Source organism: Methylobacterium sp. WL7 (assembly GCF_008040085.1).
GTDB classification, from domain to species: Bacteria; Pseudomonadota; Alphaproteobacteria; order Rhizobiales; family Beijerinckiaceae; genus Methylobacterium; species Methylobacterium mesophilicum.
In genome coordinates this window covers 1-48273 of record NZ_VRVG01000029.1, presented here as the reverse complement: position 1 = coordinate 48273, position 48273 = coordinate 1, and the positions used below count along the sequence as shown (strand labels likewise).

Annotated in this window: 48 protein-coding genes; 23 read left to right on the top strand and 25 right to left on the bottom strand. The window is 71.1% G+C overall.

Features of this window, described 5'->3' with window-relative positions; translation table 11 throughout:
- From FV233_RS10550 to FV233_RS10525, 7 genes are all read left to right on the top strand, one after another.
- Positions 1 to 768: M23 family metallopeptidase (locus FV233_RS10550; protein ID WP_147897442.1), on the top strand; the 768-nt coding region annotated here is incomplete at its 5' end.
- Positions 769 to 824: 56 nt separating this feature from the next.
- Positions 825 to 1385 (top strand): Uma2 family endonuclease, encoded by a 561-nt coding sequence (locus FV233_RS10545; protein ID WP_147897441.1) that lies wholly within the window; start codon positions 825 to 827, stop codon positions 1383 to 1385.
- Between the two features lie 61 nt (positions 1386 to 1446).
- Positions 1447 to 2010, top strand: a complete 564-nt coding sequence (locus tag FV233_RS10540) for a Uma2 family endonuclease (protein WP_147857173.1) — start codon at positions 1447 to 1449, stop codon at positions 2008 to 2010.
- Positions 2011 to 2072: 62 nt separating this feature from the next.
- Positions 2073 to 2414, top strand: a complete 342-nt coding sequence (locus FV233_RS10535; RefSeq protein WP_147857174.1) for a hypothetical protein — start codon at positions 2073 to 2075, stop codon at positions 2412 to 2414.
- A 120-nt stretch (positions 2415 to 2534) separates the two neighbouring features.
- Positions 2535 to 3386, top strand: coding sequence for a DUF1206 domain-containing protein (locus FV233_RS10530; protein ID WP_147897440.1), 852 nt, complete (start codon positions 2535 to 2537; stop codon positions 3384 to 3386).
- 91 nt (positions 3387 to 3477) lie between these two features.
- The gene (locus tag FV233_RS30235; RefSeq protein ID WP_167367636.1) at positions 3478 to 3636 is read left to right on the top strand and encodes a hypothetical protein; all 159 of its coding nucleotides are present in this window, start codon (positions 3478 to 3480) and stop codon (positions 3634 to 3636) included.
- Positions 3637 to 3734: 98 nt separating this feature from the next.
- Entirely contained in the window at positions 3735 to 5735 is a 2001-nt protein-coding gene (locus tag FV233_RS10525; protein WP_147897439.1) for an SDR family NAD(P)-dependent oxidoreductase, read from the top strand.
- Between the two features lie 195 nt (positions 5736 to 5930).
- On the opposite strand, the gene FV233_RS10520 is transcribed toward FV233_RS10525, so the two are convergent.
- From FV233_RS10520 to FV233_RS10505, 4 genes are all read right to left on the bottom strand, one after another.
- Entirely contained in the window at positions 5931 to 6866 is a 936-nt protein-coding gene (locus FV233_RS10520; protein WP_147897438.1) for an NAD-dependent epimerase/dehydratase family protein, read from the bottom strand.
- A complete protein-coding gene (locus FV233_RS10515) occupies positions 6863 to 7900 on the bottom strand; it encodes a glycosyl transferase (protein ID WP_147897437.1) in 1038 nt (345 codons plus the stop codon). Before FV233_RS10515 ends, FV233_RS10520 begins: the two co-directional genes overlap by 4 nt.
- Positions 7901 to 7971: 71 nt before the next feature.
- A complete protein-coding gene (locus tag FV233_RS10510) occupies positions 7972 to 10014 on the bottom strand; it encodes a protein meaA (RefSeq protein ID WP_147897436.1) in 2043 nt (680 codons plus the stop codon).
- A 177-nt stretch (positions 10015 to 10191) separates the two neighbouring features.
- Positions 10192 to 11301, bottom strand: a complete 1110-nt coding sequence (locus tag FV233_RS10505) for a DUF3616 domain-containing protein (RefSeq protein ID WP_187278088.1) — start codon at positions 11299 to 11301, stop codon at positions 10192 to 10194.
- Positions 11302 to 11690: 389 nt separating this feature from the next.
- On the opposite strand from FV233_RS10505, the gene ccrA reads away from it, so the two are divergent.
- Together ccrA and FV233_RS10495 are read left to right on the top strand one after the other, a co-directional pair.
- The gene (gene ccrA / locus FV233_RS10500; RefSeq protein WP_147857214.1) at positions 11691 to 12977 is read left to right on the top strand and encodes a crotonyl-CoA carboxylase/reductase; all 1287 of its coding nucleotides are present in this window, start codon (positions 11691 to 11693) and stop codon (positions 12975 to 12977) included.
- Positions 12978 to 13198: 221 nt separating this feature from the next.
- The gene (locus FV233_RS10495; protein ID WP_147897434.1) at positions 13199 to 13498 is read left to right on the top strand and encodes an alkylphosphonate utilization protein; all 300 of its coding nucleotides are present in this window, start codon (positions 13199 to 13201) and stop codon (positions 13496 to 13498) included.
- Between the two features lie 145 nt (positions 13499 to 13643).
- On the opposite strand, the gene FV233_RS30230 is transcribed toward FV233_RS10495, so the two are convergent.
- Positions 13644 to 13820, bottom strand: a complete 177-nt coding sequence (locus FV233_RS30230) for a hypothetical protein (protein WP_187278002.1) — start codon at positions 13818 to 13820, stop codon at positions 13644 to 13646.
- Positions 13821 to 14174: 354 nt separating this feature from the next.
- Between FV233_RS30230 and FV233_RS10490 the strand changes: the two genes are divergently transcribed.
- Positions 14175 to 15437: a serine protease gene (locus tag FV233_RS10490; RefSeq protein WP_246689954.1), complete on the top strand. Its 1263-nt coding sequence runs from the start codon at positions 14175 to 14177 to the stop codon at positions 15435 to 15437.
- Between the two features lie 111 nt (positions 15438 to 15548).
- Here the strand turns inward: FV233_RS10490 and FV233_RS10485 are convergent, their stop codons facing one another.
- The 7 genes from FV233_RS10485 to FV233_RS10455 form a co-directional block, all read right to left on the bottom strand.
- Positions 15549 to 15704, bottom strand: a complete 156-nt coding sequence (locus tag FV233_RS10485) for a hypothetical protein (RefSeq protein ID WP_007563230.1) — start codon at positions 15702 to 15704, stop codon at positions 15549 to 15551.
- 124 nt (positions 15705 to 15828) lie between these two features.
- Positions 15829 to 16878 carry a cysteine synthase A gene (locus tag FV233_RS10480; RefSeq protein ID WP_147897432.1) on the bottom strand — a complete coding sequence of 350 codons (1050 nt, stop codon included), beginning with the start codon at positions 16876 to 16878 and terminating at the stop codon, positions 15829 to 15831.
- 39 nt (positions 16879 to 16917) lie between these two features.
- Entirely contained in the window at positions 16918 to 17943 is a 1026-nt protein-coding gene (gene cysA / locus FV233_RS10475) for a sulfate ABC transporter ATP-binding protein (RefSeq protein WP_147897445.1), read from the bottom strand.
- Between the two features lie 28 nt (positions 17944 to 17971).
- Positions 17972 to 18853, bottom strand: a complete 882-nt coding sequence (cysW, locus tag FV233_RS10470) for a sulfate ABC transporter permease subunit CysW (RefSeq protein WP_147856431.1) — start codon at positions 18851 to 18853, stop codon at positions 17972 to 17974.
- A complete protein-coding gene (gene cysT / locus FV233_RS10465) occupies positions 18846 to 19700 on the bottom strand; it encodes a sulfate ABC transporter permease subunit CysT (RefSeq protein WP_147856432.1) in 855 nt (284 codons plus the stop codon). The genes cysW and cysT overlap by 8 nt, the downstream gene beginning before the upstream one ends.
- A 10-nt stretch (positions 19701 to 19710) precedes the next feature.
- Positions 19711 to 20697 (bottom strand): sulfate ABC transporter substrate-binding protein, encoded by a 987-nt coding sequence (locus FV233_RS10460; protein ID WP_238259777.1) that lies wholly within the window; start codon positions 20695 to 20697, stop codon positions 19711 to 19713.
- Positions 20698 to 21082: 385 nt separating this feature from the next.
- Positions 21083 to 21268, bottom strand: coding sequence for a hypothetical protein (locus FV233_RS10455; protein ID WP_147856433.1), 186 nt, complete (start codon positions 21266 to 21268; stop codon positions 21083 to 21085).
- A gap of 145 nt (positions 21269 to 21413) precedes the next feature.
- Here FV233_RS10455 and FV233_RS10450 point away from each other — a divergent pair, with 145 nt between their 5' ends.
- The 5 genes from FV233_RS10450 to fdhE all read left to right on the top strand — a co-directional run bounded on the left by FV233_RS10450 (position 21414) and on the right by fdhE (position 27955).
- Complete coding sequence (locus tag FV233_RS10450) at positions 21414 to 21755, top strand: hypothetical protein (protein ID WP_147897431.1); 342 nt, start codon at positions 21414 to 21416, stop codon at positions 21753 to 21755.
- A gap of 152 nt (positions 21756 to 21907) precedes the next feature.
- A complete protein-coding gene (fdnG, locus tag FV233_RS10445; protein WP_147897430.1) occupies positions 21908 to 24988 on the top strand; it encodes a formate dehydrogenase-N subunit alpha in 3081 nt (1026 codons plus the stop codon).
- 14 nt (positions 24989 to 25002) lie between these two features.
- Positions 25003 to 25941, top strand: a complete 939-nt coding sequence (gene fdxH, locus FV233_RS10440; RefSeq protein WP_147897429.1) for a formate dehydrogenase subunit beta — start codon at positions 25003 to 25005, stop codon at positions 25939 to 25941.
- Between the two features lie 298 nt (positions 25942 to 26239).
- Complete coding sequence (locus FV233_RS10430; protein WP_147897428.1) at positions 26240 to 26962, top strand: formate dehydrogenase subunit gamma; 723 nt, start codon at positions 26240 to 26242, stop codon at positions 26960 to 26962.
- Positions 26963 to 26965: 3 nt separating this feature from the next.
- Positions 26966 to 27955: a formate dehydrogenase accessory protein FdhE gene (fdhE, locus tag FV233_RS10425; RefSeq protein WP_147897427.1), complete on the top strand. Its 990-nt coding sequence runs from the start codon at positions 26966 to 26968 to the stop codon at positions 27953 to 27955.
- A gap of 59 nt (positions 27956 to 28014) precedes the next feature.
- Here fdhE and FV233_RS10420 read toward each other — a convergent pair whose 3' ends face one another.
- From FV233_RS10420 to FV233_RS31115, 3 genes are all read right to left on the bottom strand, one after another.
- Positions 28015 to 28362: a hypothetical protein gene (locus tag FV233_RS10420; protein ID WP_147857468.1), complete on the bottom strand. Its 348-nt coding sequence runs from the start codon at positions 28360 to 28362 to the stop codon at positions 28015 to 28017.
- A gap of 318 nt (positions 28363 to 28680) precedes the next feature.
- A complete protein-coding gene (locus FV233_RS10415; RefSeq protein WP_147857467.1) occupies positions 28681 to 29166 on the bottom strand; it encodes an SRPBCC family protein in 486 nt (161 codons plus the stop codon).
- Positions 29082 to 29717, bottom strand: a complete 636-nt coding sequence (locus tag FV233_RS31115; RefSeq protein WP_246689953.1) for a L,D-transpeptidase — start codon at positions 29715 to 29717, stop codon at positions 29082 to 29084. The genes FV233_RS10415 and FV233_RS31115 overlap by 85 nt, the downstream gene beginning before the upstream one ends.
- Positions 29718 to 30123: 406 nt before the next feature.
- On the opposite strand from FV233_RS31115, the gene FV233_RS10405 reads away from it, so the two are divergent.
- Positions 30124 to 31413, top strand: coding sequence for an ArgE/DapE family deacylase (locus FV233_RS10405; RefSeq protein WP_147897426.1), 1290 nt, complete (start codon positions 30124 to 30126; stop codon positions 31411 to 31413).
- Between the two features lie 229 nt (positions 31414 to 31642).
- Here the strand turns inward: FV233_RS10405 and FV233_RS10400 are convergent, their stop codons facing one another.
- On the bottom strand, positions 31643 to 32704 hold the full coding sequence (locus tag FV233_RS10400) for an SDR family oxidoreductase (RefSeq protein ID WP_147897425.1): 1062 nt from the start codon (positions 32702 to 32704) through the stop codon (positions 31643 to 31645).
- A 435-nt stretch (positions 32705 to 33139) separates the two neighbouring features.
- On the bottom strand, positions 33140 to 34474 hold the full coding sequence (locus FV233_RS10395; protein WP_147897424.1) for an aspartate aminotransferase family protein: 1335 nt from the start codon (positions 34472 to 34474) through the stop codon (positions 33140 to 33142).
- A 152-nt stretch (positions 34475 to 34626) separates the two neighbouring features.
- Between FV233_RS10395 and FV233_RS10390 the strand changes: the two genes are divergently transcribed.
- Together FV233_RS10390 and FV233_RS10385 are read left to right on the top strand one after the other, a co-directional pair.
- Positions 34627 to 35187, top strand: coding sequence for a cupin domain-containing protein (locus tag FV233_RS10390; protein WP_147855045.1), 561 nt, complete (start codon positions 34627 to 34629; stop codon positions 35185 to 35187).
- Between the two features lie 139 nt (positions 35188 to 35326).
- Positions 35327 to 35524: a hypothetical protein gene (locus FV233_RS10385; RefSeq protein WP_147897423.1), complete on the top strand. Its 198-nt coding sequence runs from the start codon at positions 35327 to 35329 to the stop codon at positions 35522 to 35524.
- A gap of 6 nt (positions 35525 to 35530) precedes the next feature.
- Here the strand turns inward: FV233_RS10385 and FV233_RS10380 are convergent, their stop codons facing one another.
- The 3 genes from FV233_RS10380 to FV233_RS10370 all read right to left on the bottom strand — a co-directional run bounded on the left by FV233_RS10380 (position 35531) and on the right by FV233_RS10370 (position 38358).
- Positions 35531 to 36400 (bottom strand): amidohydrolase family protein, encoded by an 870-nt coding sequence (locus tag FV233_RS10380; RefSeq protein WP_147897422.1) that lies wholly within the window; start codon positions 36398 to 36400, stop codon positions 35531 to 35533.
- A 2-nt stretch (positions 36401 to 36402) separates the two neighbouring features.
- The gene (locus FV233_RS10375; RefSeq protein ID WP_147897421.1) at positions 36403 to 37707 is read right to left on the bottom strand and encodes an MFS transporter; all 1305 of its coding nucleotides are present in this window, start codon (positions 37705 to 37707) and stop codon (positions 36403 to 36405) included.
- Between the two features lie 129 nt (positions 37708 to 37836).
- Complete coding sequence (locus FV233_RS10370; protein ID WP_147897420.1) at positions 37837 to 38358, bottom strand: hypothetical protein; 522 nt, start codon at positions 38356 to 38358, stop codon at positions 37837 to 37839.
- A 264-nt stretch (positions 38359 to 38622) separates the two neighbouring features.
- Between FV233_RS10370 and FV233_RS10365 the strand changes: the two genes are divergently transcribed.
- Entirely contained in the window at positions 38623 to 39336 is a 714-nt protein-coding gene (locus tag FV233_RS10365) for a phosphodiester glycosidase family protein (protein ID WP_246689955.1), read from the top strand.
- Positions 39337 to 39522: 186 nt separating this feature from the next.
- Here the strand turns inward: FV233_RS10365 and FV233_RS10360 are convergent, their stop codons facing one another.
- Positions 39523 to 40641: an NADH:flavin oxidoreductase/NADH oxidase gene (locus tag FV233_RS10360; RefSeq protein ID WP_147897418.1), complete on the bottom strand. Its 1119-nt coding sequence runs from the start codon at positions 40639 to 40641 to the stop codon at positions 39523 to 39525.
- Positions 40642 to 40845: 204 nt separating this feature from the next.
- Between FV233_RS10360 and FV233_RS10355 the strand changes: the two genes are divergently transcribed.
- Positions 40846 to 41337: a hypothetical protein gene (locus tag FV233_RS10355; RefSeq protein WP_147897417.1), complete on the top strand. Its 492-nt coding sequence runs from the start codon at positions 40846 to 40848 to the stop codon at positions 41335 to 41337.
- A 20-nt stretch (positions 41338 to 41357) separates the two neighbouring features.
- Here FV233_RS10355 and FV233_RS10350 read toward each other — a convergent pair whose 3' ends face one another.
- The 4 genes from FV233_RS10350 to FV233_RS10335 form a co-directional block, all read right to left on the bottom strand.
- Positions 41358 to 42674: a PHB depolymerase family esterase gene (locus FV233_RS10350; RefSeq protein ID WP_238259628.1), complete on the bottom strand. Its 1317-nt coding sequence runs from the start codon at positions 42672 to 42674 to the stop codon at positions 41358 to 41360.
- 70 nt (positions 42675 to 42744) lie between these two features.
- On the bottom strand, positions 42745 to 43164 hold the full coding sequence (locus FV233_RS10345; protein WP_147857444.1) for a CopG family transcriptional regulator: 420 nt from the start codon (positions 43162 to 43164) through the stop codon (positions 42745 to 42747).
- Between the two features lie 232 nt (positions 43165 to 43396).
- Positions 43397 to 45322: a propionyl-CoA synthetase gene (locus FV233_RS10340; RefSeq protein ID WP_147897416.1), complete on the bottom strand. Its 1926-nt coding sequence runs from the start codon at positions 45320 to 45322 to the stop codon at positions 43397 to 43399.
- A gap of 388 nt (positions 45323 to 45710) precedes the next feature.
- Positions 45711 to 45893: a DUF465 domain-containing protein gene (locus tag FV233_RS10335; RefSeq protein WP_058190671.1), complete on the bottom strand. Its 183-nt coding sequence runs from the start codon at positions 45891 to 45893 to the stop codon at positions 45711 to 45713.
- 131 nt (positions 45894 to 46024) lie between these two features.
- Here FV233_RS10335 and FV233_RS10330 point away from each other — a divergent pair, with 131 nt between their 5' ends.
- The 3 genes from FV233_RS10330 to FV233_RS10320 all read left to right on the top strand — a co-directional run bounded on the left by FV233_RS10330 (position 46025) and on the right by FV233_RS10320 (position 48072).
- Complete coding sequence (locus FV233_RS10330; protein WP_147857634.1) at positions 46025 to 46288, top strand: DUF465 domain-containing protein; 264 nt, start codon at positions 46025 to 46027, stop codon at positions 46286 to 46288.
- A 180-nt stretch (positions 46289 to 46468) separates the two neighbouring features.
- On the top strand, positions 46469 to 46966 hold the full coding sequence (gene purE, locus FV233_RS10325; RefSeq protein WP_147897415.1) for a 5-(carboxyamino)imidazole ribonucleotide mutase: 498 nt from the start codon (positions 46469 to 46471) through the stop codon (positions 46964 to 46966).
- Positions 46963 to 48072 (top strand): 5-(carboxyamino)imidazole ribonucleotide synthase, encoded by a 1110-nt coding sequence (locus tag FV233_RS10320; protein WP_147897414.1) that lies wholly within the window; start codon positions 46963 to 46965, stop codon positions 48070 to 48072. Before purE ends, FV233_RS10320 begins: the two co-directional genes overlap by 4 nt.
- Positions 48073 to 48273 lie beyond the last annotated feature (201 nt).

Here is a 48273-nt window from a genome sequence, read left to right as displayed (position 1 = left end):
CTCCCCCGCCGGAGCGCCCGCGACGCCGAGACCGGGCTGATCCGCCTGGAGGCGCGCCTCGACGGCTTGGGGGCCGCCCAGGGCGCGCGCCTCGCCCAGGTGGTCGAGCGGGCCGGCGACACGGTCCGGCGCCTGCGCGGGCTGATCGGCCGCACCGGCTTCGACCCCGACCGCTTCGACCGCGCCGCGGCAGGCACCGGCGGCCCGCTCGTCCCCCTCGATGCCGCCGCCCTGGACGGCCCAGGCTACGAGACCCGCTTCGAGACCCGCTTCGACACTCGCCTGGCCCTCGCCCGCCGGGCGCTCGACGACGGGGCGCGCCTGCACCAGCTCGCCGCGACGCTGCCGCTCGGCCGGCCGATACGCGGCCAGCCCGTGGTGTCGAGTCCGTTCGGCACCCGCCTCGATCCGTTCACCCGGGGCCTCGCGCTCCATACCGGGCTCGACCTCAAGGCCGAGTACGGCGAGCCCGCCCGGGCCACAGCCCCCGGGCGGGTCAGCGCCGCGGAATTCGCGGGCGGCTACGGCAACATGGTCGAGATCGATCACGGCCATGGCGTGGTCACCCGGTTCGGGCACCTCGCCCGCATCGCCGTCCGGCCGGGCCAGCGCGTCGCAGCCGGGGACGTGCTCGGCATGGTCGGCTCGACCGGGCGCTCCACCGGGGCGCACCTGCATTACGAGACGCGCATCGACGGCGATCCGGTCGATCCGCAGCGCTTCCTCGAAGCCGGCGCGGACCTGCCGGCCGCGCTCCAGACGGATTGAGCCGTCGCCGGCTTCTTCGGTCCGTGATAGCGTGGCGCGTCTGATCGGAGGCCGTCATGGCATTGGCTGTGAGGCGCGACACGCGCATGCGCGTCGCCGAATACCGGCGCTGGGTGGAGCCGCGCCCGGACGAGGAGCGCTGGGAGCTGCTCGACGGCGAGCCCGTGCTGATGGCGCCGCCGAGCGCCCGGCACCAGCGCATCGTAACCAACCTGCTCACGCGTCTCGACAGGCTGGCCGAGCCGCGCGGCTGCGGTGCCTATCCGGGCCTGGCGATCCTCAGCGACGCGATGGACGATTATGCGCCCTATCCGGACGTGGTGGTCCATTGCGGGTCGATGCCGCCTAGCGGCTACATCGACGACCCTCTTCTGATCGCCGAGGTGCTCTCGCCCGGCACCATGACCAACGACCGGGGCCGCAAGCTCGCCTTCTACGCCACCCTCCCGAGCCTCCAGACACTGCTGATCGTCTATCAGGACGAGGCTCGGATCGAGGTCTGGCGCCGGGATGCCGGCTGGACGATGCGGGTCGCCGGGCCGGACGGGTCCATCGCCCTGCCGGAACTCGGCGGCGCCTTGCCGGTGGGCGAGGCCTACGCCCGCGTCGCGTTCTGAACCACCGCTGTTGCGGCCGCGCTCGCGGGTGCTACCATCGCGTCCGGATCGGAGGGCGGCGATGGCTTTGGCCGCGAAGCGCGACGCGCGCATGGATGGTGCCGAATTCAGGCACTGGGCGGAGAGCCGTCCAGACGAGGAGCGCTGGGAGCTGCTCGATGGCGACCCCGTGCTCATGGCGCCCCCGCGCGAGGCCCATCAACGCATCGTCATGAATCTCGCTGGGCGCCTGGACGCGCTCGCCGAGCCGAGGGGCTGCCGTGCCATGCCGGGTCTCGGCATTCTGAGCGCGGCGCAGGACGACTTCGTGCCGATCCCCGACGTGGTCGTGCGCTGCGGGCCGCCGCTGCCGGACGGATACGCCGAAGACCCGCTGCTGGTGGCCGAGGTGCTGTCGCCCTCGACCATGAGCCTGGACCGGGGCCGCAAGATCGATTTCTACCGGACGGTGCCGAGCCTGCAGGTCCTGCTGATCGTCTATTCCGACGAGGTCCGGGTCGAGGTCTGGCGGCGCCGGGGCGACGATTGGAGCGTGCAGGCGCTGGGTCCCGACGGCAGCGTCGCGTTGCCGGAACTCGACGGCGCCGTGCCCGTGCACGACATCTACCGCGGCCTCGCATCCTGAGCGGCCGCACCCGATCTCAACCGGCCGGCTTCCCCGGCCCAGCAGAGCGTCAAGGCACCGACTTGCCCCACTTCGAAGATTTCTATGCGGCCAAGCTGCGCGGCGCCCTCGGCGTGACGGACGCGGAATCGGTGCTCGACCTGCGCGGCGCCAACCGGGCGACCGCGGAGGCGTCGCTGAAGGACATGCTGGAGCGCAGCCGCTTCGCCAAGGGCAAGACCGTGGCGATCCGGCTGGATCCGCCCCCGGAGGGCGGCGGCGAGACCCTGTTCCAGCCCGCGGGACGCCTGCTCCTCGACGCCAAGCGCCGCGGGCTGATCGAGCGCCTGCACACCCTGCCGGCCCAGGACGGGCTCGGCTTCTACGTCGCCCTGGCCGGCCGGGCGGACCGGACGCCGATGTGATCCGGCGCCTGGTGTAGAGCTGGCAACGGATCGGGACCGGGCATCCGGACGTTGACCGGTCGCCCGCCGCCGGATCCCGCCCATGCCGCACCCAGAACCCCGTCCTGCCCGGTGCCGCGCATGATGCCCATCCCCGGCGGCCGCAACACGATCGAGCGCATCGCCCGCTTCGGCTACGGCGCCCGCGGAATCGTCTACGTCGTGGTCGGCGCCCTGGCGCTGCTGGCGGCGATCGGCCAGGGCGGCCGGGCCGGCGACAGCAAGGATGCCCTGCGCGCGGTGCTGGCCGGGCCGTTCGGTGCGGTGGTGGTCGGGCTGATCGCCCTGGGGCTCGCCGGCTTCGCGCTCTGGCGCTTCGTCGAGGGCGTGACCGATGCCGACCGGCGGGGCACGTCCGCCAAGGGGCTGGCGGTGCGCGGCGCCCACCTGATCAGCGCAGCGATCTATATCGGCCTCGCCGTCAGCGCGGCCTCGCTCAGCCTCGGCCTCGGCATGAGCGGCGGCGACGGCATGCACGACGGCACCGCGTGGCTCCTGTCCAAGCCGTTCGGCCGCTGGCTCGTGGCCCTGGGCGGGCTCTGCGTGATCGGCGGCGGCTTCGGGTTCCTCGGCAAGGCCTGGCGGGGCGACGTCACCGACCGGCTCGCCCTCGACGCCGAGGCCCGCGAGCGCTGGGCCGGCCCGGTCGGCCGCTTCGGCTACGCGGCCCGGGGCATCGCCTTCCTGATCATTGGCGGCTTCCTGGTGGCGGCGGCCTGGCACCAGCGCTCGTCGGACGCGAAGGGACTGACGGAGGCCTTCGCGCTGCTGCGCGCGCAGCCCTACGGCTGGATCCTGCTCGGCCTCGTCGCGGCCGGCCACGCCGCCTTCGGGGCCTTCGGGCTGATCCAGGCCCGCTACCGGCACATCGACGCCCCCGACATCGACCGCGTCGACGACGCGGCCGGAGCGGCCGTCCGGGCGCTCACCTGAAAGATAAGTCTTTGTAAATCGTCGCGCATGCCCCATGTAGAGTTCACCCTCCGCGCAATACCGTGCCCTGGGCGACGACGCGGAGACGAACATGGCCAGGACGCTGATCACGGGTAAGGCCCAGACCGTAACGACCGAAGACTTCAACGAGCGTGTCAAGACCTTGCTCGTCGATAAGGTCTACCCGCTCAAGGGCCGGACCTACCAGAAAAACTTCAAGACCGGCTTCTCCGGCGCGATCGTCAAGTAGGACGATCTCCGGGCGGGGCGCGCTCCTGAGGCGCCCGGCCCCGCGTTGACAGGGCGGATGCCGCGGCGGATACCGCGCGGCACCCCATCCGGCCTCCGATGCAGCAGCGCTTCTACAAGATCGCGGTGATGGTGGCCCACGACCTTGCGGCGACCGCCGCCGCCGTGGTGCTCACCTTCCTGTTCCGCTTCCAGGGCGGCATGCTGGCCGAGCGCCTGCACGCCCTGCCGTTGCTGCTGCCGCCGTTCCTCCTGTTCGCCGGCCTGGTCTACGGCCGGTTCCGGCTGTACCGGACCAAGTGGCGCTTCGCCTCGCTGCAGGACCTCGCCGGGATCGTCCGGGCGGCCAGCGTCCTGGCCCTGGCCCTGCTGGTGACCGACTGGGTCCTGGTCTCGTCCGACCTGTACGGCTTCTACTTCTTCGGCAAGATCGCGATTTTCCTGTACTGGGTGCTGCAGATCTTTCTGCTCGGGGGCGCGCGCCTGGCGTTCCGGTACCTGAAGGACAGCCGCTCCCGGCAATCGAGCGCCCGGGCCGCCACCGTGCCGACGCTGCTGCTCGGGCGGGGCGCCGACATCGACGTGCTGATCCGCGCCATCGAGGCGGGCTCGGTGAAGAAGCTCGCGCCCCGGGGGATCCTGTCGCCCCGGGCGGACGAGACCGGGCAGTTCATGCGCGGCGTGCCGGTGCTCGGCGGCTTCGCGGACCTCGAGCGCGTGGTTGCCGACCTCGCGGCGGGCGGCGAGCCGGTGCGGCGGCTGGTGGCGGCCCCGAGCGCCCTCGTGCCGGAGGCCGCCCCCGACGACCTCATCGCCCGCGCCCGGCGGCTCGGCCTGCCGCTCGCCCGGGTGGTCGGGCTCGGCGAGGGCGCGCAGGGTCCCGAACTGGCGCCCCTCGAGATCGAGGACCTGCTGCTGCGTCCCACCGTGGCGATCGACCGGCCGCGCCTGGAGGCGTTCCTGGCAGGCCGCCGGGTGGTGGTGACGGGCGGCGGCGGCTCGATCGGCTCCGAGATCTGCCTGCGGGCCGTGGCCTTCGGGGCCGCCGCGGTGCTGGTGCTCGAATCCTCGGAGCCGGCGCTCCACGGCATCCTCAGCCACCCCGCGATCCTGTCCGCCCAGGCCGCGGTGACCGGCGTGCTCGCCGACATCCGCGACCGGGAGCGGGTCCATCAGGTCATCGCGGCGTTCCGGCCCGATTGCGTGGTCCACGCCGCCGCGCTCAAGCAGGTGCCCTACCTGGAGCGCGACTGGCAGGAGGGCATCAAGACCAACGTGTTCGGCTCGATCAACGTCGCCGAGGCCGCGGTGGCGGCGGGCGCCCGGGCCCTCGTGATGGTCTCCACCGACAAGGCGATCGAGCCGGTGTCGCAGCTCGGCGTCACCAAGCGCTTCGCCGAGATGGTCGCCCAGGCGCTCGATGCCGAGCAGTCGGCCCGCCCGGGCCATCCCACGCGGCTGATCGCCGTGCGCTTCGGCAACGTGCTCGGCTCGGTCGGCTCGGTGGTGCCGGTGTTCAAGGGGCAGATCGCCCGGGGTGGCCCGGTCACGGTCACCGATCCCGACATGGTCCGCTACTTCATGACCGTGCGTGAGGCCTGCGACCTCGTCCTGACCGCGGCCTCCCACGCCGACGGCGAGGGCCGGGCCGCCCCGGAGGCGGATCGCGCCGCGGTCTACGTGCTCAAGATGGGCCAGCCGGTGCGGATCGCCGAACTCGCCGAGCGGATGATCCGGCTCGCCGGGTTCGAGCCGGGGGCGGAGATCGAGATCGCCTATACCGGCGCCCGGCCCGGCGAGCGCCTCAACGAGATCCTGTTCGCCCGGGAGGAGCCCCGGGTCACCCTGCCGGGCATCGACGGGGTGATGGCGGCCCGTCCGGTCTTCGCCGACCGCGCCCGGCTCGACGCCTGGGTGGCGCAGCTGCAGGCAGCCGTCGCGGCGGGCGACCGGGCGGCCGCGGAAGCCGTGTTCGAGGCGGCGGTGCCGCATTTCCGCGAGCGCCACGCGCAACGGCCGGCCGGGCGGGAGTTTGTTTCCACGGGGGCGACGGCCGAGGCCGAGCCGCCGGTCGGTGCGGCGAGCGCTGCGATCGGCTGACGCGTTCGGCTCCCCGGGTCGGCGTCGTGTTTCGTCCCGCCCTATCCCCTCATCCTGAGGCGGCGGAGCGCAGCAGAGGCCTCGAAGGGACCCTCCAGCCGGCCCCGCGATCCCTGGAGGGCTTCTTCGAGGCCCGCTGACGCGGGCGCCTCAGGATGAGGGGTGTGGATGGGAAAGCTCGTCACCGCCCTGAACTCAGCCCCCCGCCCGCGCCAGCCGCGCCAGCCCGTCCCGCGTCGGCGCGGCCGGGCGCCATCCGAGCGCCGCGAGGCCGTCGGCGCGGGCCTCCAGGCCCTCGGCCACCCGGGCGAACAGAGCCTCCCGGCCGGTCAGCCGGCAGGCCAGCCCGAGGAGCCCGGCCGGTACCGGGACCAGCCCGGGTTTGCGGCCGAGGCCGGCGCGCAGCGCCGTGAGCATCTCGGCCAAGCTCAAGGCGTCCGGGTCGGCGGCGACCAGGGCGGATCGGATCGGGGAAGGCGCCCGCAGGACCGCGTCCACGGCCCCCGACAGGCTCTCCAGGGAGATCAGCGAGCGCCGCGCCGCCAGCCCGCCGAACGGCAGGGGGTAGGGGCTGCGGGCGAGCCGCAGCAGCGCGGCCATGTTGCCCTTCACGCCCGCGCCGTAGACCAGGACCGGGCGGAGCGCGACCCAGTCGAGCCCGGTCTCGGCCAGCGCCCGCTCGGCCTCCAGCTTGGAGCGGCCGTAGGCGTCGGTGGGCCGGGGGGCGTCGCCCTCCCTGACCACGCCCGGCGCGCTGGCGCCGACCTGCGCGCGGATCGAGGACAGGAACACGAACCGGCGCACCCGCGCGCGGGACGCCGCCTCCGCGAGCTTGCGCGTCGCCTCGGTGTTGAGGGTCCGGTAATCGTCCTCCGGCGCCCCCGACATGGAAGTGGTGAGATTGGCATGGGCGAGGCCCGCCGAGTGCACCACCGCGTCGACGCCTGCGAGCGCCGCCGCCATGTTGATCGGGCGGGTCAGGTCGCCGACCACCGCGCTCGCGGCGCCCTCCGGCAGCGCCGTCGGCCGGCGCAGCAGCACCCGGACCCGGTAGCCGCGGGCGGTGAGGTCGGCGAGCAGGTGGCGGCCGATGAAGCCGGTGGCCCCGGTGAGCGCGATCAATCCGGTCACGGGCGTGCGGCACCTTCGGCTGGGGCCGGCGCGGGGGCGCGGGCGAAGCGGCGGAGCAGGGCCGCGACCAGGGCGAGCCCGGCCGCAAGCGCTCCGAGCGTGACCGGCCAGGACGGCCAAAGCAAGGTCGCGGCGGCGAGCCCGGCCAGCACGAGGTTGACCCCGAATAGCCGCGCCACGACGCCGGGGACGGTCAGGCCGTGATCGGTGGCGCGCTGGTAGTAATGCCCGCGATGCGCCTCCCAGACCCGCTCGCCCCGTGCGGCGCGGGCGGCGAGCGTCAGGCTGGCATCGGCGAGGTAGGCGAGCGGCAGCAGCAGCGCCGCGGCGAGCCCCCCCGCCAGGGCGAGCTGGCACAGCAGCCAGGCGGTGACGAGGCCGACCGGCAGCGAGCCGACATCGCCGAGGAAGAGGCTTGCCACCGGCCGGTTGAACGGTGCGAAGCCCAGCATCGCCCCGAGCAGGCAGCCCGCCACCAGGGCCGGCAGCGCCGGCAGGTATCCGGCGAGCCCGAGCAGCAGCAGCGCGCCGGAGACCGGGACGATCTCGGCCACCGTCATCCAGTCGAGCCCGTCCATGAAGTTCGTCAGGTTGACGAACCAGATCCCGGCCAGCAGCGCGAGGCCGCGCTCGAGCCACAGGGGCGCCCCGGGCACCAGACGGCCGTCGAGGTGCCAGACCAACACGCCGACCACGCCCGCCTGAACGGCGAGCCGCAGGCCGGCCGGCAGTGGCCGCAGGTCGTCCACGGCGCCGAGCAGCGCCAGGACCAGGGTGCCGCTCGCGAGCCGGACCCAGTCCGGCCGGCCGCCGATCTCGGGTGCCGCGATCAGCAGCCCCGAGATCGTCACGAGCGCGGTCACCACGGCGATCCCGCCCCCCTGCGGCGTCGGCACGGTGTGGCTCGACCGGGCGTTCGGCCGCGCCAGGGCGTAGCGCTGCAGCACCGGCCGCAGCCGCAGGATCAGCCCGGCCGACAGGGCGGCGGCGAGCGGGACGGCGAGGAGGAGGATCGTGTCGAGCGCGGACGGCATCGCGCGGTCCTACGCGATCCGGGCCGCGCGCGGGAAGGCGCGCCAGCCCGCATCCCGGTCGGGATGCCGCCTCAATAAACCTGTGCGCCCTCCCGCGGCGGTTCCGACGGGTCGGAGGCGCGGTCCAGGCTCTTGTTCACCACCTTGGCCAGGCCGATCATGATCGCGTCGATGGCGTAGTCCTTGGGCGTGTAGACCGCGCGCACGCCCATGTTCTTCAGGACCAGCTCGTCCTCGGGCGAGATGATGCCGCCGACCACCACCGGGATGTGGTCCAGCCCCGCCTCGCGCATTTGGGCGCGGACCTCGCGCACCAGCGGCACGTGGCTGCCCGACAGGATCGACAGCCCGACCACGTGGGCGCCGGTCTCCTTGGCCTTGGCGACGATTTCGGCCGGGGTCTGCCGGATGCCGTCGTAGGTGACGTCGAAGCCGACGTCCCGGGCGCGGAGCGCGATCTGCTCGGCGCCGTTGGAGTGGCCGTCGAGGCCGGGCTTGCCGACCACCAGCCGCGGCGTCTCGCCCAGGCGCTCGCCGAGATCGGCGATCAGGAGCTTGGCCTCGTCGGCCGCCCCGGAGGAGACGGTCTCGGGGCTGACCCCGGTGGGCGCCCGGTACTCGCCGAACACCTGGCGCAGGCGCTCGCCCCACTCGCCCGTGGTGACCCCCGCCTTCGCGGCCTCGATCGAGACCGGCATGATGTTGGCGCCGGAGCGCGCGGCCTGCTCCAGGGCGTCGAGCGCCCGGCCGACCGCCTGGGCGTCGCGCTTGCCGCGCCATTCGCGGATGCGCCCCTGCGCCTCCATCTCCACGGTCTCGGAGACGGAGAAGATCGCGCCCTCCCCGGCGGTGAGCGGCGAGGGCTCGCCCTGCTGCCATTTGTTGACGCCGACGACGATCTGCTCGCCGGCCTCGATCGCCGAGATCCGCTTGGCGTTCGACTCCACCAGGGCGCGCTTCAGGGCGCCGGTCTCCACCGCGGCGACCGCGCCGCCGATGCCGCCGATCCGCTCCAGCTCGGCCCGGGTCTCGGCCTTCAGAGCCTCGACCTTAGCCTCGATGACTTTCGAGCCGTCGAAGATATCGTCATATTCCAGAAGATCGGTCTCGAAGGCCAGGATCTGCTGCATGCGCATGGACCATTGCTGGTCCCAGGGCCGCGGCAGGCCGAGCGCCTCGTTCCAGGCCGGCAGCTGCACGGCCCGGGCGCGGGCGCGCTTCGAGAGCGTCACGGCCAGCATCTCGATCAGGATGCGGTGGACGTTGTTTTCCGGCTGCTGTTCCGTCAGCCCGAGGCTGTTGACTTGGACCCCGTAGCGAAAAATGCGCTTCTTCGGGTCGTCGATGCCGTAGCGCTCCTGGGCGATCTCGTCCCAGAGCTCGGCGAACGCCCGCATCTTGCAGATTTCGGTGACGAACCGCAGCCCGGCATTCACGAAGAACGAGATCCGGCCGAACACGTCGGAGAAGCTCTTTTCGTCGAATTCCGGGTCGTCCCGCACCGTGTCGAGCACCGCGATCGCGATGGCCAGCGCGTAGGACAGCTCCTGGACCGGCGTCGCCCCCGCCTCCTGCAGGTGGTAGGAGCAGACGTTCATCGGGTTCCACTTCGGCACGTTCTTGGTCGTGAACAGGATCACGTCCTTGGTGAGCCGGAGCGAGGGCGCGGGCGGGAACACGTAGGTCCCCCGCGACAGGTACTCCTTGATGATGTCGTTCTGGGTCGTGCCCTGGAGCGCGTCCAGCGGGGCGCCCTGCTCCTCGGCCACCGCCAGGTAGAGCGCCAGCAGCCACGGGGCCGTGGCGTTGATGGTCATCGAGGTGTTCATCTGCGCGAGCGGGATGTCCTGGAACAGGGCCCGCATGTCGCCGAGATGCGCGATCGAGACGCCGACCTTGCCGACCTCCCCGCGCGACAGCTCGTGGTCCGGGTCGTAGCCGGTCTGGGTCGGCAGGTCGAAGGCCACCGACAGGCCGGTCTGGCCCTTGGCGAGGTTGCCCCGGTAGAGCTTGTTCGACTCAGCCGCGGTCGAGTGCCCGGCATAGGTCCGGATGATCCAGGGCTTGTCGCGGCTCGACGTGTCGCCCTTGGTCTCCGCGACGCTCGCGCCCATCGTGGCCTCCCTGTGGTCTTGTTCACTATCCGCGCACGGGGCGCAGTCTTGGCCGCACCGTAGCGAAGGCAGCCGAGCGCGTCATCCGCGACAGACGTGCAAGAGGGCCCGGGAGGGCCCGGAGAGACTTTAAAAAACTTGTGCGGGCCGACAGCCGGATTTGAACGGGTCGGCCGATCAGCGCGGCAGCACGAGCGCGCGCGGGGCGCCCTCCTTCGGGCCGTCGAAGAACACCAGCACTCGCTGCCCGTCCGCGGTGGCGTCGAGGGGTAGCAGCGCCTCCGGCTTCTCCTTCTTCGCGTAGCCGGGCAGATCGAGGCGCTTGCGCGGCGCGCCCGTGCCGTCCCACGCGAACACCGTGTAGTCGCCGGCCGCGACCGCCCCGCCCTCCGGGTCGTGCATCGGCCCCGCCAGGATCAGGAAGCCGTCCGGCACGGCCACGAGGTCGCGCACGCCCCGCTTCTGCCCGTGGCTGTCCGGGCCCAACGCCACCGTGGCGAGGGTCCCGGCGCCCGGCTTGCCGTCGAACAGGCCGGCGAGGGGCACCGACACGATCGCGGCGCTGCCATCCGCCAGCACGGGGCCGCGCAGGCCGGCATGGAGCCGGCCGCCCCGCACCGCCACGCCCTCGATGGTGACGCCGCCCTCCTCCAGGGCCCGGTCGTGGAAGGGGGCCAGCGCCGGGATGTCGGCGATGATCCGCGCCAGCGCTGCCGTGCCGGCGATCTCGGGCTCGGCGCGAAGCTGGCCGGTCTCCGGGTCCACGGCGTTGGGATCGAGGCGGATGCGGAACAGGTGCCGGGTCGCCTCGGCGCGCGCGTCGCCCTCGGCGTCCTGGCTGTGCTCGCGCCGGGGGCGGCCATGCGAGCCGATGACGTAGAAGGCCCCGTCCGCATAGGCCACGCCCTCGGCGTCGAGTTCCAGCGGCTTGCCGTTTCGGGTGGCGTCGATCAGCCGGATGAAGCGTCCGGCCACGAGGCTGCCGTCCCGCAGGATCGCCACCTGGGCGCCCTGCGACTCGTCGTCGGCCACGAGGCAGATCCGCGGGAAGCCGGTATCGGTGGCGCAGGCGATGCCGCTCACATCCCGGGCCTTCTCGCTCCGCTCCGCCTCGGCGGGATGTTTTGGGTCGGGCTCGCCGAGGAGCTTGCCGCTGACGTTCCACGGCTTGGACTGATCCTTCGCCGAGACCGTCGCGGGCAGGGCCGCCGCGAGGCCGCAAGCGAGCGCGACCCGGAGCAGATCCCGCTTGGCCGGGCGCCGGACGATGGCCTTCACGTTGAGCATGGCGCGGCACATCCCGATGCGGAGTCTCGATCCACCCGCGATAGTCCAAAGCCGCTCCCGACGCACCCGACGCGGCGTCGGTCGAGCGGATGCCCTGTGGCCGCAGCGCCGTGTCCGGGCTCATCGGTGGTATAAAGTCTACCGGACGGTCCGGCGTCCCGTCCCGGAAGGTCTCGGGTCCGGTCGGCGGTCGGCCCCCGCCGAATAATACTTGGTCGGTTCGCAAGCCGAATTTGAATACGTCGGCGCCGGCCTTGGGCAGGGCGCTTTTTCACGTTCGAAACCCTCCGATTTCGACTTTCGGCCCACTTGGACGCCTCCGACATCGCCGCTATAGCGCGGGAGAGAACCGCGGCCGTGAGAACAGCGCGGGATGAGAGGAGAGCGAGATGGCTGCGAGCGGTGCGGTCCGTCCGGCGGACGGTGAGGTCAAGGATCTCTACGAGATGGGCGAGATCCCGCCGCTGGGTCACGTGCCGGCCAAGATGTACGCCTGGGCGATCCGGCGCGAGCGTCATGGGCCCCCGGAGCAATCCCACCAGCTCGAAGTGCTGCCGGTGTGGGACATCGGCGACGACGAGGTGCTGGTCTACGTCATGGCCGCGGGCGTGAACTACAACGGCGTCTGGGCGGGCCTGGGCGAGCCGATCTCGCCCTTCGACGTGCACAAGGGCGAATACCACATCGCCGGCTCGGACGCCTCCGGCATCGTCTGGAAGGTCGGCGCCAAGGTGAAGCGCTGGAAGGTCGGCGACGAGGTCATCGTTCACTGCAACCAGGATGACGGCGACGACGAGGAGTGCAACGGCGGCGACCCGATGTTCTCGCCGAGCCAGCGCATCTGGGGCTACGAGACGGGCGACGGCTCGTTCGCGCAGTATTGCCGGGTGCAGTCGCGCCAGCTCATGCATCGGCCCAAGCACCTCACCTGGGAGGAGGCGGCCTGCTATACGCTGACCCTGGCCACCGCCTACCGCATGCTGTTCGGCCACGCGCCGCACACTGTCCGGCCCGGCCAGAACGTGCTGATCTGGGGCGCCTCCGGCGGTCTCGGCGTGTTCGGCGTGCAGCTCTGCGCGGCCTCCGGCGCCAACGCCATCGCGGTGATCTCGGACGATTCGAAGCGCGACTACGTGATGAGCCTCGGCGCCAAGGGCGTCATCAACCGCAAGGACTTCAACTGCTGGGGGCAGTTGCCCACGGTGAACTCGCCCGAGTTCCACGCCTGGACGAAGGAAGCCCGGAAGTTCGGCAAGGCGATCTGGGACATCACCGGCAAGCAGGATGTCGACATCGTCTTCGAGCATCCCGGCGAGGCGACCTTCCCGGTCTCGGCCCTGGTGGTGAAGCGCGGCGGCATGGTGGTGTTCTGCGCCGGCACCACCGGCTTCAACATCACCTTCGACGCCCGCTACGTCTGGATGCGCCAGAAGCGGATCCAGGGCTCGCACTTCGCCCACCTCAAGCAGGCCTCGGCGGCGAACCAGTTCGTGATGGACCGCCGGGTCGACCCGTGCATGAGCGAGGTGTTCCCCTGGGACAAGATCCCCCAGGCCCACACCAAGATGTGGAAGAACCAGCACCCGCCCGGCAACATGGCCTGCCTGGTCAACTCTCCGCGCGCCGGCCTACGCACGGTCGAGGACGTGATCGAGGCCGGTCCGCTCAAGCGCTGACGCCGCCTCCCCCGGCCTCCGCCCGCATGCGGAGGCCGGATCGCCGGCCCCGGCCACTGCTCGCCTCTTCCTCCCCCCTCTTGCCCCGGGCTCGGCCCGGCGCGAGAACGGCCGCGCTCGTTCCAGCACCCCCGCCGGGGCGATGACCGATTCGGCGTGAGGGGCGCGGACGCGCAGGGTGACGGGCGCAGCGCCCGGACCCGGCATCGGGGGTTATGGCATTGGCCGGCGACGACGAATCCTACGTGTACGACGAGGCCACGGGCGAGTGGCTCCCGCCCGGCCAGGCCGCCGCGGCGCCGGCCAGGGCCGAGGCCCGCGACGCGGCTGGCAACGTCCTGGCCGACGGCGACGCGGTCACGCTGATCAAGGACCTCAAGGTCAAGGGCGCGAACCAGACCCTGAAGCAGGGCACGGTCATCCGGTCGATCCGGCTCACGGACGATCCCGAAGAGATCGATTGCCGCCACGACACGATCAAGGGGCTCGTCCTGCGCACCGAGTTCGTGCGCAAGCGCTAGGGCGGTTCGAAACCATCAGGGTTTCAAAAGGTCCGGGACCTCTTGCGGGTCCAGGGCAGAGCCTGGGTCGAGCGAAGCTCGATGCCATCGGGGCTCTGCCCCGACACCCCGCCAAAGGGCTGAGCCCTTTGGAAACCCGGTTCTCTTACCGGCGCTTGGTCTCTTCCTGCGGCAGGTGCCGCCCGTAGGTTTCCTGCTTCTCGGCCCGTTCCTGGATCAGGTTGGCATAGGCCTGCCGCATCTCCGGGGAGACGCTGACGCTCTTGCCCTTGGTGGGCTTGCGCTTGGGCGCCTTCTTGAAGGTGTTGCTCGTCTCGCTCATGCCGGGCTCCGCGTCGGACCATGGCGGCGGCGCGCGGCCGGCAGGAGGTCCGAGGCGAGTCGGAATCCAGGCCGGCCCGCGAGGCCGGACCCCTGCCCTCTAGCGCATCGCGCGGCCGCGTGCACGGGCGTGCGCGGCGGTTCGAACAGATTCCGCGCGCACGCCCGGTCTGGCGCCCGCCCGGAGGCTCTGCCAAGGTTGCCGGGTTGAGCGTCGGGGACGGCGATGGATTCGCATGGGGCGGGATACGAATTGGGTCCGGAGACGCTCCTGCGGCGCCGGCGGACGAGGCCTCTCCTGGCGGCGCTCCTGCTCGCGGGCCTGACGGCGCCGGGATTTGCCCAGGATCGTCCCGTGCCCGATCCCGCCTTCGAGGCGACCAGGGTCGCGTTCGAGGCGCTGCCCGAGGCGGAGCGCAAGGCGGTCCAGGACGCGCTGGTCTGGACCGGTGACTTCAACGCCGTGGTCTCGGGGGCGTTCGGCCGCCGGACCTTCGACGCGCTGACGGCCTACCGCACCCGGGCCGGCGGGGCCGATCCCCTGGAGCCGCGCGGCCGGGCGGCGCTGCTGGCGGCGGGCGCGGCGGCCAAGGCGGCGGCCCGCTTCCGGGTCGCCGTCGATCCGGCGAGCGGTGCGGCGATCGGCGTGCCCGAGCGCCTGCTCTCGAAGCGCACGGCCCTGCCGGCCGGCACCCGCTGGCAGAGCGCGGACGGGCGCGTGACCCTGGAATCCCGCGCCATCCCGCCGGGGGGCGAGACCGTGGACGGCCTGTTCGACCAGCTGACCGTGCCGCTGCCCACCCGCAAGGTCACCTACAAGCTGCGCCGGCCGGACTCCCTGGTGGTCACCGCCGAGACCGGGACCGGCCTGTCCTACGTTCGGTACGATGCCGGGCCGCAGGGCGTGCGCGGCTTCCTGATCGGCTACGACCGCGCGCTCGCCGCGGAGGTCGGCCGCCTGGTGATCGCGGTGGCCAACGCCTTCGAGCCGTTCCCGACGGCCGCCGCACTCGGACCCGCGAAGGTCGCCGCGGACCCGCCGCCCGGAGCAGCCGCGGCGGTGCCGCCGACGGGCGCCGCCGGCGCGGAGGCCGGGACCGGCCTGGCGATCGCGCCGGGGCGCGCCCTCACCGCCGCTTCGGTGCTGGAGGGCTGCCCCGCGCCGCGCGTCGGGACGGCACCCGCCCGGTTGATCGCGACCGACCCGGCCGGGCTCGCCCTGCTCGAGGCGGCGGGCATCCCGGCCCCGATCCGGGTGCCGGTCCGAACCGATGCGGTGGCCGCCGAAGAGGTTCTGATCGCGTTGGCCCCGGGCTCGGACGGGGTTCTGGCCGCCCCGGCCACGGCCGTGGCGGGCGGCGTGATCGCGCCGCTTCAGCCGGGCTCCGCCGGAGCGCCCGTGCTCGACCGGTCGGGGCGGCTCGTCGGGCTCGTCGCCCGTTATCCGGCGGCCGTGCGGCGTGTCGCCGGCATCGTGCCGCCTGCGCGCCTGGCCCTGGTGCCGGCCCAGGCGGTCGCGGCCTTCCTGGCCGGCCAGGGTGTCGCCGAGGCGAAGCCGATCCCGAATTCCGGGCCCGGCGCGGTGGCCCAGGCCATCGTCGGGATCAGCTGTCGATAGGGCCCGCCTCGCGGACCGGGGAACCTGCCCCGAACCGTGAGGCGGGCGCGCCGTTTCGGACGCGCCCTGCCGAACCGGAGACGCTTCGGCAGGGCCGCGTCCGAGGGGCGCTTACAGGCGGCCGGTCACCAGCAGCACGATCAGCACGATGAGCAGGATGCCGCCGAGGCCGAAGCCGGGGCCGCGATAGGCGCCGCCGCCCAGGAAGCCGCCGCCGCCGAAGGCCAGGATGATCAGGATGATGAGGAGAATGGTAACGAGGGACATAGAACAGGCTCTCCGGACGGTCGCTGTTGTTGCGAGCGTGACCGTTGAAACGCTGCGACAATCCGTTCCGTTCAACGCCGGGCCGCACTTTTGCGGGGATATTCGCTGGATCGGGCCGTAGTTCTCAGGCGTGCCAATCCGGCAACACATCCTGCGGTGCTTCGAGCCAGCCCGGGACCGGCAGGCCGCGCTCGGTCAGGAAGGCCGGATTGAACAGTTTCGAGGCGTAGCGCGCCGCCCCGTCGCACAGGATCGTCACCACGGTGTGGCCGGGGCCGAGCTCCAGGGCCAGCCGGATCGCCCCGGCGACGTTGATGCCGGACGAGCCGCCGAGCGACAGCCCCTCCTCCCGCATCAGGCCGAACACGATGTCCAGCGCCTCGCGGTCGGGGATGCGGAAGGCGTGATCCGGGGTGAAGCCGTCGAGGTTCTTGGTGATCCGGCCCTGGCCGATCCCCTCGGTGATCGACGAGCCCTCCGCCTTCAGGGTGCCGGTGGTGTAGTGCGCGTAGAGCGCCGAGCCCTCCGGGTCGGAGAGCGCGATGCGCACGCCCGGGTTCCGGGCCCGCAGGGCCGCCGCGGTGCCGGCCAGCGTGCCCCCGGTCCCGGCCGCGCAGACGAAGCCGTCGACCCGGCTGCCGGTCTGCTCCCAGATCTCGGGCCCGGTCCCGTCCACGTGGGCCTGCCGGTTGGCCACGTTGTCGAACTGGTCGGCGAAGAACGCCCCGTTCGGCTCCGTGGCGGCAAGCTTCTCCGCCAGCCGCCGGGCGACGTGGACGTAGTTGTTCGGGTTGGAAAACGGCACCGCCGGGACTTCCACGAGGCGGGCGCCGGCGAGCCGCAGGGTCTGCTTCTTCTCCTCGGACTGGGTGACCGGGATGACGATCAGCGTCCGGTAGCCGCGCACGGAGGCCACCAGGGCGAGGCCGATGCCGGTATTGCCTGCTGTGCCCTCCACGATGGTGCCGCCCGGCCGGATCAGCCCCTTCGCCTCGGCATCCTGCACGATGGACAGCGCCGCCCGGTCCTTCACCGACAGGCCGGGATTCAGGAACTCGGCCTTGCCCAGGATCTCGCAGCCGGTCTCCTCGGAAGCCCGGCGCAGGCGGATCAGCGGCGTGCCGCCGACAGCGGAGAGGACATCGGACTGGACGGTGCGATTCGGGGTCGTCATGGGCGGGAGCCTAGGCGGATGTGCAGCGTCTGACGAGGTTCACCCGAACACATGCCCCCCGTTGATCCGCAGGCCCACCGGGTGGCCGGCCGGATGGCGGATCCCGTCGAAATCCTCCACCGCGAGCACCCGCCCCTCAGTATCGACCACCTCGATGCGCTGGCGGCCCTGGCTGCGGTAGGAGCTGCGCACCGTGCCGGACAGGTGCGCCGCCTCGGGCTCGGCGAGCTGCAATTGCCAGGGCCGGACATAGAGCTTGACCGGGCCGATGATCCCGGCCGGCGCCGCCACCGGCGTCTCCCGGCCGCGCACCAGCACGCGGCCGCCCTCGGCCAGCGCTTCCACTTCGACGTGGTCGCCCAAGAACTTCATCACGGTCGCGGAGGCCGGGTGCTCCTGGACCTCGTCCGGGGTGCCGACCTGCTCAAGGCGGCCGCGGTCGAGCACGGCGACCCGGTCCGACAGCTCCAGGGCCTCGTCCTGGTCGTGGGTGACGAAGATCGTGGTCTGGCCGGTGCGGTCGTGGATCTCGCGCAGCCAGCGGCGCAGGTCCTTTCGGACTTGGGCGTCCAGCGCGCCGAAGGGCTCGTCCAGCAGCAGGACCCGCGGTTCGACGGCCAGCGCGCGCGCGAGCGCCACCCGCTGGCGCTGGCCGCCGGAGAGCTGCGACGGGAAGCGGTCGCCGAAGCCCGAGAGCCGGATCAGGTCGAGCAGGTCGCCGACCCGGCGCTTGATCTCGGGCTTGGCCGGCCGCTCGGCGCGACGCCGCGCATTCAGCCCATACGCGATGTTGTCGGCCACGCTCATATGCTTGAACAGGGCGTAGTGCTGGAACACGAAGCCCACCGCCCGCTCCTGCACGGCGAGGCCGGTGGCGTCGTCGTCGCCGAACAGGATCCGGCCCCGGTCCGGCGCGTCGAGCCCGGCGATGATCCGCAGCAGGGTCGTCTTGCCCGAGCCCGAGGGGCCGAGCAGGCCGAGCAGCTCCCCCGCCCGCACGTCGATCGACAGGTCGTGCAGCACCGCTGCCGTGTCGAAGGTCTTCGAGACGTTCTCGACCCGGATCGCCGTCGAGGGACGGTCCAAGGGGCTGTCAGTGAGCCCGGCCGTGCGCAAGCTCGCCCGCGAACCGCCATTCGAGGACGGATTTGAGGATGAGGGTGATGAGGGCAAGGACGGCGAGGAGCGAAGCGACGGCGAAGGCGGCGACGAAGTTGTACTCATTGTAGAGGATCTCCACGTGGAGTGGGATGGTGTTGGTCAGGCCGCGGATGTGGCCGGACACCACCGACACCGCGCCGAATTCGCCCATCGCCCGGGCGTTGCAGAGGAGCACGCTGTAGAGCAGGCCCCAGCGGATGTTGGGCAGCGTCACCGTGCGGAACGCGTGCAGGCCCGAGGCGCCGAGCGTCAGCGCGGCCTCCTCCTCCGCGGAACCCTGTTCCTGCATCAGCGGGATCAGCTCGCGGGCCACGAACGGGAAGGTGACGAACACCGTGGCGAGCACGATCCCCGGCAGGGCGAACAGCACCTGGATCCCGTGGTCCATCAGCCAGGTGCCGAACAGGCCCTGCGAGCCGAACAGCAGCACGTAGATCAGCCCCGAGACCACCGGCGAGACCGAGAACGGCAGATCGATCAGGGTGATCAGCAGCGACTTGCCGGGGAACTCGAACTTGGCGATCGCCCAGGAGGCCGCTAGGCCGAACACCACGTTGAACGGCACCGCGATCGCCGCCACCGTCAGCGTCAGGCGGATCGCGCTCCAGGCATCCGGCTCCCGGAACGCCGCCAGGAAGGCATCGAGCCCCTTCGAGAACGCCTGGGTGAACACCGCGAGCAGCGGCAGCACCAGGAACAGCGCCAGGAACGTGATCGCGATCCCGATCAGGACGAAACGGGTTCCGGCGCCCTCCGAGGCGACGGGCTCCGGCCGGGTGGCCGGCGTGATGGTCGGGGAGAAGATCTCAGACATAGCCGAAGCGCCTCCGGCTCCAGGCCTGGATCAGGTTGATGGCGAGCAGGGTCAGGAACGAGATGCCCAGCATGATCGTGGCGATGGCCGCCGCACCGCCGTAGTCGAACTCGGACAGCTTGATCACGATCAGCAGCGGCGCGATCTCCGAGACGTAGGGCAGGTTGCCGGCGATGAAGATGATCGAGCCGTATTCGCCGACCCCCCGGGCGAAGGCCAGGGCGAACCCGGTGAGCACCGCCGGGATCAGCGGCGGCAGCACCACCCGGGTCAGGGTCCCGAGCCGGGTGGCGCCCAGGGTGGCGGAGGCCTCCTCGATCTCCTTGTCGATCTCGGCGATCAGCGGCTGCACGGTCCGCACCGCGAAGGGCAGCCCGATGAACACCATGGCGATGAAGATCCCCACCGGCGTGTAGGCCGCCTGGATGCCGAGACGGGCGAGCGGCGCGCCGAGCAGCCCGTCCGGCGCGTAGAGCGAGGCGAGCGCGATGCCGGCCACGGCGGTCGGCAGGGCGAAGGGCAGGTCGACCGCCGCGTCGACGATCTTCCGGCCCGGGAAGCGGTAGCGGGTCAGGACCCAGGCGACCAGGAAGCCGAACACCGAGGCGGTGAGCGCCGCGACCGCGGAGACGCCGAAGCTGAGCTTCAGGGCGCTGGCCACCCGCGGATCGGTGGCCACGTACCAGATCCCCGAGAGCCCGAGGCCGGACGCCTTGGCCACGAGCCCGGCGAGCGGCAGCAGCACGACGAGCCCGAGGCAGGTCAGCGTGTAGCCGAAGCTGAGCCCGAAGCCCGGGATCACGCTGGGACGGCGGAAGGTCCGTTTGCGACGCGGTGTCTCGACCATGGTTCCCGCCTCAGCGGCCGGCCCGGCTCAACCGGTCGAACAGGCCGCCGGCGTCGAAGTTCCGCTTCTGGATGTCGTCCCAGGACCCTTGCATGTCCTCAATCTTGAACAGCTTGATCTCGGGGAGCTGGGCGAGGTCGGCCGGCGCCGCCGCCTCGCGGCGGATCGGGCGGTAATGGTGCTTGGCGAAGATCGCCTGCGCGCGGTCGCTGTAGAGGAAGTCGAGATAGGCCTGGGCGGCCTTGGTGGTGCCCTTGCGCTCGGCGTTCACTGCCACGAGGGCCACCGGCGGCTCGGCGTAGATCGAGGTCGGCGGCGAGACGATGTCGAACTTGTCGGCGCCGAATTCCTGCAGCACCAGGTAGGCCTCGTTCTCCCAGGTCGGCAGCACGTCGCCGAGCCCGCGCTGTGCGAAGGTCACGGTCGAGCCGCGCGCCCCGGTGTCGAGCACGGGCACGTTCTTGTAGATCTGGCCCACGAAGGCGTCCGCCTTGGCGGTGTCCTTGTCCTGGCCGTAGGCGTAGCCCCAGGCGGCCAGGAAGTTCCAGCGTCCCCCGGCCGAGGTCTTGGGGTTGGGGGTGATCACCTTCACGTCGGGCTTGGTCAGGTCGGCCCAGTCCTTCACGCCCTTCGGGTTGCCCTTGCGGACCAGGAACACCACCGTCGAGGTGTAGGGCACGGCCTCGTTCGGGAGCTTGCTGCGCCAGTCGTCGGGGATCTTGCGGGTGAGCTTGGCGATGGCGTCGATGTCCGACGGGATGCCCAGCGTGACCACGTCGGCGTCGACGCCGTCGATCACCGTCCGGGCCTGTGCACCCGAGCCGCCATGCGAGGCGCGCACGGTGATCGCCTCGCCGGTCTTGGCCTTCCACGCTTCGGCGAAGACCGTGTTGATCTCGCGATAGAGTTCCCGGGTCGGGTCGTAGGAGACGTTCAGCAGCGCGGTCTCGGCCCCGGCCGGAAGGAGGCCGCTCAGCAGGCCGGCGCCGACCAGCATCGAGAGTCCGACCGCCCGGACAGCCCGGTTCCGTGCCGCACCGTTCTTCATCACGTCGCCTCTCCCCGCCGGCCACGGTTGCGCTGCAGAGAAGCGCACGCCCGGGGCCCTGGATCGTTCGTTTTACCGAACGAAGTCAAGCCAGGCGGCGGCTCTCGCACCGTTGTGTGCTCGAAGCAGGATCGGCGGAATTCCCGGAAACACAAGCGTCTGGGGGTGCGCCCGCCGGCGGAACGCATGGATCTTCTCCCGCGGAATGCACGAGGAGAAGAATGTCGCCGCCGCGGCGAGTTTCATAGAAAGAACGACTTGGTGTGCGCTGACGCACCTGCCGCGTGATGCGGGCCGGACCCGGGCGCCTCCGCGATCCGGCGCGCAGCGCGGCTTACGGCTTCGATTTGCCGAGCTGCTTCACCAGGGCTTCGAGGCGCTGGTTGATCGGCGCGGCGAACGTGTCGGCGTAGACCGAGCGCAGGTTCTGGCCGAGATGCCGGCGCACGCTCGGGCTGAGCGGGGCAACGGTGGAGGAGGCGGTCTCTTCGGAGGGGCGCTCCGGATACGACTTCGTCATGATCCCGAGGCTCCCGTGTGTCTCGCCTTGAGAATGGCAAAGCTTGGTTAAGAGACCGTCACGGTGGTCGATGTCCGAAATCGGAACTGGCCATGCCGGGGGCACGTTGCCGGCCATGACCCCTCGCACAGATCGGATTCGCCCTTTGTCCCGCTCGTTGTCCCTGACCCTGTCGGCGTTCCTGATGGTGGCCGCGACGGGTGCGCCCGCCCTCGCCCAGACGAAGCCCGGCGAGATCAAAGGCATCGACGCGATGGGCGACAAGTCGCGCAGCGCGCAGGACGGCTGGAGCCAGGCCCCCGTCCCCCGCGAGCAGTCGGCCGCCAAGGATGCGCCGAATCCGGGTGGTCACTCCATCGACGAGAACGCCAAGCGGCCCGTCCCCGGCGCCGACACCGGTGGGTCTTCCGCGACGGAGCCGCAGGCGCCGCTGGACCACCGCACCGGCGGCCCGTCGGGCACGAATCCGGCCGCGCCGTCCAAGTGAAAAAAGCCAGCCCGTGCAGGACGATGGCGCCTCGTCCAACGGGCTGGTCAACTTAAAACAGCAGCGGTCTCTGTGTCACGCAACCACACTTGCCTCGTGCACGCTTTTTTGGGACACCCTGGAATTATACCAGATCGCTTTAAGGAGCGGAGATGAACGTCCAGGTCTCTAGGCGTGGCCTGCTCAAGGGGGCCGGCGCCGGCCTCGCGGGCGGCTCGCTCGGCGCACTCGGCTTCGGCGGCCTCCAGCCGGCCATGGCCGCCGCAGTGCGGCCGTTCAAGCTCGCGCAGATGCGCGAGACCCGCAACACGTGCCCGTACTGCTCGGTGGCGTGCGGCGTCATCCTGTACAGCCTCGGCGACCGCTCGAAGAACGCGCGCTCCTCGGTGATGCATGTCGAGGGCGACCCCGATCACCCGGTCAACCGCGGCACGCTCTGCCCCAAGGGCTCGGCGCTGCTCGACTTCGTGCATTCCGAGACCCGCACGAAGTACCCGCTCTACCGCGCCCCCGGCACGTCCGCGTTCAAGCGCGTCTCCTGGGACTTCGCGCTGGACCGGATCGCGACCCTCCTCAAGGAGGATCGGGACAAGAACTTCCTGGCCAAGAACGAAGAGCTGACGGTCAACCGTTGGACCACGACGGGCTTCCTCGGCGCCTCGGCCACCACCAACGAGACGGCCTGGCTGACCTACAAGACAGTGCGCAGCATGGGGGCCCTGGTCTTCGATAATCAGGCCAGGGTTTGACACGGTCCGTCGGTCGCCAGTTTGGCGCCCTCCTTCGGACGCGGTGCGATGACCAACCTCTGGATGGACATCAAGCACGCGGACGTGATTACCGTGATGGGCGGCAATGCCGCCGAAGCACATCCGTGCGGATTCAAGTGGGTCGTCGAGGCGAAGGCCCATAACAACGCCAAGCTCATCGTCGTCGACCCGCGCTTCACCCGCACGGCGTCGGTGGCCGACCTGTACTGCCCGATCCGGCAGGGGACCGACATCGCGTTCCTGTCGGGTGTCGCGAAGTACCTGATCGACAACGACAAGCTGCAGCACCGCTACGTCGCGGCCTATTCCAACGCGGGCTACGTCGTCCGCGAGGGCTACGATTTCAGCGAGGGCCTGTTCGCCGGCTACGACGCCGACAAGCGCGACTACGACAAGACCACCTGGGACTACGAGATCGGTCCCGATGGCTACGCCGTGGTCGACGAGACGATGCAGCATCCGCGCTGCGTCATGCAGCTCCTCAAGAAGCACATCGCCATCTACACGCCCGAGATGGTGGAGCGGATCTGCGGCTCGCCGAAGGAGACCTTCCTGAAGGTCTGCGAGCTGATGGCGACCACGTCGTCGCCTGAGCGGACGATGGCCTCGCTCTACGCGCTCGGCTGGACGCACCACTCCAAGGGCTCGCAGAACATCCGCTCGATGTGCATCGTCCAGACGTTGCTCGGCAATATCGGCATGCTCGGCGGCGGCATGCAGGCGTTGCGCGGCCACTCCAACATCCAGGGGCTGACCGATCTCGGGCTGATGTCGAACCTCATCCCGGGCTATCTCAACCTGCCCGTGGAGAAGGAGCCGGACTACGCGAGCTACATCGCCAAGCGGCAGTTCAAGCCGCTGCGCCCAGGCCAGACCAGCTACTGGCAGAACTACAACAAGTTCTTCGTCTCGTTCCAGAAGATGATGTGGGGCGATAAGGCGACGAAGGAGAACGACTGGGCCTACGATTACCTGCCCAAGCTCGACGTGCCGACCTACGACGTGATCCGTGGGTTCGAGCTCGCCAAGCAGGGCAAGATGACGGGCTACATCATCCAGGGCTTCAACCCCCTGCTGTCGTTCCCGAACCGCGCCAAGATGACGGAAGCCTTCTCCAAGATGAAGTTCATCGTGGTGATGGATCCGCTCAAGACGGAGACCGCCCGGTTCTGGGAGAACCACGGCGAGTACAACGACGTCGACCCGGCCAAGATCCAGACCGAGGTGTTCGAGCTGCCGACCACCCTGTTCGCGGAGGAGGAGGGCTCGCTGTCGAACTCCAGCCGCTGGCTCCAGTGGCACTGGCAGGCCCAGGAGGCTCCGGGCGAGTGCCGCTCGGACATCGAGATCATGTCGGAGATCTTCCTCCGCGTGAAGGCGGCCTACAAGAAGGACGGCGGCGCGTTCCCGGACCCGATCGTCAACCTGAAATGGGACTATGCCATCGCCGAGTCGCCGACGCCGACCGAGCTCGCCCGCGAGCTGAACGGCTACACGGTGGCGCCGACGCCCGACCTCAACGGGACCGTCATGCCGGCGGGCCGGCAGCTCGACGGCTTCGCCCAGCTCAAGGACGACGGCACGACCGCCTGCGGGTGCTGGATCTACTCGGGCTGCTACACCGAGAAGGGCAACACCATGGCCCGCCGGGACAACACCGATCCCGGCGACCGCGGCATCGCGCCGAACTGGGCCTTCGCGTGGCCGGCCAACCGGCGCGTGCTCTACAACCGTGCGTCCTGCGACCCGGAGGGCAAGCCCTGGTCGGAGAAGAAGAAGCTCATCGAGTGGAACGGCAAGCAGTGGATCGGCTTCGACGTGCCGGATTACGGCGTGACCGTCGCCCCCGATAAGGGCGTCGGGCCGTTCATCCTGAACCAGGAGGGCGTCGCCCGCCTGTGGACCCGGGGACTCATGCGCGACGGGCCGTTCCCGACGCACTACGAGCCGTTCGAATCGCCGATGGCCAACATCCCGTTCCCGAAGATCAAGGGCGCCCCGGCGGCCCGGATCTTCAAGGACGACCTGGCCGATCTCGGCGACGCGACCGAGTTCCCCTACGCGGCGACGAGCTACCGGCTCACCGAGCACTTCCACGGCTGGACCAAGCATGCCCGGATCAACGCGATCCTCCAGCCCGAGGCCTTCGTGGAGATCTCGGAGGAGCTGGCCAAGGAGAAGGGCATCGCCAAGGGCGGCTGGGTCCGCGTCTGGTCGAAGCGCGGCTCGCTCAAGGCCAAGGCGGTGGTGACGAAGCGGATCAAGCCGCTGATCTGCGACGGCAAGCCCGTCCACGTCGTCGGCATCCCGCAGCACTGGGGCTTCATGGGCCTGACGAAGAAAGGATGGCACCCGAACTCGCTGACGCCCGTGGTGGGTGACGCGAACACCGAGACGCCGGAGTTCAAGGCCTGGCTCGTGAATATCGAGCCGACCACGCCGCCGTCCGACGCGGTCGCCTGAGGGGAGCTGACAGCATGGCCGATTACAGCTCCCTCGATATCCGTCAGCGCTCCGCCTCCACGGAGACGCCGCCGGAGATCCGCCGCCAGGTGGAGGTCGCCAAGCTCATCGACGTGTCGAAATGCATCGGCTGCAAGGCCTGCCAGTCGGCCTGCGAGGAGTGGAACGACCTGCGCGACGACATCGGGATCAACCGCGGTGTCTATGACAACCCCCACGACCTCACGCCGAAGTCGTGGACCCTGATGCGGTTCACGGAGTACGAGAACCCGGAGACCCAGAACCTCGAATGGCTGATCCGCAAGGACGGCTGCATGCACTGCACCGAGCCGGGCTGTCTCAAGGCCTGCCCGTCCCCCGGGGCGATCGTGCAGTATTCCAACGGCATCGTCGACTTCATCGAGGAGAACTGCATCGGCTGCGGCTATTGCGTGAAGGGGTGCCCGTTCAACATCCCGCGCATCAGCCAGACCGACCACAAGGCGTACAAGTGCACCCTGTGCTCGGACCGGGTCGCGGTGGGTCAGGCTCCGGCCTGCGCCAAGGCGTGCCCGACCGGCTCGATCATGTTCGGCACCAAGCAGGCGATGATCGAGCAGGCCGAGACCCGGGTCGAGGACCTGAAGTCGCGCGGCTTCGAGCATGCCGGCCTCTACGACCCGGCCGGCGTCGGCGGGACGCACGTCATGTACGTGCTGCACCACGCCGACCAGCCGAGCCTCTATGCCGGCCTGCCGAACGACCCGAAGATCTCGCCGCTGGTGGCCTTCTGGAAGGGCGGCGCCAAGGTGTTCGGGCTTGCCGCCATGGGCTTTGCCGCGGTCGCGGGCTTCTTCCACTACGTGACGGCCGGCCCGAACGAGGTCGTGCCGGAAGAAGAGGAAGAGGCGGTCGAGTACGACGAGGCCAAGCGCCGCGGCGAGACCGGCGGCGGCGAGGCGCGGCCGCACTGATAGGAGCGTGTCGGCGGGTTACGAGGGTGACCCGCCGCTTGTGAAGGTCGTGACGCGCCCCCTCTCGCGTGCGGGAGAGGGTTGGGGTGAGGGACCAGGGTCTTCCGGAGAGGTCGCATCCCTCACCCGGCTCTCTGCGAGAGCAGACCTCTCCCGCACGGGAGAGGGGACCCGCGTCTCATCCGGCCCTATGTGCATTCGCTAGGCCGGCGTGCCGGCCAAGCGATACCGAATTCAAAGCCAGCCCTCGCCGCCGCTGCGGCGCGGGGCCGGCGCCACGTCAGGCGCGAGAAGGCCGATGACGAGCCAGAACGATATCCGGGACGGGGATTCCCGCCCGCTGCATCACGCCAAGTCCGAGGCGCCGGAGGTGATGTACGTCCCCCGCTACACCGGGGTTCAGCGCGTGAACCACTGGATCACCGCGATCCTGTTCACGCTGCTGGCCCTCTCGGGGCTGGCGATGTTCACGCCTTACCTGTTCTCGCTGACCGGCCTGTTCGGCGGCGGGCAGGCGACGCGCGCGATCCATCCGTGGTTCGGCGTCGCCCTGGCGGTGAGCTTCTTCTTCCTGTTCGTGCGCTTCTGGAAGCTCAACATCCCCAACAAGGACGATGTCGCGTGGTCGATGAAGATCGGCGACGTGGTCACCAACCGGGAGGACCGCCTGCCCGAGCTCGGCAAGTACAATGCCGGCCAGAAGGGCGTGTTCTGGGGCCAGACCGCGCTGATCGGCGTGATGTTCGTCACCGGCCTGATGATCTGGAACACCTACTTCGGCGGGTTGACCACCATCGAGACCCAGCGCTGGGCGCTGCTCGCCCACTCGCTCGCGGCCGTGATCGCCATCGCGATCATCGTGGTCCATATCTACGCCGGCATCTGGGTGCGCGGCACCGGCCGGGCGATGGTGCGCGGCACGGTGACGGGCGGCTGGGCCTACCGGCATCACCGCAAGTGGTTCCGGCAGATCGCCGGCTCCAAGGTGCGCCGGGGCTCGGTGGACAAGCGCGGATCCTGAGGCGTGGCCAACTTCTTCAGGCGCAAGCCCGCGGCTCCGGCCGAGACGAAGCCCGCCGGGTCCGAGCCGAAACCCCGACGGCGGGATTTCAGTGAGCTGAAGCCCGATCCCGACAAGATCGGGATCTCGGGCTCGGTCCCGTTCGTGCGGCTGCCCGATCCCGGGACGCTGTTCGCCGACCGGGCCGCGCGCCTGATTGCGGCGGCACCGGGACATCCGATGGAGGCCTATCTCCGGTTCGTCGCCGAGGTGGCCCGGGCGCAGGCGTCCGTGCAGGCGGCGTTCCCGCCCGCCGAGGCCCCGGCCGCGGCCGACACGGCCCTGCGGGCCGAGCACGGCATGCCGCCCCTGTCGCGCCAGCGGCTCGAGGCCGATGCCGGCTTCGACGGCTGCCTCACCGCCCTGCTGGACCAGCTCGACCTGTCGGTATCCCCGGAGGCGTCCCAGGCCGCCCGCGCGAGCCTGCTCGCGGCCTCCCCGGCGGACCGGCTGGATCTCGCCGTGCAAGTGGTGGAAGGCGCGCTGCCGGTGGAGCGGATCGCCGAATGCGTGTTCGTTGCGGCGGCCCTGCAGGTCCGGTTCGCGCAGGATGCGGCGCGCCTCGACGCGTCGGCCCTGAAACCCGTGGCCGACGGCGTCTGCCCGTGCTGCGGCGGCGCGCCGGTGGCGAGCGTGGTGGTCGGCTGGACCCCGGCCGACAAGGCCCGCTACCTGAGCTGCTCGGTCTGCGGCACCCTGTGGAACCACGTCCGGATCCGCTGCACCGCCTGCGGCTCCGGCGAGGGCATCAGCTATTACGGGCTCGACGAGGTGTCGAAGGACGTCCAGGTCGAGACCTGCACGACCTGCCACAGCTACATCAAGCACCTGCACCAGCACCGGGCGCCGACCCTCGACCCGGTGGCGGACGACATCGCGTCCTACGGCCTCGACCTGAAGATCGCCGAGGACGGATTCCGCCGTGCGGGCTTGAACCTGCTGTTCATCGTCTAAGTCCCGGATCCACAAGGTCCGGGATCGTGTGCGGGTGCAGGGTGGAGCCCTGCTAAGTTTCAGCGATACCCGTACCGGCTCTTGGCGGCGGCCAGCAGGTGGAGCGCCTCGCCGGACTTGCCGGCGGCGCAGGCCGCGGCGGCCTGGCTGAGGTCGGCGTTGAAGGTGTCACCCACCGGCTTGTTGAGGTTGCCGGTGGCCACGTCGCTGTCCACGATGGCCTTGGTGCGCGCGATCTCGGGACCGCAGCCGCTGCCGGTGGGCAGGGACAACGGCGCCGGAACGATGGGCGAGGGCTCGGAGACCTTGGGCGCGGCGGCGCGCTGCTGGCAGGCGCCCAGCGTGGCGGCGGCGAGAACCACGAGGCTGAGGCGCATCGGAAGACGTGACGCGGGCACGGCGATCATCCTGTTGCGGCGCACGGGCTGCGCCGCCCGGGTTTTGGGCCGAGCTTGGCAGTGGGTCAATCGCCCCGGCGGCATGCCTGCGCGCTGCGATGATCACAGATTGCGTTCAGAATCATCTGTGGCCCGATGAGGGGCCCGGTCGAGACCTGAGACGCGCCCGCCCTCTCCCCGGAGGGCGCGGGTCCCCTCTCCCGTGCGGGAGAGGGACAGGGTGAGGGGTCCGGGTCTTCCGGAAAGGGCGCATCCCTCACCCCAACCCTCTCCCGCACGGGAGAGGGGGCGCGTCGAGCCCTGCACCGGCGCGGGCGATTGAGCGTCCTACTTGGCCTTGTCAGACAGCGCCTTCAGGCCGGATTCGTAGATGCCCTGGATGGCGTCGACCGCCACCGTGTCGGGGGCGCCCTTGGCGTTGAAGGTGCCGCTCCAGGTCACCTTGGAGCCCGTGCCCTCGGGGGCCACGGCCAGCGTCGACTTGTAGTCGGCCACCGGCAGCGGGCCCTCCAGGATCGTGTAGGTGTAGCTCATCACCTTGTCGTCGCGGGAGACCTGCTCCTCCTTGAGGGTGCCGCCGCCCTTCAGACTCAGCGTGCGGACCTTCAGGCCGTCCTTGTCGGACAGGACGCACTTCTCGATGGCGGGGTGCCAGTCGCCGATGCCGCAGAACTCGCCGATCGTCTGCCAGACCTTGGCCGGCGGCGCGGCGATGTCGGCCGAGCGCGTCACCTCCAGGGCATGGCCCGCGACGGTGGAAGCGGCCAGCGCCAAGGCGGCGAGCGGCAGGGGCCGGCTGAAAGCGAAGGGCATCGGGGGGTCTCCATCCATATCGATCGCGGCGGGCGCCGCGCAGGCTCTGGGGCCGCGCAGGAGCTAAGCCGCGAGACCCGCCGGGGCAATGGGCGGGCCTGACGGAGGGCGGTTTCCGCGCCCAGACGACGCGGCGGGCGGAGAGGGCCCGCCCCCTGGGCCTTCACGAGGTTGAACAGGGTCGCGGCGTTGCGCACCGACAGGCGCACGCATCCATGCGAGGCCGCGCGGCCGAGGCTGCGGACGTGGTTGGTGCCGTGGATCGCGTGGCCCTGGTTCGTGAAGAACATCGCGAACGGCATGGGCGCATCGTCCCACTCCTTCGAGAAGTGGCTGCGCTCCATCCGGAACGGCCGGTAGGAGCCGGAGGGCGTGTCGTAGGCCTCGACCCCGGTGGAGACCGGCCAGGTGTAGCGCGGCTGCCCATCGACCGAGACCTCCATGCGCTGGGCGGATTTGTCGACGGTGATGAGCACATCCGCCCGGGCCGCCGGGGACGCCGTGCCCCACAGGAGCAAGCCGGACAGGACCGAGACCAGACCGATACGCATGAACGACCTCGATGGAGGGGGAAAAGACCGCTTCGAGATAGGCTAAGCCCTTGGCAACGCCAAGGTTCCTGGGCGGAATCCCGCCGCCCCGGGGTTCGACTGCGCAGGCGCTGCCACAGCTGAGTCCTGCCCGCCTCCGGGTAGCGGCGATGCCGTCGCGCGCCGCATCCGGCAGGGGTTTTTCGGGGCTGTGGCTTTTCGGGGCGATCCGGCCGCCTTCGCCGTCATCGCGGGGGGCGCGAACCAATCCCTTGCAGCGCGCACGCGGAACTTGGCTTGGCCCTCGGCCCCTTCCCAGGACGGGGCGGCCCGGCTTCGGCACGGAAGATGCCCCCCACGGAAGTTGCGCCCGTTGACACAAACCCGCCGCCGGGCGCCACCTATCCATCCTAGATCCGGAGATCTCATGGCCCTCGACCCCGCCCTCGCCGCCGAGATCGAAGCCTCCGTGGCCGAAGGCTTCGCCGACCAGGTCGCGCACACGCAGGCGCTGGTCCGGTTCGCCTCGCTGCGGGGCGCGGAGCATGCCTGCCAGGATTACGTGTTCGGGGCGTTCCGGGCTCGGGGCTACGCCACCGAGCGCTTCGCCATGGACCGCGCCGCCATCGCGGCCCATCCGGGCGGCTCGAAGATCGACGCGCGCCACTCGGACGCCCCGATCGTGGTCTGCCACCACCGCCCGCAGACCGAGACCGGGCGCTCGCTGATCCTGCAGGCCCATGTCGACGTGGTACCGGTCGGGCCCCTCGACCTGTGGACCCATCCGCCCTTCGATCCGGTGATCGAGGGCGACTGGCTCTACGGCCGCGGCGGCGGCGACATGAAGGCCGGGCACGCCGCCAACCTGTTCGCCCTCGACGCGCTGGCCCGCCTCGGCCTCCAGCCCGCCGCCGCGGTGACGATCCAGTCGGTGGTCGAGGAGGAATCCACCGGCAACGGCGCGCTCGCGACCCATCTGCGGGGCTACCGGGCCGACGCCGTGCTGATCCCGGAGCCCGAGGACGAAAAGCTGGTGCGCGCCAACACCGGCGTGCTGTGGTTCACCGTCGAGGTCCGGGGCGTGCCCGTCCACGTGCGCGAGATGGGCGCCGGCGCCAACGCCATCGACGCGACCTATCGGGTCGTCGCCGCCTTGCGGGAGCTCGAGGCGCGCTGGAACGCCGAGAAGGATGCGCACCGCCACTTCGAAGCCGAGGACCACCCGATCAACCTCAATATCGGCAAGATCGAGGGCGGCGACTGGGCCTCCTCGGTGCCGGCCTGGTGCCGGATCGACTGCCGCGTCGCGCTCTATCCGGGCGTCCCGGCGGCCCGGGCCGCCGCCGAGATCGAGGCCGCGGTCTCGGACTTCGCCCGCACAGACCCGTTCCTGGGCAACAATCCACCGCGCGTGGCCTTCAACGGCTTTTACGCCGAGGGCTACGTGCTGGAGGAGGGCTCCGAGGCGGAGGCCGTGCTCGGCCGGGCGCACGAGCGGGCGATGGGCGCGAAGCTGCAGAGCTTCATGTCGCCGAGCTACCTGGATACGCGGGTCTACGCCCTCTACGACCGGGTGCCGGCCCTGTGTTACGGGCCCATCGCCCAGAACGTCCACGGCTTCGACGAGCGCGTGAGCCTCGCCTCGGTGCAGCGCTGCACCACCGCGATGGCGTTGTTCGTGGCCGAGTGGTGCGGGACGGAACGGCGGGCGGGCTGATGGGTCGGGTTGATTTTGGGAGGAAGGACAGAGCCCTCTTTCCGACCGAGTTCCGATCGTCGCGCGACGACTTATGTCGGTCGCAACGTGCCCCCCCTCCCGTGCGGGAGAGGGTTGGGGTGAGGGACCAGGTTTTTCCGGGCAGGTCGCACCCCTCACCCTGTCCCTCTCCCGAACGGGAGAGGGGACCCACGCCCCATCCAGCGATGGATGAGCCCACTATATCCCCTTAGGGAATCAGCCGATCCGCCCGGAGCCGGGTGAACAGGTCGTAGAACGCGTCGTCGGTGGGCTGATACGCCGTAAAACCCAGCCGCCGGCTCTTGCTCATGTCGGTGACGACCTCGATCGGCCGGCCGAGATCGGCATCGGTGTGCCAGGGCGAGGCCAGTTTTTCGAGGTCCGGCTCGGCTAGGTCATGGCGTTTGGCGATCTCGGCCCAGGCCGGCCCGTCCTGCGCCATCCTGTCCTCCAGCGGCCGGACCGTGCCGTCGAACGGCACCGCCTCGATCCCGAACCAGTCGGCGATCCGGCCCCACATCCAGCTCCAGCGGAAGACGTCGCCGTCGACCACGTTGAACGCCTCGTTGGCGGCCTTGGGCTCGGTGGAGGCCCAGAGCAGCTGGCGGGCGAGCAGCCTGGCGTCGGTCATGTCGGTGAGCCCGTTCCACTGGGCGGCCGAGCCCGGGAAGGTGAACGGGCGCTTCAACTCGCGGCACAGGGTGGCGTAGCAGGCCAGCGTCGTGCCCATGTTCATGGCGTTGCCCACCGCCTTGCCGATGATCGTATGCGGGCGGTGCACGCTCCAGGTGAAGCCGTCCCGGGCGCTGGCATCGAACACCGCGTCCTCCTGGGCATAGTAAAAATTCTCGATGTCGAGCCGGCCCTGGTCCTCGCGGAACGGCGTCTGCGGCAGGGTGCCTTTGCCGTAGGCTTCGAACGGGCCGAGATAGTGCTTCAGACCGGTCACCAGGGCGACGTGGCGGACGCTCCTCTGCGGCCGCAGGGCGTCGAGCAGGTTCTCGATCATCGCCCGGTTGACCCGGATCATCTCGGCCTCGGTCGGGCGCCGCTGCCAGGTCGCCAGGAACACGTGGCTCGGCGCGAGGCCGGCGAGCGCCCTGTCGAGGGAGTCCGGGTCCTGCAGGTCGGCCACCACCGGCTCGACCCCGGCCAGATCCACCGGCTTGCGGGCGAGCCCCGCCACCCGCCAGCCCTCCCCGGCGAGCAGCGCCCCGGTGGCGCTCCCGACGATCCCGCTGGCGCCGACGATCAGGGCGGTGTTCGACATGCACATCCTCTCGACCCGGCTCACATCCCGGTTGAGCGGCACATGCGGCCGCCCCCCACAGGCTTCAAGGCCGCACGGCGCCGCCCTCCCCCGCGCCGCGGGTATTGGCGGAGGCGCTTGGTAGACAGGCGTTCTCGTCGCTGGCCGCTTTCAGGATGGGACCGATCGTGCTCGTGGAGGACTCGGGCGCAGAGAGCTATTTCTTCTTTGAAGGATGCGGGCATTGCACCGCCGTTCGAACATCCTCCTTGTCAGCCCGGGGCCGCGAAGCGGAACCCGGGATCCATAACCGCCGACAGCGCAAACACTTTCATCGTCGGCGGATCTGGATTCCGGGTTCGCCTTCGGCGCCCCGGAATGACAAAGCGGTTTATCGTGCCGCCAGAGCATCATCATCGATCGGTGTCGGGAGGCGCGTCCGCCGCCCCCCGCCCCTCACGCCACCCGGTCGATCGCCGCGCCCAGCACCTCGACGATCTCGCCGATCTGGCCGCGCTCCAGGATCAGCGGCGGCGACAGGGCGATGATGTCGCCGGTGACCCGGGTGAGCAGCCCGCGCGCGAAGCAATCCACGAACAGGTCGTAGGCGCGCTTGCCGGGGGCGTCGGGCCGGGGGGCCAGCTCGATGCCGGCGATCAGCCCGATGGTGCGGATGTCGATGACGTTCTTGCGCCCGCGCAGGTCGTGCATCGCCGCCGCCCAGTCGTCCGCCAGGTCGGCGGCGCGGGTGAGCAGCCCCTCCTCCCGGTAGATGTCCAGCGTGGCGAGGCCGGCCGCGCAGGCCACCGGGTGGCCCGAATAGGTGTAGCCGTGGAACAGCTCGATCCCGTCGGGGCCGTTCATCAGCGCGTCGTGCACCGGGCGGCTGGCGAACACCGCGCCCATCGGCACCGTGCCGTTGGTCAGGCCCTTGGCGCTGGTGACGAGGTCCGGCACCACGCCGAAATAGTCCGTGGCGAAGGGCGCGCCGAGGCGGCCGAAGCCGGAGATGACCTCGTCGAAGATCAGCAGGATGCCGTGCTTGGTGCAGAGCGCGCGCAGGCGCTCGAGGTAGCCCTTCGGCGGGATCAGCACGCCGGTGGAGCCCGCCACCGGCTCGACGATGCAGGCCGCGATGGTCTCGGCCCCGTGGAGCGCCACCAGCCGCTCCAGGTCGTCGGCCAGCTCCGCCCCGTGCTCGGGCTGGCCTTTCACGAAGGCGTTGCGGGCGGGATCGTGGGTGTGGCGCAGGTGGTCGGTGCCGTTGAGCTGCGGGAAGACCCGGCGGTTCGAGACGATGCCGCCCACCGACAGGCCGCCGAAGCCGACGCCGTGATAGCCGCGCTCGCGGCCGATCAGCCGGGTGCGGGTGCCCTGCCCGATCGCCCGCTGGTAGGCGAGCGCGATCTTGAGGGCGGTGTCGACCGATTCGGAACCGGAATTGGTGAAGAACACCCGGTCGAGGCGGTTGTCCGGGCCGCCCGGGGCGATCTCGGCGAGCCGCTCGGCGAACTCGAAGGCGATCGGGTGGCCCATCTGGAAGGTCGGGGCGAAATCGAGCGTGGCGAGCTGGCGCTCCACCGCCGCTGCGATCCCCCGGCGCCCGTGCCCGGCATTGACGCACCAGAGCCCGGCGGTGCCGTCCAGCACCGTGCGGCCGTCGTCGGCCGTGTAGTGCATGCCCTGCGCGGCCACGAGCATGCGCGGTGCCGCCTTGAACTGGCGGTTGGCGGTGAACGGCATCCAGAAGGCGTCGAGCGACGGCGTGTTGCGCAGGGGATGGTCGGTCATGGGTCGGCTCTCCGGGGCGACGTCCGATCCAGGGGACACCCTGGCGGATCGGGCAACAAGTCCTTTTCTGATCGCCGCCAAGCCCTTGCAGAATCGGGGCCGCGGACGGCACCGTTGCAGGATCCTCAACACCTGAAACGGGGCCGGGACGGATGAGCATCGATGTCGGCGCGCGCCTGCGCTTCGTGCGGGCCCGCCACGGTCTGTCGCAGCGGGCGCTGGCCAAGCGCGCCGGGGTGACGAACTCGGCGATCTCGCTGATCGAGGCGAACCGGGTGAACCCCTCGGTGGGCGCCCTCAAGCGCATCCTCGACGGGGTGCCGATCGGCATGGCCGAGTTCTTCGCGCTCGAGCCGGAGCCGGAGCGCAAGGCGTTCTTCGCCGCGAACGAGCTGACCGAGATCGGCCGCAGGGCGACCAAGGGGGCGATCTCGTTCCTGCAGGTCGGCGACAGCCTGTTCGGGCGCAAGCTCCAACTCCTGAAGGAGCGCTACGAGCCCGGGGCCGATACCGGCCGCGTGCCGCTCTCCCACGAGGGCGAGGAGGGCGGCATCGTGCTGTCCGGGCGCCTGGAGGTCACGGTCGGCGAGGAGCGGCGCATCCTCGGCCCCGGCGACGCCTACAGCTTCGACAGCCGCCGCCCGCACCGGTTCCGCTGCGTCGGGCCCAACCCGTGCGAGGTGGTCAGCGCCTGCACGCCGCCGAGTTTTTGAGCCCTGGAGGCTCGGGGGCTCCACCCCCGAACCCCGCCAAAGGGCTGAGCCCTTTGGAAACCCGGTCTTCACGGGTTTCCACTCAAAGGCGGCGGACTCGACTAACGCCGGATTCACGGGCTCGCCCTAGAACGGTCGCATGAGCACCCTCGCCGCCACGGCCAGCCAGATGCTGGCGACGTCCCAGAACCAGGCGATCGGCACCGCGGTGGCGCGCCAGCAGATCGCCGCCGAGAAGGCGGTGGCCGGCCTGGTGGCGGAGACCGCCCAGGGCGGCGCCGCAGCCGGGCCGCCGGCGCCTCCCGGCCAGGGCCAGCGCCTCGACCTGCGGGTCTGAGGTCCCCTACCCGAAGCCGTAGAGGCGGCGCGGGTTGTCGACGAAGAGCCGGCGGCGCCTTTCCGCGTCCGGCACCCACTCGGCCATCAGGTCGAGGAGGTCGGACAGGCGCGGCGGGCCGTCCCAGGCGGCGACGTGCGGCCAGTCCGAACCCCAGAGGCAGCGCTCGGGGGCGGCGTCGTTGAGGGCGCGGGCGAAGGGGATCGTGTCGGCATAGGGCGGGCCGGCCACCGAATCCCGGAAGGCGCCCGACAGCTTCACCCAGTGGCCGTCGCGCACGAGGCCGAGCAGGGCCTGGAAGCCCGGATGCTCCACCCCGGCCGAGGCCGGCATGTGGCCCATATGGTCGAACACCAGGGGCACCGGCAGCCGCGATAGGCGCCCGGCGATGGGCGGCAGGTCGCGGGCGTCGAGCAGGAACTGGAGGTGCCAGCCCATCTCGCGGGCGAGCGCGCCGTAGGCCTCCACCGCATCGAGGCCGATGCCGCCGCCGAACAGCACGTTGAGGCGCAGGCCCACGACCCCGGCCTCCTTCAGGGCGGCGAGTTCCCTGTCGGGGAGGCCCAGCGGGATCACCGCGATGCCGCGCAGGCGCTGCCGGTTGGCCCGGAGCGTCTCCACCATCAGGCGGTTGTCGGTGCCGTGGACGCTGACCTGGACCAGCACGCCGTTGGCCATGCCGGTGGCGTCGAGCATGGCGAGGTACCGGTCCGCCGGGGCGGCCGGGGGCGTGTAGCTGCGGTCGGCCACCAGGGGATAGGCCGGGGGCAGGCCGATCACGTGGGCATGGGTGTCGACCGCGCCCTCCGGCACCCGGTAGCGCGTCGGGCCGCCGGGATGCGGATCGGTGGCCGGGCAGTCTCGGATCTCGGCCATGATCAGGTATCCGCGTGCAGGACCCGGCCGCGGGTCTCGGGCAGCGCGAAGGCCGCCAGGAAGAAGATCCCGTAGGCGATCGCCGCGAAGATCGCGATGGCCGAGGCGAGGCCGGCGCGCTCGGCGAGGTAGCCGACCAGCGCCGGGAACAGGGCGCCGACGCCCCGGCCGAAATTGTAGCAGAACCCCTGCCCCGAGCCGCGCAGGCGCGTCGGGTAGAGTTCGGTCAGGAAAGCGCCCATCCCGGAGAAGTAGCCGGAGGCGAAGAACCCGAGCGGGAAGCCCAGCACCCAGAGCACGCCGTTCGAGAGCGGGATCTGCGTGTAGGCGATCACCACGGCGATCGCGCCCAGGGAAAAAATCAAGAACAGCGGCCGCCGGCCGAGCCGGTCCGCCACCCAGGCGCCCACGAGATAGCCGGCGAACGAGCCGATGATCAGCGCCGCGAGGTAGCCCGTGGAGGACACCACCGACAGGCCCCGCTCGGTGGTGAGGAAGCGCGGCACCCAGGTGGTGATCGCGTAATAGCCGCCCTGGCAGCCCGCCGCCGCCAGCGAGGCGAGCAGGGTGGTCTTGAGGATCGGCCCGGAGAAGATCTCCCAGATCTTCGGCCGGTCGCCGGTGGCGATGGCCCGGGCCCGGGTCTCGGCGGCGACCTGCGGCTCCTGGACGTAGCGGCGCAGGTAGAAGATCAGCAGGGCCGGCAGCGCGCCGATCGCGAACATCCAGCGCCAGGCGACCTCGGGGGGCAGCAGCGAGAAGGTCACGGCCTGGGCCAGCACCGCCATGCCCCAGCCGATCGCCCAGCCGGACTGGACCGAGCCGACCGCGCGGCCGCGATATTCGGCCCGGATGGTCTCGCCGATCAGCACGGCGCCGGCCGCCCACTCACCCCCGAAGCCGAGCCCCAGGATCGCCCGGGCGATGAGCAACTGCTCGAAGTTCTGCACGAAGGCGCAGAGCAGCGAGAACACCGAGAACCACAGGATGGTGATCTGGAGGGTGAGCACCCGGCCGATCCGGTCGGCGATGAAGCCCGCGAGCCAGCCGCCGAGCGCCGAGGCCAGCAGCGTCACCGTGGCGGCGAGGCCGGCCGTGCCGGAATCCACGTGCCACAGGGCCATGATCGTCCCGATCACCAGCGGGTAGATCATGAAGTCCATGCCGTCGAGGCACCAGCCGGCGGCGCAGGCCCAGAAGGTGTGCCGCTCCGTCGACGTCATGGAGCGGTAGAAGGCCATCAGGCTGGCATCGCGGATTTCCACCGCCTCCACGCCCGTATGTCCCGGCCCTGCTTCCGTCCGCATCACACTCTCCCGCCAGCAGGTACCAGTATCGGCGCCAATAGCCGAGCTGTGCAACCGTGGGGAGGTGCCACGCAAGGAAAAGGCCGCCCGGAGGCGGCCTTTTCCAAGACGTTCCGGTTCAGGCGTCGCTCAGTAGCAGCGCTCGACCAGAACCCGGCGGTAGCCGTAGGGGGTCCAGCGCACCCGCGGGACCGTGTAGCAGCCGCCGCCGTAGCCGTAATCGCCGGCGAAGCCGACCGGGGCGTAGCCGCCGCCGTAGCCGTAGCCCGGATAGCCGTAGCCGCCACCATAGCCGCCGTAGCCCCCATAGAGGCCGCCCGCCGCCAGGCCCAGGCCGACGCCGAGACCCAGGCCGCCGAGGCCGTAGCCGTAGCCGCCGCGATAGCCGTAGCCGCGACCGTAGAAGCCCCGGCCGTATCCGCCGCGGAAGCCCGCGCCCCGGAACCCGCCGTAGCCACCCCGGAACCCGCCGAAGCCGCCGCCGCGGAAGCCGCCGAACCCGCCGCCCCGGAACCCGCCGCCGAATCCACCACCGTGGAACCCGCCGCCGTGGAAGCCGCCTCCGCCGAAGCCGCGCGCGTCGGCGCTGGCGGGCATCACGACCAGGGCACCCGCCGCCAGCAGGGCTGAGCCGAGCACTGCACCCTTCATCCTGTATCTCCGTCGATTGTCACCGCCCTCTTGAGTTGGAAACGCTCGAGTATTGAAAACAGTTCAGCTGCCGGCCGCGGCGCGCGGCCGCTGCCGGGGGCGCAAGCCCGGCGCCATCCCGAGTCGCGAAGGTCAGGTCCCAGACACGAAAATCGCCGTTTTCCCAGGCGAAAGGCGCTGCGCCTGCCCTCGCCCCCCGCCTTCGGGCCCACGGAACCACCGATGACGACGCGCCCGGTTCACGCTCTGTTGATCGCGCTCGCGATGGCGCTCTCCGTGGCACGCGAGGCCGTGGCGGCCCCGACCGCACCGGATCTGTGCCGCGCCGTCCAGGCGCAGGGCGAGAGCTTCACGGTCTGCACCGTCGACCTGCGCCGGCAGCGGCTGCGGCTGTTCTGGCTTCAGGAGGACGGCCGGCCCTACGGCGCCCTGGGGACCCTCGCCGAGAAGCAGGGCGGCCGCCTCGGCTTCGCGATGAATGCCGGCATGTACGACAAGGAGCAGGCGCCGGTGGGCCTCTACGTCGAGGACGGGCGCGAGATGAAGCGCGTCTCGACCGCGGACGGGCCGGGCAACTTCCATCTCAAGCCCAACGGCGTGTTCTGGGTGAAGGGCGACAAGGCCGGCGTGCTCGACACCGGCCACTACCTCCGGGCGAAGATCCGGCCGGACTTCGCCACGCAATCCGGCCCGATGCTGGTGATCGACGGCCAGATCCACCCCAAGATCTCGGCGGACGGGCCGAGCCAGAAGATCCGCAACGGCGTCGGGGTGCAGGAGGATGGCCGCGTGGCTGTGTTCGCCATCTCCGAGCGCCCGGTGACCTTCGGGGCCTTCGCCCGCCTGTTCCGGGACGACCTCGGCTGCCGCAACGCGCTGTTCCTCGACGGCACGGTGTCGAGCCTCTACGCGCCGAATCTCGGCCGCTGGGACATCAGCCGGCCGCTGGGGCCGCTGGTGGGGGCGATGGCGCGGTAGGCGTAACCCACCTTGTCATTCCGGGGCCGCGAAGCGGAGCCCGGAATCCAGAGCCGCAATGCCTTCCGCATTGTCAGCGGCAGCGTTTCGACCCGTTCGTAAGGCGCGGCGGTTCTGGATTCCGGGCTCGCCTGCGGCGCCCGGAATGACACGGTGGATTGTGAAACGTTGCAGGCCTCGCAAATCTCACCGCTGGCCGAACGCCGTATCCTTGAATAGATCTTTGTATTCCCGCGGCTGCGAGCGCCAGTACTGCTTGGGGGCGTGGACCTTGGCGCCGAGCTCGGCCGCCGAGTGCCAGGGCCAGCGGGGGTCGTACAGCATGGCCCGGGCCAGCGAGATCGCGTCGGCCTTGCCCTCGGCCAGGATCGTCTCGGCCTGCTGCGCCTCGGTGATGAGGCCGACCGCGATGGTGGTCAGCCCGGTCTCGGCCTTGATCCGCTCGGCATAGGGCACCTGGTAGCCCGGCCCGAGCTTGATCGCCTGCTTGGGCGAGACGCCGCCCGTCGAGACGTGGAGCGCGGGCGAGCCGGCGCGCTTGAGCGCCTGTCCCAGGGCCACGGTCTCGTCGAGGTCCCAGCCGTCCTCGACCCAGTCGGTGGCCGAGACGCGCAGCCAGACCGGGCTGCCCGCCGGGACGACGTCGCGCACGGCGTCGTAGACTTCGAGGGGGAAGCGCATCCGGTTTTCGAGGCTGCCGCCATAGGCATCGGTGCGCTTGTTGGCGATCGGCGACAGGAACTGGTGCAGCAGGTAGCCGTGGGCGCCGTGCAGCTCCACGGCCTCGATGCCCAGGCGCACGGCGCGCTTGGCGGTGGCCACGAACTGGTCGCGGACGCGCTTCAGGTCGGCGGCGTCGAGGGCGTGGGGCGGGACCTCGACCTCGCCGTGCGGGACCGCGGAGGGCGCTTCCGTGCGCCAGCCATAGGGATGCTCGGGCGGAATCTGCTGGCCGCCGGCCCAGGGCGCCTCGCTCGATGCCTTGCGGCCGGCATGGGCGATCTGGATGCAGATCGGGATCGGGGCGTATTCGCGCACCGCCTCGAGCACCCGGCCGAGCGCCCGCTCGCAGCCGTCGTTGTAGAGGCCGAGGTCCCAGGCGGTGATCCGGGCCTCGGGCGAGACCGCGGTGGCCTCCAGGGTCAGCAGGCCGGCCCCCGACATCGCCATCTGGCCGAGATGCATCATGTGCCAGTCGGTGGCCTCGCCGTCCCGGGCCGAATACTGGCACATCGGCGCGATCAGGATGCGGTTGTCGAGCGTGAGGGCGTCGAGGGCGAGCGGTTCGAACAGGCGGGCGGTCATGGGCGGCTCCGTTACGCGCCGGACCTATGTGGCGCAGGCGTGCGGCCGAGGCCAGCATCGGCATGTGCGCCAGCCCACCCGCCCTGCAGCCTCGACACGGCTGCAGGGGAACCGACCGCACGTTCGGTAACTTCTGGCTGAATGACGGTCTGATGCCGCCGATGCGAACCGCCTGAGGGGGCGAGATCGCGCGAGGTCCACGCCATGTTGCTCCCGAACCGTTCCACCCGACTTGCCGCCCTGGCCGCGGCTCCGTTCGCCCTGGCGGCGTTCCTGGCCGTCCCCGCCGAGGCCCAACCGGCCGCGTTCGGCGGCCCGAAGATCCTGATCCACGGCAATTACTGCGGCCCCGGCAACAACGCCCCGCTGCCGCCGATCGATGCCCTCGACGCGGCCTGCGCCCGTCACGATGCCTGCACGCCCGAAGGCGGTCTGCCGTCGCAGGCCTGCAACCTGCGCCTGCAGCGCGACGCGGCGCTCGTCTCGCGCGACCCGCGCCAGCCCGAGGATCTGCGCGCGCTGGCGGGCTTCGTCGCGGCGAGCGCGACGCTGATCCCCGCCGAGGCGGGCCCGCAGCGCCTGCCCGCCTCGGTCACGACCGGCACGCTGCCGGGCGCCGACGCGCCGGCCCTGTCGCGGCCGGCCCCGTCGCCCGACATCCTGGACGCGGCGCCGGACGGGGCCGAGGCCGACTGAACCGCAGCCCGCCTTGAGGGTCAGGCTCGGCCACCCGCCTTCCGCGCGTGGCCGAGGAAGAACCGGACCATTTCGGCGCTCGCATCCGGGCCGCGGGGCTCGGTGAACGAGCCGTCCGGGCTGCCGCCCGACCAGGCATGCCCGGCCCCGTGCAGGACCCAGTATTCCAGCTGGGTCCCGCCGGTGGCGTCCGTGCGGACGGTTCGGGTGTAGGCCACGCCCCCCGGGCTCGTGCCGCGGTCGACCGTCTCGGCGAGGCCCGTGGCCGCCATGGCCTGGGCGACCACCTGATCGCCGTTGGCCGGGTGCACGGTGCGGTCGACGTCGCCGTGGAACACGATGGTCGGGACCGCCTGCCGGTTGCGTCCCGGGGCGCTCCCCTGCCCCTTCATGGCGGCGAAGGCCGAGGGGACGTCCCGGGCCGCGCCGCAGGCCAGGCCCGAATGGACGCCCACCGCCGCGAACAGGTCCGGATAGGTCGCCGCCAGGATCGCCGCCGCGGCGCCCCCGGCCGAGAGACCGGCGGCGTAGACCCGGTCCGGGTCGGCGGAAAACTCCTCCACCACCGCCCGGGCGATGCCGGCGAGCAGGGCCGGCTCGCCGCCGTCGCGGGCCTGGTCGCCGACGGCGTACCAGTTCCAGCAGCGCTGCATGTTCGCCGACTGGGGCTGCTCCGGATAGGCGACCAGGAAGGTCTGCGCCTCGGCGAGGCGGTTCATCCGCGTCCCGGCGGCGAAGTCGTCCGGGTTCTGGGTGCAGCCGTGCAGCATCAGGAGGACGGGCAGCGCCTGGCCGGTGTAGCCGCTCGGCACGAACACCTTGTAGCGGCGGCTGCCTGCGGCGGCCGTGAAGGTTCTGTCCTCGAACCGGGCGCCCTCCGGCACGGTCGCGGCGGCGGGCCGTCCGGGCTGCACGGGGGCTCCGGCGAAGCCCTCCGCGAAACCGCCGGTGGGGAGCCCGCTCCGGGCGAGGCCGTCGCGCACGGTCCGCATCACCGCAGACGCGATGTCGGCGGCGGCTGGGGCGGCGTGGTCCGGCGCGGCGGCCGGCTGTGCACCCGGCTCGGGCGCTGTCCAGGCGCCGTCGGGGCCCTGCGGCGCCTCCATGTCGATGATCGGGGCGCCCCCGGTCGGCTCGGCCGGACGCTCGCGCGCCTCGGCCCAGCGGGCGAAGGCGTCGGCCTGCCGGCGCTGGAACCGGCCCATGGCGGCCGTCATCCGGGCGGCCCGGGCCGCGCGCTTGCCCTCGGCCTCGGCCGAGCCGGGGGCTCCGAAGCCGCCGAGCTTCATCTTCGACAGGTCGAAGTTCAGGAAGTCCATCTTGGGAAAGTGCTTCATCGGGCCGTTCCTTGCGGGTGGGGTTCGGACACGGCCGGCTGCTGCGCCCGGCGGTGCGATCGGGGTGTCTTCAGGCGATCCGGTCGGCCAGGGCGGCCTTGACCGCGGGGCTGGCCTGGAACGCGCCCAGCACCTCCACGGAGGCGATCGCGGCGCGCGCCAGTTCGGGCGTGACGTCCAGCGCCACGGTGGCGAGGCCGAGGACCTGGATATGCAGGGGCACGCCGGCGTCGCGGGCGGCTTCCAGGGCGGCGCGGGAATAGTGCGAGACGCCCAGCCGCAGTTGGCGGCGGGCCACGGATTGGCGCACCGCCTCCTCCTGCCGGTCCAGCTGGTTGCGCACCGCGGTGCGGATGAAGTCGGCGCGGTTGGCGTAGAACCCGTCGCGGACCATCAGGTCGACCCGGCCGAGATCGACGAAGCCGAGGTTGATCGTGATCTTCTCGCTGTCCGGCACCTTGGGCCGGAGTTCCTGTCCGGTGTCTGCCATCGTCTCGCCCTCCCCAGACCATCCGGTTGGATGGTCTAGAGATGGTGAGCGGAGTCGGGCGCGCAAGGGGCGGTTGCAGCGCGTTTCGAAACGATCGTGGTTTCAAAAGGTCCGGGACCTTTTGCGGGTCCAGGGCAGAGCCCTGGTGTCGGGCTTCGCCCGAGATCGGGGCTGCGCGCCCCGAACCCCGCCGAAGGGCCTCGGGCCCTTCGGGAACCCATATTCCCCGCGCTCAGCCGGCGCCGATCCCCCGCCCCTTCAGGCTGGCGCCGATCTCGTCGAGGGCGGCGGCGTCGTCGATGGTCGCCGGCATCGTCCAGGGCTCGTGGTCGGCGATGCGCTTCATGGTGGCGCGCAGGATCTTGCCGGAGCGGGTTTTCGGCAGGCGGGGCACGGTGAGCGCTAGCTTGAACGCCGCCACCGGCCCGATCTCGTCGCGCACCTTGGCGACCAGCTCGCGCTCGATGTCCTCGGGGGCGCGGTCGACCCGGGCCTTGAGCACCACGAAGCCGCAGGGCACCTCGCCCTTCAGCGCGTCGCGGATGCCGATCACCGCGCATTCGGCGACATCCGGGTGGCCGGCCAGCACCGCCTCCATGCCGCCGGTGGACAGGCGATGGCCCGCGACGTTGATGATGTCGTCGGTCCGCCCGAGCACGGTGATGTAGCCGTCGGCGTCGATCACTCCGGCATCCGAGGTGTCGTAATAGCCCGGGAAGGTGGCGAGGTAGCTCGACCGCATCCGCGCGTCCGAGCCCCACAGGGTCGGCAGGCAGCCGGGCGGCAGGGGCAGGCGGATCGCGATGGTGCCCATCGTGCCGGGCGGGACCGGCTTGCCGCCCTCGTCCAGGACCTCGACCCGGTAGCCCGGCATCGGGACGCAGGTGCTGCCGTGCTTGACCGGCAGGAGGCCTAGGCCGAGCGGGTTGCCGGCGATCGGCCAGCCGGTCTCGGTCTGCCACCAATGGTCGATCACCGGGCGGCCCAGCACCCGCTCGGCCCAGGCCACCGAATCCGGGTCGGCTCGCTCCCCGGCCAGAAACAGGCTGCGGAAGGCGGACAGGTCGTAGTCGCCGACCAGCGACCCGGCCGGATCCTCCTTCTTGATGGCGCGCAGGGCCGTCGGCGCCGTGAACAGGCAGACCACGCCGTGCTCGGCGACCACCCGCCAGAACGCCCCGGCATCGGGCGTGCCCACCGGCTTGCCCTCGTACAGCACCGTGGTGCAGCCGTGCAGCAGCGGCGCGTAGACGATGTAGGAATGGCCGACCACCCAGCCGATATCGGAGGCGCAGAAATAGGTCTCGCCGGGCTGGACGCCGTAGAGGTTCGGCATCGACCAGGCGAGCGCCACGAGGTAGCCGCCGGTATCCCGGACCACGCCCTTCGGCTTGCCGGTCGTCCCGGAGGTGTAGAGGACGTAGAGCGGGTCCGTGGCGGCCACCGGCACGCAGGCGGCGTGCTTGCCCGCCGCCCGGGCGGCCGCGACGGTCTCGGCCCAGTCGTGGTCGCGCCCCGCGACCAGGCTCGCGACGCATTGGGGACGCTGCAGGATCAGGCAGGCCTCCGGCTTGTGCCGGGAGGTGGCGATCGCGAGGTCCAGCAGCGGCTTGTAGGCGACCACGCGGTTCGGCTCGAGTCCGCAGGAGGCGGCCAGCACCACCTTCGGGGCCGCATCCTCGATCCGCACCGCCAATTCGTTGGCCGCGAAGCCGCCGAACACCACCGAGTGGACGGCGCCCAGCCGGGCGCAGGCCAGCATGCCGAACAGGGCCTCGGGCACCATCGGCATGTACAGCACGACACGGTCGCCCTTGCGGACGCCGAGTTCGGCCAGCACCGCGGCGAGGGCCGCCACCGCGTCGCGCAACTCCCGGTAGCTGATGCTGCGCTTGGTCCCGGTGACGGGCGAATCGTACAGGATCGCCGCCTGCTCGGCCCGCGCCCCGTCGGCGTGGCGGTCCACCGCGTTGTGGCAGGCGTTGAGCGTCCCGTCCGGGAACCAGCGGCCGTAGGGCCCGGTATCCGGCGCGAAGATCTGCTCGGGCGCGCGCGACCAGTCGAGCGCCCCGGCCGCCTCGCGCCAGAACGCCTCCGGGTCGCGGCGCGCCGCGTCGTAGATCTCAGGATAGCGGCCCGGCAGGCTGGCGGTGGTCATGGGCGCGGCGTGTCCTCGGAGCCGCTCTCCGGCGGCATCCCGGGGAGATTAGCTGATTCTGGTTTCTTGCGCGCGCGGGCGGTCGTTTGGGGGGATGATGACGCGCTTATGGATTGAACTCCGGCTCAGCGGGAGAATCGGCTTCTCTCACCCAGCCCCCGCATCCTGAGGCGCCGAAGCGAAGCGGAGGCCTCGAAGGAGCCCTCCGGCCGGCCGCGCGATCCCTGGAGTGCTCCTTCGATGTCCCCTGGCGCGGGCGCCCCGCGACGGGGGCTGCGATCGGGTGAGCGGTAGAACAAGCGCGCAAAGAACCGCCGCACCGGGCAACCCGATGCGACGGCTCATGTCGTGTTCAAGATGTCAGGGATGGGAACGGATCAGGCGTCGCTCAGTGCAACGTATCGTTGCCGGCTTGCAGCCTTTTGATCTCGTCTTTGAGAAGAAGTTTCCGTCGCTTCAGTTCGGCAATGTGGAGGTCGTTCGCAGAAGGCCTGTGGATCGCCTCGTGAATCTCACGCTCGAGGGCTTCGTGCTTCCGGGCGAGTTGGCTCAAATGCGTCTGCAGCGACATGAGTCGAATCTCCTGTCATTGTTCCGACACATGGAGACTGGCACAGGATGCCGCACCTGTCGAAGCCTTTTCTCCGGCCAAGCCTCACGAATGCTTGCACGGCCGGCTTGTCCCGCGGCGGGGCGTAACGCATGCTCTTCGATACGGAACGGTCTTCGGTCCCGCGGGTGACGATGGCGGACGAGTCGAACGAAAACGTGCAGCCGGCGGATCTCGAAGCCGAGCTGAATCGGCTGCGCGAGGAACACCGGGGCCTCGACGGCGCCATCGAGGCGCTGGAGCGCAGCGTCGCCGGGGATCAGCTCCAGATCCAGCGCCTGAAGAAGCGCAAGCTGACCCTGCGCGACCGGATCTACCATATCGAGGATGCCCTCACCCCCGATATCATCGCTTAGAGCCCGCCGCCGAAGTGGATGCCGGCTCCGGGTAAGGGGGCGCGTTGAAGCGCGGCGCGTTCTCCCGGAAGCCGGAAACCATCTGTCGGGACGTTCCGCCGAAGCCGGTGGACGCATCGGCGCGGCGCCTTGCCGCCGGGCCGCCTCGCCTGTAAGCGGCCTCTTTTGCCGGGACATACGATGGCGTCGCCTCCGGTCGCGATCATCATGGGCAGTCAGTCCGATTGGGCGACCATGCGGCACGCCGCCGAGACGCTCGACGCGCTCGGCGTGCCGTACGACGCCCGGATCGTGTCGGCCCACCGCACGCCGGACCGGCTCGTGGCCTTCGCCAAGGGCGCGGTGGCGGATGGGTTCAAGGTCGTGATCGCGGGCGCCGGCGGGGCCGCGCACCTGCCCGGCATGGCGGCTGCGATGACCCGCCTGCCGGTCTTCGGCGTGCCGGTGGAATCGAAGGCCCTGTCCGGCCAGGACAGCCTGCTGTCGATCGTCCAGATGCCGGCCGGCATCCCCGTGGGGACGTTGGCGATCGGCCGGGCCGGGGCGGTCAACGCGGCGCTGCTGGCGGCCGCGGTGCTGGCGCTCGGCGATCCGGGCCTGGCGGAGCGGCTCGAAGCGTGGCGCGCGGCCCAGACCGCGTCGGTGGCCGAGCGGCCGGTGACGGAAACGCATTCGTGACGGACACATCCCTGAAGCCCGGCTCCACCCTCGGCATCGTCGGCGGCGGGCAGCTCGGGCGCATGATCGCGCTCGCGGCGGCCAATTACGGGCTGAAAGTGCACGTCTACGCGCCCGACCAGGACAGCCCCGCCTTCGACGTCTGCGCCCGGACGACCTGCGCGGCCTACGACGATCCGCAAGCACTCGCCGCGTTCGCGCGGAGCGTCGATGCGGTGACCTACGAGTTCGAGAACATCCCGCGCGCCACCGCCGACATCCTGGCCCGGCACGCGCCCCTGCACCCGAACGCGGAGGCGCTTTCCACCACACAGGACCGCCTGACGGAAAAAGAGTTCATCAACGGACTCGGGATCCCGACCGCGCCGTTCCAGGCGGTCGACACGCCCGACGACCTCGACCGGGCGATCGCGGCGCTCGGCCTGCCGGCGGTGCTCAAGACCCGCCGGTTCGGCTACGACGGCAAGGGCCAGCGCATCCTGCGCGAGCGCGCCGAGGGCGACCGCAACGCGCTGTTCGCCGAGTTCGGCGGCGCGCCGCTGATCCTGGAGGGCTTCGTGCCGTTCGAGCGCGAGGTCTCGGTGGTGGCCGCCCGCGGCCGCGACGGCGGCTTCGCGGCCTTCGACCTGTGCGAGAACGAGCACCGCGACCACATCCTGGCGCTGACGCGGGTGCCGGCCCCCGGCCTGACGCCCGAGACCGCCCGCGCCGCCCTCGACATCGCCAAGCGGATCGCGGACGCGCTGGACTATGTCGGCGTGCTCGCCGTCGAGATGTTCCTGGTGCGGCAGGACGGGATCGAGCGGCTGGTGGTCAACGAGATCGCGCCGCGGGTTCACAATTCCGGGCACTGGACCATCGAGGGGGCGACGACCTCGCAATTCGCGCAGCACGTCCGCGCGGTGTGCGGCTGGCCGCTCGGCGATTCGGCCCGGGTGGGCGGGTTGCCGGTGGAGATGCGCAACCTGATCGGCGCCCAGGCCGACGATTGGCCCGCACTGCTCGCCGAGCCCGGCGCCCACCTGCACCTCTACGGCAAGGGCGAGGCCCGGGCCGGCCGCAAGATGGGCCACGTCACCCGGCTGGGATCCGTTCCGGTCCCCTGATCGAGCCCGCTTCTGCGGCTTCGGGAACACACCGGGCCGGCCGCATGCGCGCCGGACGCCGCCTCCGGACGCCTGCGCGCCGTCGAGCCATACCTTCGCCACATCCCGCCGCTTCCACCACACCGTGGGCGGTCACGGAACCGCAAGCCTTTAAGCCGGCATTCACCGCGATGCGCGACGGTGCCTCGGAGACGAGGGGCG

Excerpts from the sequence above, each read along its gene's own strand:
- FV233_RS10545 (WP_147897441.1), top strand. The coding sequence starts at position 825 with ATGGCATTGGCTGTGAGGCGCGACACGCGCATGCGCGTCGCCGAATAC.
- FV233_RS10540 (WP_147857173.1), top strand. The coding sequence starts at position 1,447 with ATGGCTTTGGCCGCGAAGCGCGACGCGCGCATGGATGGTGCCGAATTC.
- FV233_RS10530 (WP_147897440.1), top strand. The coding sequence starts at position 2,535 with ATGATGCCCATCCCCGGCGGCCGCAACACGATCGAGCGCATCGCCCGC.
- FV233_RS30235 (WP_167367636.1), top strand. The coding sequence starts at position 3,478 with ATGGCCAGGACGCTGATCACGGGTAAGGCCCAGACCGTAACGACCGAA.
- FV233_RS10525 (WP_147897439.1), top strand. The coding sequence starts at position 3,735 with ATGCAGCAGCGCTTCTACAAGATCGCGGTGATGGTGGCCCACGACCTT.
- FV233_RS10515 (WP_147897437.1), bottom strand. The coding sequence starts at position 7,900 with ATGCCGTCCGCGCTCGACACGATCCTCCTCCTCGCCGTCCCGCTCGCC.
- FV233_RS10510 (WP_147897436.1), bottom strand. The coding sequence starts at position 10,014 with ATGGGCGCGAGCGTCGCGGAGACCAAGGGCGACACGTCGAGCCGCGAC.
- FV233_RS10505 (WP_187278088.1), bottom strand. The coding sequence starts at position 11,301 with ATGCTCAACGTGAAGGCCATCGTCCGGCGCCCGGCCAAGCGGGATCTG.
- ccrA (WP_147857214.1), top strand. The coding sequence starts at position 11,691 with ATGGCTGCGAGCGGTGCGGTCCGTCCGGCGGACGGTGAGGTCAAGGAT.
- FV233_RS30230 (WP_187278002.1), bottom strand. The coding sequence starts at position 13,820 with ATGAGCGAGACGAGCAACACCTTCAAGAAGGCGCCCAAGCGCAAGCCC.
- FV233_RS10485 (WP_007563230.1), bottom strand. The coding sequence starts at position 15,704 with ATGTCCCTCGTTACCATTCTCCTCATCATCCTGATCATCCTGGCCTTC.
- FV233_RS10480 (WP_147897432.1), bottom strand. The coding sequence starts at position 16,878 with ATGACGACCCCGAATCGCACCGTCCAGTCCGATGTCCTCTCCGCTGTC.
- cysW (WP_147856431.1), bottom strand. The coding sequence starts at position 18,853 with ATGTCTGAGATCTTCTCCCCGACCATCACGCCGGCCACCCGGCCGGAG.
- cysT (WP_147856432.1), bottom strand. The coding sequence starts at position 19,700 with ATGGTCGAGACACCGCGTCGCAAACGGACCTTCCGCCGTCCCAGCGTG.
- FV233_RS10460 (WP_238259777.1), bottom strand. The coding sequence starts at position 20,697 with ATGCTGGTCGGCGCCGGCCTGCTGAGCGGCCTCCTTCCGGCCGGGGCC.
- FV233_RS10455 (WP_147856433.1), bottom strand. The coding sequence starts at position 21,268 with ATGACGAAGTCGTATCCGGAGCGCCCCTCCGAAGAGACCGCCTCCTCC.
- fdxH (WP_147897429.1), top strand. The coding sequence starts at position 25,003 with ATGGCCGATTACAGCTCCCTCGATATCCGTCAGCGCTCCGCCTCCACG.
- FV233_RS10430 (WP_147897428.1), top strand. The coding sequence starts at position 26,240 with ATGACGAGCCAGAACGATATCCGGGACGGGGATTCCCGCCCGCTGCAT.
- FV233_RS10420 (WP_147857468.1), bottom strand. The coding sequence starts at position 28,362 with ATGATCGCCGTGCCCGCGTCACGTCTTCCGATGCGCCTCAGCCTCGTG.
- FV233_RS10415 (WP_147857467.1), bottom strand. The coding sequence starts at position 29,166 with ATGCCCTTCGCTTTCAGCCGGCCCCTGCCGCTCGCCGCCTTGGCGCTG.
- FV233_RS31115 (WP_246689953.1), bottom strand. The coding sequence starts at position 29,717 with ATGCGTATCGGTCTGGTCTCGGTCCTGTCCGGCTTGCTCCTGTGGGGC.
- FV233_RS10405 (WP_147897426.1), top strand. The coding sequence starts at position 30,124 with ATGGCCCTCGACCCCGCCCTCGCCGCCGAGATCGAAGCCTCCGTGGCC.
- FV233_RS10400 (WP_147897425.1), bottom strand. The coding sequence starts at position 32,704 with ATGTCGAACACCGCCCTGATCGTCGGCGCCAGCGGGATCGTCGGGAGC.
- FV233_RS10395 (WP_147897424.1), bottom strand. The coding sequence starts at position 34,474 with ATGACCGACCATCCCCTGCGCAACACGCCGTCGCTCGACGCCTTCTGG.
- FV233_RS10390 (WP_147855045.1), top strand. The coding sequence starts at position 34,627 with ATGAGCATCGATGTCGGCGCGCGCCTGCGCTTCGTGCGGGCCCGCCAC.
- FV233_RS10385 (WP_147897423.1), top strand. The coding sequence starts at position 35,327 with ATGAGCACCCTCGCCGCCACGGCCAGCCAGATGCTGGCGACGTCCCAG.
- FV233_RS10380 (WP_147897422.1), bottom strand. The coding sequence starts at position 36,400 with ATGGCCGAGATCCGAGACTGCCCGGCCACCGATCCGCATCCCGGCGGC.
- FV233_RS10375 (WP_147897421.1), bottom strand. The coding sequence starts at position 37,707 with ATGCGGACGGAAGCAGGGCCGGGACATACGGGCGTGGAGGCGGTGGAA.
- FV233_RS10370 (WP_147897420.1), bottom strand. The coding sequence starts at position 38,358 with ATGAAGGGTGCAGTGCTCGGCTCAGCCCTGCTGGCGGCGGGTGCCCTG.
- FV233_RS10365 (WP_246689955.1), top strand. The coding sequence starts at position 38,623 with ATGGCGCTCTCCGTGGCACGCGAGGCCGTGGCGGCCCCGACCGCACCG.
- FV233_RS10360 (WP_147897418.1), bottom strand. The coding sequence starts at position 40,641 with ATGACCGCCCGCCTGTTCGAACCGCTCGCCCTCGACGCCCTCACGCTC.
- FV233_RS10355 (WP_147897417.1), top strand. The coding sequence starts at position 40,846 with ATGTTGCTCCCGAACCGTTCCACCCGACTTGCCGCCCTGGCCGCGGCT.
- FV233_RS10350 (WP_238259628.1), bottom strand. The coding sequence starts at position 42,674 with ATGAAGCACTTTCCCAAGATGGACTTCCTGAACTTCGACCTGTCGAAG.
- FV233_RS10345 (WP_147857444.1), bottom strand. The coding sequence starts at position 43,164 with ATGGCAGACACCGGACAGGAACTCCGGCCCAAGGTGCCGGACAGCGAG.
- FV233_RS10340 (WP_147897416.1), bottom strand. The coding sequence starts at position 45,322 with ATGACCACCGCCAGCCTGCCGGGCCGCTATCCTGAGATCTACGACGCG.
- FV233_RS10335 (WP_058190671.1), bottom strand. The coding sequence starts at position 45,893 with ATGTCGCTGCAGACGCATTTGAGCCAACTCGCCCGGAAGCACGAAGCC.
- FV233_RS10330 (WP_147857634.1), top strand. The coding sequence starts at position 46,025 with ATGCTCTTCGATACGGAACGGTCTTCGGTCCCGCGGGTGACGATGGCG.
- purE (WP_147897415.1), top strand. The coding sequence starts at position 46,469 with ATGGCGTCGCCTCCGGTCGCGATCATCATGGGCAGTCAGTCCGATTGG.